The organism is Pseudomonas sp. G1002, assembly GCF_013385455.1.
Taxonomy (GTDB): Bacteria; Pseudomonadota; Gammaproteobacteria; order Pseudomonadales; family Pseudomonadaceae; genus Aquipseudomonas.
In genome coordinates this window covers 75,661-120,022 of the sequence record NZ_JACAPY010000048.1, presented here as the reverse complement: position 1 = coordinate 120,022, position 44,362 = coordinate 75,661, and the positions used below count along the sequence as shown (strand labels likewise).

Here is a 44,362-nt window from a genome sequence, read left to right as displayed (position 1 = left end):
CGCAGTCGACCGAGGACGGGATTAACAACAAATCCCAGTCCTGGCCCGTCACCTTCACCGGAATGAAGTCCCGCATCAAGGACATCATGGACTTCATCGACCGGCACAAGGGTGCAAAGGGCTTCCTCTGGGAGCCACCCCTGGGTGACCTGGGCCTCTACAAGTGCAACGGCTACAAGCCAGTGCACCGCGGCGGCCAGGTTTACGCCATTACCGCGACCTTCGAACAAACCTTTCACCCCTGAGATAACCACCCATGGCACTGATCACGGACATCCAGAAACTGGAGCCCGGCGCCGAAATTCGCCTGTTCGAAATTGACGGTACCGAGTACGGCGCCGATTACCTGCGCTTTCACGGTCACGCCATCCCGCACACGTCCGAGGAGCTGTTGGCCTACGAGCATTCGGAGGAGGACCTGCCGGCCAAGTCGATTTGGTGGCAGGGCGCCGAGTACGCGGCCTGGCCCGTACAGATCGAAGGAATCGGCTCCAACAGCGACGGCACGGCCACCAGGCCGACGTTCGCCGCCGGCAACATCAATGGGCGCGTCACTGCGCTGTGCCTGGCCTTCGAGGACATGCTGAAGTTCAAGCTGACTGTTCGCGAGACCCTGGCCCAGTACCTGGACGCGGCCAACTTTCCCGAAGGCAACCCAACGGCCGATCCGACACAGGAAGGGCTGGAGATCTGGTACATCGACCAGAAAACCAGCGAGGACGGCGAGGCAGTGGTCTGGGAGCTGTCGTCCCCGGGCGAGATCGATAACCACGGACTGCCCGGGCGCCAGATGACCACCTTCTGCCACTGGGCCATGACTAACGGCTATCGCGGGCCAGACTGCGGCTACACCGGTGCAGCCATGTTCGACGATGAGGACAATCCCACGGATGACCCAGCCAAGGACCAGTGCAAGGGGGGCTTGTCGTCCTGCAAGTTGCGCTTCGGCGAGAACAACGAACTTTCCTTCGGCGGGTTCCCCGCCGTCTCCCTGATTGCCCGGAGCTGACCATGCGCAAGCACATCATCGCAGCCATCCAGGCGCACGCGGCGGCCGAGTACCCGAAAGAGTGCTGCGGCCTGCTGCTCGCTGTAGGGCGGGCGCAGAAGTACTACCCGTGCCGGAACATCGCCACGGAGCCGAACGAAGAGTTTCGACTTGATCCTGAGGACTACGCTGCGGCGGAAGACATTGGTGAGGTGATCGGTATCGTCCATTCGCACCCTGACGCCACCAGCTGGCCGTCACCGCACGACCTGGCCATGTGCGAAGCCACAGCCTTGCCCTGGCACATTTTTTCGTGGCCCGAGGGCGACCTGCGCACGATCACGCCAACCGGCAGCACGCCGCTGCTCAAACGTCCGTTCGTGCATGGCGCCTGGGACTGCTGGCAGGTCTGCGCTGACTGGTACCAGCGTGAATGGGGGCTTGAGTTCGAAGCCTTCCAGCGCGTCGATGGCTGGTGGGAGCGCGCGGAGAACGCCAGCCTGTACGAGCAGCATTACGAGGCTGCGGGCTTTGTTCGCGTCGACCGGCCGCAGCGCGGTGATCTGATCGTCATGCACGTAGGGCGGACGGCTCACCCGAACCATGCCGGGATTTACCTAGGCACCGACCCGACGTTACCAGGGGAAGAGTCGGGCACCTTCGGGCCTGGCCCCTTTCTGCTGCACCACCTGTACGGCAGGCCGTCCGAAATTATCGTCTACGGTGGACCCTGGCATGATAGGACGCGACTGATCCTCAGGCACAAAGACGCAAGACAACCAACATGACGCGGCATGCCCGCAAGGGGGGGGATTTATGAATGCGAAAAACTCGAACCAACCGAAACCTGCAGCTCCGTTTCTGGTTGGGAGTGACGGCCGGGTCTATATCAACACGGCGTTGGTTTCGAAAGCGGCCGCCACTACTTTGAATCTTACTTGCCGAGCTCGCGCTGCTTTCTAGTAAACTCTTCCGAGCTAAGCATCACGGTGGGCTTAGCGCTGGGGAAGGTTGTATTGTAAATTTCTTCGATCAACAGATGCCCGTGACCATGTCGCTTAGCACCCTCGACTGCCAGCGCGAGATGGCCTTGTGTTTGCTCAGGCGATAGCTCGGCAGCAACCTTTGCTAGAGCCATTACGGCATCGGTAAGCTGTTTAATCGCTTCTTCAGATGTAACCGTGTAGTTTCCGCTCATTTGACCTCCAGGCCATAAACGCGCCGATATTGGCGCAACCCCAGTCCTTGGGCTTGCAGGCGAAGGACTGGGGAATCCTTTACGCTTTTGTTTGGGTTTTGACGATTAGCCGCCATTTTAAGTCAGGACCGAACACTGTCGGGTGCTGGTGGTGGTTTTGTGGGGGGAATTTGTCACCTTTGTTTGAGGTGATTTCATCGCCACAGCCCTCGCAGCGATAGATGCCAGAGGCCGGAACTATGCTCCCGATCTGGTGTAGGTCGTTCCAGTCGCCGCCGCCGAGAATAGTTGGCGTCTCATGGAAGACGTACTTTGCCGTTTCTTTCGTTACGATCGCCATTTTCCGTCCTGCCCTGGTTAGAAATGAGGCACAAAGCTACTACGTCAAACCCTGGCCCAGTTACTGGCATTCCATCCACGCTGGATGCCTGGCCAGGTCCGAGGTACAGTCCCTCCTTTCCCGGGGAGGACAACTATGAAAATCTGGCTGATGGCTCTGTCTGCTGCGATGCTCGCGGGCTGCGCGGATAGCGGACCTATCAAGGTCGGGCCTGATACATACACGATTTCAACTCGTGTTCCCTTTGGCGGGCCTGCCTCCGCGAAAGGGCAGGCTCTCAAAGAAGCGAACGTATTCTGCGAGTCCCAAGGCCGAGAGATCCTGCTGGATCACATGCAAGCCAGTGAGTGCGCATTACACGGCGGCTGCGGTGAAGCAGAGATTTATTTCTTCTGTATGGCTAAGGGAGATCCGCAGTTGAAGCGCCAAAAATACAGCCCGGACCCCACACAGAAGATTGAAATAGATCAGCGCTGATCAGTTAGGCCTGCTTGGTCCAGCAGCTTAGGTTGGGCTACAGTCCCGCGAAACCAAAGAGGGAACGACATGCGAATTTTGATAGCGGCGGTAGCGGTGGCGGTGCTGGCGGGGTGTGGGACTACCCCCATTCCATCGAGCCAGGCTGATCGAGTTCCAGCAGCGAGACTTAAAGCCTTTCAGGACCCGAAGGCTGGATCTGCCGTCATGGTAGTAACCCGTGATAAGGGTGTGTTTGCAGGCGGCGGATGCTACACGGCAATTTTGATCGATGGGAAGGTTGCCGCGAGGCTTGGTACGGGAGAGACAGCAACTTTCTACCTGACCGAGGGACGCCATATCTACGGTCTGTCTGGTGACGCCGAGGGTGGTGGGTTGTGCGCTGCTCAAATTGGCCAAGCGGTTAGAGAATCAGCCGGAGAGTTTAAGGGCGGTGAGACGCAGAAGTTCAGGGTGTCGGGAGATAGCAGCGCTTGGTTGGAGTTACGCCCCACATCGTTATAAATATTGAAAATTTGACCGCCTATGGGCGGTTTTTTTTCGTCTGGAGATTTTGATGACTTCATTGACAACAATTCGGCTTGGCGGACCTCTTCGCCAGTTTGGAAAGGAATACAGACTTTCGGTTCGCACTCCGGCGGAGGCGGTAAAAGCATTGTGTGTGCAAATCCCAGGCCTTGAACGATTCATCAGTTCGGCCAGCCAGCGAGGCTTGGAGTTTGCGGTATTTCGAGGATCAAAAAATATTCAGGAGGATGAGCTTGGATTTGGTGGTAACGGGGATATTCGAATTGTTCCAGTAATCACTGGGAGCAAGCGGGCTGGCTTACTGCAAACAATCGTAGGTGCAGTGCTCATTGCAGCAGGCTATCTGCTTTCGCCATTTACTGGTGGTGCAAGCATGGCAGTCGTCCCAGCGGGTATCGCCCTTGTCGCTGGCGGCGTCATCCAGATGCTCAGCCCACAGGCTGGGGGGCTCAAGACCAGCGCTGCGCCCGAGAACACACCCGGCTACGCCTTCGGTAGCGCCAAGAACACCACCGCATCAGGCAACCCTGTTCCGCTTTGCTACGGCAAGCGACGGGTAGGAGGCGCGATCATCAGCGCCGCTATCTACGCCGAAGACCAGATGTAGCCAACACCTGAAGCACCGCAGCCGCCCATGAGGCGGTTTTTTATTGCCTGGAGAAAAGCATGGGCGCAGCACGCAAGATTGATATCCACGGCGCCAAGGGCGGCGAAGAGAAGCCAAAAACGCCAACGGAAGCCCCGGACAGTCTGCGCTCGGTGGCCATAGCCAAAATGCTGATCGCAGTGGGAGAGGGAGAGTTCGAAGGAACGCCTACCGCGCGCGATATCTACCTCGATAACACCCCGCTGCAAGACCCTCAGGGCAACATGAACTTCCCGAATGTGAAGTGGGAATGGCGCACCGGTGCGGTAGACCAGACCTATATCCAGGGGATCCCGTCGGTCGAGAACGAAACCACCATCAGCACTGAACTGCGTAGTGGTACTGCGTGGGTTCGCGCAATCAACAACGTCCAGCTTTCGGCAGTGCGGGTTCGCTTCGCCTGGCCAGCGCTCCAGTCTGTGGACGCCGGCGGCAACATCAACGGTTACCGGATTGAGTACAAGGTTGAACTGGCAACTGACGGCGGCGCGTACCAGCAGGCGCTGAGCGAGGCTGTCGACGGTAAGACCACCAGCGTGTACGAGCGCACCCGACGAATCGATTTGCCGAAGGCTACTTCTGGCTGGCTGATGCGCATCACACGACTTACGATCAACCAAAACAACAACAAAATCTCCGACACAATGCAGATCGCCGGCTTCACTGAGGTGATCGACGCCAAGTTGCGGTACCCGAACACCGCGCTGCTCTACATCGAGTTTTCTGCTGAGCAGTTCCGGAGCATTCCGGCGGTGACCGTCGAGACCAAGCTCAAGAAGATGCAGGTGCCGAGCAATTACGACCCGGTATCGCGTTCATACACCGGCATCTGGGACGGCACCTTCAAGCAGGCTTGGACCGATAACGCAGTCTGGATGACCTACGACATCACCACTGCCGACCGCTTTGGTTTGGGCCGGCGCATCAAGCCGTGGATGGTCGATAAGTGGGAGCTCTACCGCATCTCTCAGTACTGCGACCAGTTGGTGCCGGACGGGAAGGGGGGGCAGGAGCCGCGCTTCATCTGCAACCTGAATCTGCAGAGCAAGGCCGATGCCTGGTCTCTGCTGCGTGACATCTCGGCGGTTTACCGGGGCATGACCTATTGGGCCCAGGGCCAGGTGTTCACCCTGTCGGACATGCCGCGCGCCACGGACTTCGACTTCGCCTATACCCGGGCGAACGTCATTGATGGCAAGTTCACCTATTCCAGCGCGTCGGAGCGCACCCGCTATTCCCGGGCTTTGGTCAGCTACGACAACCCGCTGAACAACTACGACACCGACGTCACCGCAGTGACAGACCAGAAGCTGCAGCGGCGCTACGGCGACAACCCGCTGGAGATCAGCGCGATCGGCTGCACTCGTGAGTCGGAGGCGCAGCGCCGCGGCAAGTGGGCCTTGCTCACCAACTCCAAGGACCGGGCTGTCACCTTCAAAGTGGGCTTGGACGGGCGTATCCCGCTTCCTGGCTACGTAGTTCCGATCGCCGACGAGTTGATCGCTGGCCGGCCGGTGGGCGGACGTATCTCTGCGGTGAACGGCAAAGTCATCACCCTGGACCGCGACACCCAGGCCAAACCCGGTGATCGGCTGATCCTCAACCTGCCCGACGGCAAATGCGAGGGGCGCACCGTGCAACTGGTCAGTGGCCGGCAGGTCACAGTAACCACAGCGTACTCCGTGGCGCCTGAGCGTGAACTGGTGTGGGCGCTCGACGCTGACGACCTGGCCATCCCGCTGTACCGGGTGACCAGCGTTTCCCGGCCAGAGCCTGGCGTGTTCGAAATCTCGGCCGTGCAGTACGACCCGAGCAAGTTTGCGCACATCGACACCGGCGCCCGGCTGGAAGAGCGGCCGATTAGCGTTGTCCCGATCACCGTGGTTCCGGCACCGGCCAGCGTCATGCTGACATCCAGCTACGCCGTGAACCAGGGCATCGCCATCAGCACCATGAACATCTCGTGGCCAGCCGTGAATGGCGCGACCGCCTATGACGTGGAGTGGCGCAAGGACAGCGGCAACTGGATCAAGCTGCAGCGCACCGGTTCGACCAGCGTCGACGTCACCGGCATCTACTCGGGCGCCTACGTGGCCCGGGCGCGCTCGGTGAGTGCCTTCGAAATCTCTTCGATTTGGAAAAGCTCGAACCTGACCAATCTGGAAGGGAAGGTCGGCCTTCCGCCGGCAGTGTCGTTCCTGACCACCACCAGCGAACTGTTCGGCATCGGCCTGAAGTGGGGCTTTCCTGCTGGAGCCGAGGATACCCAGCGGACAGAGGTCTGGTATGGCCCGGCCAATGATTTGTCGGTGGCCACCAAGCTGGCGGACCTGGCTTATCCGCAAGCTGACTACCGCATGCAGCAGTTGTTGGCGGGTGCAACCCTGTTCTTCTGGGCGCGCCTGGTGGACCGTACCGGCAACATCGGTCCGTTCTATCCGGTGGTGAATGGTGTGATTGGGCAGGCCAGTTCGCAGGCCGCACCCATCCTGGACCTGATTACCGGCCAGATTGGTAAAACCGAACTGGCTCAGGAACTGGTCAAGGAGATCGAACTGATCTCCGGCGACGGCCCGGGGTCGGTGAACGATCGCTTGGAGCAGGCCAAGCAGGAACTGGAAGACCTGATCGATCAGATCACGGACGCCCTGGTCTACGATCCGACCAAAACCTATGCCGCCGGCGACGTAGTGCGGCAGGGCCAGCACCTGTACCAAGCCATCGCGCCGGTACCGAAAAACACTATGCCTCCCAATGCCCAGTACTGGTTCGATATCGGCACCATTGCCGAGACAACCCAGGCCATGGCGTTGCAGATCCAGCAGAACAAGGCGTCCATCGACACCGTGGACGGCAAGGTCACGGCACAGGCATCGGCGCTGCAATCGCTTCAGGCAAGTTGGAGGGAGGACAGCGGGGAGGGCGACCTGGCGGACGCCCTGAAAGGCTGGGATGCCACCGCCAAGTTCGCTGAGCAGGTCAAGGTTCAGGCCTCGGACAACCGAGCGCTGGTTGAGCGCACTACATCGCTGGATGCGGCGGTAGGGCAGAACAAGGCCGGGATCACCTCGCTTGAGCAGGTGGTAGCCACTGAAACCCTTGCTACGGCGACACGATTGGATCAGCTGAAAAGCAGTGTCGACGGCAACACAGCTGCCATTGGCAGTGAGGCCGCGACCCGGGCCGACGGCGATTCCGCCCAGGCCGCGCGATCCGACCTTATCCAGGCGAAGGTTGACGAGAATTCGGCAGCCGTTCAGACGGTCACCGATTCCCTTTCCGACACCAACAAGGCCGTCGCCTCACAGTCCACCACGCTTCAGGCTGTTGTGGGTGGCGGTCGCGACGGTACCGACGAGGGAGACCTGGTCAGCGCTATCAGCGAGGTGAAGAACAAGGCCGCGATCCAGGTCACGGCCAGGGCCCAGGCTGACACCGCCGGCAAGCTGTCTACGATGTGGGCAGTCAAAATGCAGATCAATGCCAATGGTCAGTATGTTGCCGCCGGGATTGGGCTGGGTATCGAGCAGGGCGCTGATGGTTTGCTGCAAAGCCAGTTCCTGGTGAGTGCTGATCGATTTGCCGTAGTGAACACAATCGATGGTGGTGCTTTCACCACGCCGTTTGTAGTTCAGGGCGGCCAGGTGTTCATGAGCTCCGCCATGATTCAGGACGGGACGATCACCAACGCCAAGATCGGCAACTACATCCAGTCGAACAATTACCAGGCAGGTATTGCCGGCTGGAAGTTGTTCTTCGACGGGACGTTTGAAATCAATAGCTCGCTCGGCGGCCAGGCACGCCAGGTAATCAACAACGCCGGTGGCAAGGTGTTCGATGAGAACGGAGTGAAGCGATACCAGTGGGGGGATCTTTCAGCATGAGCCATGGGGCGAGAGTTTGGGGGGCTACGGGCCTCCTTGAATTGGATGAGACCTCTTTCACCGTGCGCGTTATCTATTCAGCCCTAGTAACCCGGCCTGCTGGCACGCTGTATAGCGACATAGCGGTGCCTGGTTGTGATCCGGCCACCTGCAGCGCGGTGTGCGTTCCAACCGCGCCATACCCTGAAGACCCTAGCGCACAGAACTTGAACGCAATCCAATATGAGCCTCAAGTCATGTCAGGGGTGGTAAGGGTCTGGTGGGTTAATCGAAGTATAAGCCCGTCATCTCCGCCGGCCCCCGGGCTGGCTACACAGAGGCTTCTAGTGATGAAGTACCGATAATGCCGTCTTATGGAATGTCGTTTACCAACGACTCAGGTGTCGTAGTCATCGATTCGGAGTTTGCCAGGTTGGTCGTCCTGTACAAAGGCGACTACAGCGGCCCTATCGTCTTCCCTGCGCCGATAACTACCCAAGAACCACCCTTGGTATTTGTTCGACCCAATGCCTCGGTAACCATAAGTTACGCCAAGATAACCGGCACCGCAGGCAACTGGACAGGCTTCTCATTTTTGGGAATGGGCTCTGGAAAGTTTTTCGTAGCCTCGTTCGGCGGGGCAACTCCCACTGCAAGGTACGGGTTTAGATTGTGGGATGGTCAAGGCAAGTTGCTAGTTGATAGCGGGACACCGTGCGCTCAGTTCACCCGCACAATCTCGGCTTGGACCTACATTGGCTCTAGCACAACCCCGCAGGGTCAGACGCAGGTCAACTTTACAGCGCCATCCCCACTGGACTCCGGCGATTACATCATGATCAACAACATAGGGATGGACGTCAGTGCCGGCTCTAGCAAGGGCGCTAAGTTGTACTGCGTGTGGGACTACGCAAACAACCGGATTGTGATGTTTACGATTGGAGTCTCTAACGCTGCGACATTTTATGTGCCCGTGGTGTTCGCTAAGCCAGTGATTTAGCCGTTAACCAGACAATTCAATATCCAATAGCCGCCCTGAGCGGTTTTTTATTTCCTGGAGAAAAATATGCCTTGGTACAGAGCCGGCACCGTTGCAGTTGCATTGAATTCGAACACCGTCACCGGCACCGGCACGTCGTTCAGTGCCAACGGTCGCGTGGGTGACGCATGGACTGGGCCCGATGGGCGCTGGTATGAGGTGACCAACATCGCCAGCAACACTGTGCTGACCATCTCGCCGAACTACCTGGGGGCAACAGTCTCCGCGGGTACGTACGCCCTGGCTCCGATGCAGGGTTACGTGAAGGACTCAGCCGATCAGCTCCGGCAGATCGTCAACCAATGGGGCGCGACCCTGGCGGGCCTCGGTACGGTCTCTACGCAAAACGTGGTTCCTGTGACCATGGGCGGTACTGGAGGCACCAGCCAGGCCACAGCCCGCGCTGGCTTGGGGCTTGGTAGCGCGGCGGTGGCCGCCATTGGCTACGAGAACGGAAACGTCGCAGACGCTTACGCAACTGGCAGAACACGCACAAGCGTGGTTCAAAGCTGGTTGACGAACGCTGTACATGGGCTCGATCCAAACCTCTACCCGCCAGGCTCTCCGGGCATGCCGTCCGGCGGTACGGGCTACTTTTACAAGCAGATTTTTCGGCACTCTGATGGCTCTAACAGGCTGACGGTTGCCTGGCCTTATGGGCTTGCTGGCAATTCGGGCACCATCAAGTTTCAGTCGATTTACGACGGTGCCGTAACACCTTGGATTGAGATCTACCACACCGGGAACACCACTCGCGCCGCTGACGGCACACTCAAGGCTATCTAAATGACCACTCGCGCAGCAGTAAACATTCTCGGTGCCGACGGCGCCGTCATCAATGTCACGTCTTTGGGCGTTAACACCATCACCACCGAGCACCCGGGCCCTGGCCAGTATCTGGTGCACGGAACCCTCGGGATGGTTCCACCACCAGAGGGTTGGGGCTACGTCTTAAACCAGGTCGACGCGGCTTGCTCAGTAGCCATCAGTTACAACGAAGGCGCGCTGGCCGTAAGCGTTGCCAAGGATGGTGAGCCCGCTGACTTGGCGCACAGCATCACTTTGCATGTGGCCGTGGACTCTTTGCCCGTCCAGGTGGTGCCGGAGCTGACAGCACCTGCAGCTGACCCGCTGGAGTTGGCTCAGGCCGAGATCACCCGGCTGCGGGCGGTCGCTGACTATGCGATCGCGCCACTTCAGGACGCGGTGGATGTCGACGAAGCCACGGACGCAGACCTCGCGGCGCTCAAGTCCTGGAAGAAATACCGAGTAGCGCTGAGCCGGGTTATCGAGCAACCGCAATACCCGGATGCCATTGAGTGGCCCGTGGTGCCCGTGTAACTGCCAAACGTTTACCGCCACCCGCCTTGAGCGGGTTTTTTATTGCCTGGAGAAAAATATGCGCACATCGAAAAAGGGCGTGAGCCTGATCAAATCCTTCGAGGGCCTGCGCCTCAAGTCTTACCAAGACTCGGTTGGCGTCTGGACGATCGGCTACGGCGCCACGCGAGGTATCAGCGCCGGCATGACCATCACAAACGACCAGGCTGAGCGGATGCTAGTGAACGACATTGAGCGCTTTGAGCCGGAGATTGAGCGCCTGGTAAAGGTTAGCCTCAATCAAGCGCAGTGGGATGCGTTGATGAGTTTCACCTACAACCTCGGCGCTGCCAACCTGGCCTCGTCGACGCTGCTGAGGCTGCTCAACACCGGCGACTATGCCGGAGCTGCCGAGCAGTTCCCGCGCTGGAACAAGGCAGGCGGCCAAGTACTGACAGGCCTCATTAAGCGCCGAGCTGCCGAGCGGGCAATGTTCTTGGGGGCAGCATGAAGCCGGCGCAGAAGCTGGCAGGCTTGGTGGTTCTGATCCTGGTGCTTGTGGTAAGCGCCGTCGGCGTGACCTGGCAGGTGCAGGACTGGCGGTATGACGGGAAGCTGGCAAAGCAGGCCGGGCAGTTCCAGGCAGACCTCAACGCGATCGGCAATGCCGCTAACGCCCAGGCGCGCGCCGAGCAGGACAAGCGCCTGGCCACCGAGCAGCAACTGGCCGCCTCCGACCAACAACACACCAAGGAATTATTCGATGCCCAGCGCAACCAGGCTCTGCTGCGTGACCGCCTTGCTACTGCTGATGTGCGGCTGTCAGTCCTTCTCGACGCCGCGGATTCAGTCAGTGGCTGCGACGTGCCTGCCGCCCCCGGCGCCGTCGGCGTGGTTCATGCAGCCCGTCGAGCCCAACTTGACACAGCGCATGCTCAAAGAATTATCGCCATCACCGATGCCGGAGACCAAGGATTGATCGCCCTGCGAGCCTGTCAGGCCTACCTAAAAGAGGTTTCTACACCGAAGTAAAAGGAGCGGCCGGGCAGGATGCGTCAACATCCACCCGGCCACCTTCCCCGCAGAACGTCCCTGCAAGTCCAGCCAAGACTCCTGTTTCGTGCACAAAGCGGAGCGAGCCTTGCACTGTTTATCCATTCAGTTTTATTGAGGTAAGTGTTTTTTTACCAAGAGACTGATATTCGTTGACATTGCTCTCAGTCATATTAAATGTTGCAATTATCAAATTATTATCTGATAGCATATATAGCTGCATATTCAATATGTCAGCATCGAGCCCCTTCGATGTAAATGTTATAAGCCATGCCTTATTGCCCCCAGCCTCGATCTGTGAAGCTTGAGGTGCTAAGTTTTTCATGGCGATTAAAATATTATCTTTGATTTCATCAATTCCAACTAGTTCCGGTTTTTTTAACTTTGATATGCCAAAAGATACAGAGCCGCTTTCATTGCTGTAAATAACCTGAGGTCTTCTTTTTGATGGATATTTAATTTCAGCTAGCTTTTCAGATAATGGTGTGAATTGCGTTGGTATTTCAACACTTAAGCCTAAAGATTTGATGTTCTCTAATCTCATGTTTGCGTCTAGCGCTGAAGCACTTGCCGAAAACATTAATAATAAGATAAATGCGGCTATATTTTTCCGTAGTTCAATCACGTAGTTAATCCTCAATCTTACCATTACATCTCTGCTTCGGTTTCAATCGTGACTGCTACCGGGGTGGAGGAGTCGCGAGTGCTTTTCCTACGGTATTCGGTAATGAATTTTACTCGGTCGTCCTGGAAAAAGAGCAGGATTGAACCAGAGCGTGGATGGGGAACGTGGTGCTAGAAACTGCTTAACCAGTAGCTCTTTTAAGCCCCGTTGAAACGTTTTTTCGCTCATATCCATGGATATCCCAGACAGTCCGTCGTTAAACCAAGCTAGCTCGATGCTTTCTGCAAAAACCTGACGCATATACGCTACCTATAGCAAGTCCTATTGACTGAGCGGTTGTCGTTGGTGTGTTAAATCCGGCAACCGCTCCTGTCATTATTGCGGATGCAGCACCTCTAAGGGTCGCCGGCTGTCCTGCGCCAGCGTAGGCTCCTACGCAAGCTAACCCAGCTTAACCCAACGCATGTTCAAAGAGTTATCGGCATCACCGACGCCGGGGATAATGCCGTGATCGCGCTGCGGGCGTGCCAGGCGTACGTCAGGGCGATTGCGCACTGAGGATGATGAGCTACGCTTTTGGCTTGGATGCTCAGGACGGCAATTCTCCATTAAAACTGACAGGCACTTATGGACAAGCAGCTGGCAGGGCTCTCTTTTCTTTTGACGCTGGGGTGGGTCGTTGCTGTGGTGGGCGTCATGTGGTTTTTCGGTAGATGAAGAAAACTGTAGGCGGGAACTGGCTCTGTATTCAATGGCTCCCATGAGTACACCCATTTGGATATACAGGCATGAGCATCGGTGCAAGATTGAAATCTGAACGCCTTAGACTTGGATTGTCCCAATCTGCCATCGGTGCGATTGGTGGCGTGGAAGTGAATGCTCAGGGAAGGTATGAGAACGGTATTCGTCTTCCGCGGGCGGATTACCTGGCATCGGTCGCGGAATCCGGCGTCGATATTCTGTACGTGATCACTGGAAAGCGCACCGAAAACGGTAACGCGGATTCGGCCAAAGCTGCTGAGGCACTGGACAGCGCCACGGAATGTCTTGAAAAGGCGAAAGAACTCATTCACTGAATTTTCTGTATCAGCTCCGGTCCTTTGTTCCGTACATTACCTACGGCCGTGTCGACCTTGAACCACTCGAAGGCCTCGGCCGGCTCGCCCTGGTGCAGAACCATCTGCTCGGCGCGCTCCTTGGGCGTGGCCGGGTCCAGCCATTCCCTAGCCAGGTCCGGCGTCAGCACCACGGGCCGCCGGTCGTGGATGTCCACCATTCCGCCGGCGCTGTCGGCGGTGATGATCACGAAGCCGTCATGCTCGCCTGGGCCTTCGTCGCTGTCGGGCAGTTGGCCAATGGCGGCGCACAGCACCGGCGCGCCATTCCGCCGGCGGATCAGGTAGGGCTGTTTCTTCGGCCCGCCTTCATCCACCCACTCAAACCAGTTATCGACGGGTGTGATTGCCCGGTGTGGCCAGATCGCGCGGAAGAACGGGCCGTGGGCCACCTTCTCTACGCGGGCATTGATCGGTGCAGCACGGTCCTTGGCCCAGTGCGGTCGCCATCCCCAGCGCACCAGGTCGGCATGCAGCAGATCGCCCTGCAGGTGGAGCAGGGCGACTTGGGTTGTCGGCGCGACGTTGTACCGCTCCAGGGGCAACTCACCCACGGAGTTCGCCAGTGCATTTGGCATGCTCAGCGCTGCAACGAAGTCATGAATGCCGCTGTACTGGGAAAGTCTTCCGCACATAGTCGTCTCCGCTCGTCGGCCCCAATGAACAGCCTGGGCCAGCCAATCTCTACACTGTAGACACTGGCCCCGGGTATTCGTCATGGCAATAAACATCGATCAGATCAACGCAATGGAGGCGTGGTTTTCCCTGCGAAACAACCCGGACTTCAACTCAGCCACACCGGAGGAGCATTACGAGAGGCGCTTGGCGTTGGCTGACGCCATGAAAGAGCGCGGCGCAATCGACAGCGGCGAGTGGCGGGAACTGACCGAAGCGGCCGTCGTCGCGTACGCAGATGAGTTGGGCTGACGCGCCCGCTTGTCAGATATCTCTTACAGCAAATTGACCGCAAGCCATCTGCGATATTAACTGTACATTCGTACAGTGTCTGTAAAAGGCTGCGTCATGAGCTTCTCAATTTTAGGTCCTATCGCCGAGGGTGGCACGAAGCTGCCCTTTTGCTCTTTTCGGGTACCCGCCGGCTTTCCATCGCCGGCGGCCGATCACATCGAGCAGCACATCTCATTGGATGAGGTTTTAAATATCAGGGCTCCGCACGTCTATCTGATCGCCATCACTGGCGAGAGCATGCAGGGCGCGGGTATTTTTGAGGGTGACTTGGCGGTCGTGGACCGATCTATTGAGCCGGCCCACGGGCACGTGGTCGTGGCGCTGCTGAACAATGACCCCATCTGCAAACGCCTGTGTAAGCGCGGGAAAGAGGTGATCCTTCTGTCGGAGAACCCGAAATACCCGGCGCGGTACATTTTGGAGGGCGACGAGCTGTCGATCTGGGGCGTAATCACCAGCACCGTGCGCAGCCATGTCTGAGTCGCCACCTGTCTTTGCACTAATCGACTGCAACAGCTTTTATGCAAGCTGCGAGCGTGTGTTCCGCCCCGACTTGGCGAAGGTGCCCATTGTGGTGCTCAGCAACAACGACGGCTGTGTCATCGCCCGAAGTTACGACGCAAAGCCTTTCATTAAGATGGGCGAGCCGTATTTCCAGATCAAGCACAAGCTCAAGCAGCACGGCATTGTCCCATTTTCCTCAAATTACGCCCTGTACGGGGACATGAGTGAGCGGGTCATGACGCTGATCGAGAGCATAGTGCCCGCCGTCGAGATCTACAGCATTGATGAGGCCTTCGCCGACCTGACCGGTATTGGTGGCCTGGATGTCCTCGGGCGCCAGATCCGCGCACGGGTATTTCAGTGCACTGGAATCCCGGTGGGCGTCGGAATCGCCCATACAAAGACCTTGGCCAAGCTGGCCAACCACACAGCGAAGCGCCTGCAGGCCCAGACCGGCGGCGTGGTGAATATCACCGACCCGGTAAAGCGTGACTGGGTATTGCGCAACACCGACGTTTCGGAGGTGTGGGGTGTCGGCAGAAAGATGAAACTTCACCTGGACACCATGGGCATCAAGACAGCGATGGACTTGGCCAAGGCCGACCCCTGGACGCTCCGCAAAAAATTCAGCGTGGTAATCGAGAAGACCGCCCGCGAACTGGCCGGCACCTCATGCCTGGAGCTGGACGAGCCCGACCCACCCAAGCAGGAAATCTGCTGTAGCCGGATGTTCGGAAAGCGCCTGACCGAGCTGCCGCCGATCAAGGAGGCGGTGGCCACCTACATGATGCGCGCCTCTGAAAAGCTGCGAGCTCAAAACTCGCTGTGCAAAAAGGTCCGTGTATGCATCCGAACAGGCATGTTTAACCCCGAAGAAGCCAAGTATGCCAATGGGGTAGTGGTGGACATGCCGTACCCGACCGACGACGTGCGCCTGCTGACCAAGGCCGCCGTCGATGCGCTCGACCACATCTACCGCCCAGGCTTCAAATACAGCAAGGCCGAGGTGATGTTGCTCAACCTGTGCCAGCCAGGCGAATACACGGACGATCTATTCGCGGTGTCTCAGCCGGCCGAGGCCACCCGAGTGATGACCGTGCTGGACCAGATCAACGACAGGTGGGGAAGCGGGACGCTGCGGTCGGCCAGTGTGCCGACGAACCCCGACTGGGGAATGCGCCGGGAAATGATGAGCCAGAGCTACACCACGAAGCTCGATCAGCTGTGGTCGGTTGCTTGCAAGTAGTGATGCGCTCAGGGCCAGATCAACATCACTCGGGCGACATGAGGACCGCCAGAGTCAGCTTGATGAACTCCTCGTTCTCATCAATGGTGTGCAGAGCGCCGCGCACGTTCTCGGCTACATCGGCGGCGCCACGCTGCTCGACCCAGTTCGATAGCTCCATGATGGAAGCCTCAAGGGCAAGCTGGTTTTCGTAGAGTTTGGAGAGCAGGGAAGGGAGCAGGTCTGAATTGGGCATTGGCGTTCCTCTGGTGGAGTGAACAGCGTAGCAGCAGGCGAACTATGCTTTTGCCTTCTAAGCTCCATGGCCATGCGACGGGCGGCTGCCAAGGTGGCAACGATGCGTGAACCACGTCTCAAAAATCAAACTAACATGTACTAACTTGAACGTTTTTACATTTAGGTTCCCTAAGCCACATCGCTGCGCCGAAAGGCCTCTATCCATTGGTTTTAAAGGGTCACGTGATGATCTCTACCTTAGAGTTACGCCATATAATTGAGACGGCGTTCCTTCCCACCCGGTGCGTGTGCTCGATCAGGTATGACTCACTCAACATTCAGCTGATCGACCCTATGACTCAGCAGGAATTGTTGACGGTCGCCGGGGTTGATCCAAAAACGTTGGGATCAAGCCGCGCAATCGCCAGGCTCGTTGCGGAGATAAAAGAAGAGGTCAGACTTCGAGGGGATGCTGCGCTGGAGGAAGTTGGCCAAGCCTGAAAAGGCAGCCCGCTCTTGTTCAGAGTTTTTGGGTATGTGTTCGATCGGCAGGACGCCGGGGAGGGGTTAATTCCTTTCCGCAAAAAAATGCCGGCCCTTGAATTTGCTGGGCTGTAGAGGGTCATTTTTATCTCTGATGCGGAAAGGAATTGCTTCTATGTCTATGTATTTAAAGGATTAGTTTTCGGACTTAAAATCCCCCGCTCGTAAGGGCGTGCCGGTTCGATTCCGGCTTCGGGCACCATCTAAAACCAAGGGTTTGCGGGCGAAAGCTGATGCAAGCCCTTGTTTGTTTCCGGTCGGCAATTTTTCAACAGGTCCGCAATCCACTTCGTTTGCGAGGCTTCCTTGCCTTCTGCGTTGCAGATGCACCGCCCGGTCATCGCAACAGTACTGCGCTACCTCAACCTCAGTTCTTCGCCCGGCTCAATGGAAATTCGTACCGGCGCTTATCGATAAAGATCGAATAACGTAATCCTCCGTCGCCGCTCGGCTGAAGAATGCTGTGGGTCTTGGATTTATGGAAAGGGTGGCTGTAAAGAGAGGGAAGGTCTGAATAGGCATAGCTTTCAAAATGCAGTTCGTCGCCTACCCAATGCACCTCGTTGTACAGGAAGTGCCAGTTTTTGCTGGAAGCCATGTAGAGGTAGGCACTGCCGTTGGGACCCATGATGACTTCTACCTCCAGCTCGCCTTTGTCATTTGCCCACTTGCCAATATATCGCTCCATACCGGAGTGGGCAGGTATCCCGGGATCCGCTACAAAGTCACTGGCCTTGAAAGGGGTTTTGCGCGCAGCTTCAGCGGCGGCGTTTGGATAAAGGGCACACAGCGGTGCGACGTTACTGACTTTTACGTAGTTGAAGGTCAGGCTCGTATCCGAAACATCCATGCTCAGCGTCATGGTCTGCGGGTCGAATGCCAGGACCTTCAGGTCGAAGTTGTCTGAAGGTGATTTGAGATGGATGACCTTTCCATCGTCGGACACCTTGAAGTCGCTCACTTCTTTTTCCTGGTGCTTCCCGGGTTCAGCGCAGTTGAATGGATGCAAGGTGGCCTTGGCATCTGCGCTGTATTCGACCACGTTGGCAATTCCGTTGCGCAGAGGAACCATGGCCCAGATGCCAACTACGTTATCTTGAGTCGCCAGCGCGTGCGTCGAAGGCTTGGCGCCATGGTTGGCACACCCGGTCATCATCAAGGTGGCCAGGGAAATTGTCAGAACGTTGATCCGCATCGGGCTTATCCATAAGAGTGTTCGCATTGATCCATCTGTCGCGGTTGGCGACCTTCTGGCAGGCAAGCATCATAAGGGATCGTTACGCTACGGTGCAGACCCAGAGGTGATTCTGCCGATAGGGCGCGCGGGTGAAGTGAACATCTGAGACCAGATGCATGCCTCGCTCTTGCAAGGCTTCGGTCAGTTGTACGAGTGTCTCTGCCTGGATAGTCATTGCTGTTACCTCGTCAGATTTACTGCGTTCATAATTCTTGACCGGCCGGGCAACTGGCTAATTCAAATTTTCTACAACGTTGATTGACGTGTGGTTGCTTCAGTTCTTTTGCTCCCGCTCCCAGGATAAGCGCGACCTGAAAATATGCGGGCAGTGGTGCTCATTCACCCGAGGTGACCTACAGTGAGACATCGCGCCGGTATGACATGAGGAGATCCTATGTCCACTTTCAAGCTGACTTCGCGCATCTTCAGTACGCCCCGTCACACAACGCATTATCTGGAGTCGGGACCTGCCGATGGGGCATTGATGATGTTCCTGCATGGTTGGCCCGAACTCGGTTTGATCTGGCGTGCACAGATGGAAGCGTTCGCTGCCCAAGGCTGGCACTGTGTCGCACCCGACATGCGCGGCTATGGCGGCTCTTCGGCGCCGGCCGCGATCAATGCGTACACGATTGAAAACATCGTGGCAGACATGGCAGAGCTGCATGACCATCTCGGTGGAACGCCAGCCATCTGGGTGGGCCATGATTGGGGCAGCGTCGTGGCCGGTGAACTGGTCGCCCATGAACCTCAGCGCAGCCGCGGCGTGGTGCTGGTTTCGGTCCCGTACTTTCCTTCCACGAACGCGCTGGCGACGCTCATACCGCTGGTTGACCGACGGATTTACCCGGTCGACCAGTATCCAGACGGCCAATGGGACTATTACCGCTACTACAACACGCACTTTGCGTCCGCCGTGGCTGATCTTGACGCGGACAAAGCAGCATCGCTGTCGTCGATTTATCGAAGAGGCGACCCTGCAAGCATCGCCAGGGTCGCCTCCAATGCAGAAGTGACCCGCAAAGGCGGGCGGTTTGGCGAAGCGCACCGGGCTCCCCCGACTCCACCAGACCCGGCGCTCTGGCCCGAGACGGACTTCGCGGTACTGGTGCGCACGTTCGAGGAGCATGGTTTCCGCACGCCCTGCGCGTGGTATCTGAACGACGACGCCAATATCGAATACGCCCATCGCGCACCCGATGGCGGCCGCCTGTCCATGCCCGTCCTGTTTGTGAACGGTGATTACGACCCGATGAACACCATCAACGGCAATCAGTTGGGCGATCCAATGCGCGCGGCCTGCGCAGACCTCACAGTGACGAGCCTGCCTGGCGGGCATTGGCTGCCGGTGGAGTGCAAGACCGAACTCGTCGCGGCCATAAGTCGCTGGCTGATGCTCACGAAATTCGTGCCCCATCAGTAAGCCCGGATCACACCTTGGGATGGGTGAGTCGGGTACCGGCACGCGTGCCGGTAGTCAGCGTCGTGGCTTGTGATCAACTGTGTTTTGGCTTCTTTCTTGACCGGGTTTGCCGTGATGAGATCTCGATCCACGTCGGCGCATGATCACTGGCATGCTCTTCACCCCGTACCCATGCATCTACGCCGACGTTTTTCAGGTACGGGGCGAGTACCGGGTTGAGCAGCAGATGGTCGATGCGCAGCCCGGAATTCTTCTGCCAATGCTGACGGAAATAATCCCAAAACGTGTACACCCGCTCTTCCGGGTACAGCTGCCTCAGCGAGTCGATCCAGCCCTGGGAAAGCAACCTTTGAAAGCACTCACGGCTTTCTGGCTGGAGGAGGGCATCCTTGAGCCATGAGCGGGTGTTGTAGATGTCCAGGTCGGTGGGCACCACGTTGTAGTCACCCGCGAGGACCACCGGATGTTCGCTGGCCTGCAGTGTTGCGGCGTGGGAGATCAGGTGTTCGAACCACGCGAGCTTGTAATCAAATTTTGGCCCGGGTTGCGGGTTTCCGTTGGGCAGGTACAGGCATCCGACAATCACGCCATGGACAGCCGCTTCCAGGTATCGAGACTGCGAGTCGTCCTTGGCTCCCGGCAAGCCCTCATGGATCAAAAGGGGTTCGGAATCCCGCGCGAGAATTGCCACTCCGTTCCAGGAAGCCTGGCCATGGTGCAATGAGCCATAGCCCGCCGCCTCAAGTTCTCCAGCGGGGAACGCGTTGTCCTGAGCCTTCAGTTCCTGCAGGCAGACGATGTCCGGGCGCTCCTTTTCCAGCCACTGCAGAAGGTTGGGCAGTCGCGTCTTTATGCCGTTGACATTGAATGTCGCGATCTTGAGGTTCTGCATGGCGTCGGTCCTTCAATGTGCCGGGTGCGCCGGGTGTTCGGCCACCGTGGGGGTAGGGGGACTACCCTTGCTCATTTGGCGATGTCCCCTATACCGGTTTAGTCGCAAAGCCTCTTTTCGACTACAGCAAGCCGGCTTTTGCTCACTGACATTACGACCGGAACCTGTTTTTGAAACGACCATTGGTGTCATTTTCCGGTTGTGCCCCCGACTGGTTCAACGCTCACTGATCCTGCAGAAGCACTTCGCGGCAGACCGAGAGGGGGCAGGTTGTTCAGGCGGGCTGTCGGAACGTATGATCGCAGCGAGCGCCCTTTTCCGGGCGCTGAGACTCACCCTTTGAAGGACATGAGCATGGAAAAGCACTTCGGTAATTCAGGCCTGTTCAAGGCTGCTTCGTATCACTGCATCACGCTCCTGGGCAGCGGCATTGCTCGCTGGGAGCTGAAAAATATTGCGTTGAATACGAAGGAGTTTTTGATATGTCCAAAGAACTACTCGGAGTTTCTGCTCTAGGGTTGATGGTGGTGGGGGAGTTTTGTGCAATCTACAGCGAGGTGGTAACCGCCAGGCTTGCCCAGACAGGGCATGGTTCATGGGAGGCGTTCGTCCTTCCCGTTGTGCTGATGTGTTTTGCCGGGCTTTGCCTGTTGGGTGCGTATTGGCTGGGGTACGTGGCGGTCGGTGATATCTGGGTCGTCACCGTGGTCTCAGTCACCTCCCTGTTGCTGCTTGAGCCCGTGGTGGTCTGGGCGCTGTTCCATGAAGCACCAGGGCGTGGCGCACTGATCGGGTTTGTCCTCGGCGCCTTGGGCATGCTTGCTACTGTATTGCTTTGACTCCGCCCTCTGGCCCGGCAATCAAACGCCGGGCCAGCTCGCCTCAAATGGTCACAGCTTCATCTTGAAGCCTGTGTGGGTTGGCAAGAACCCCAGGGACTCATAAAACCTATGAGCATCTGGCCGCGTACGATCACAGGTAAGCTGGATCAGTTGGCAGTGGCGCTGACGTGCTTGCTCAAACGACCATTCGAAGAATTGCCGGCCCAATCCGCTCCCACGCATTCGCTCGTGCACGCGGACGGCTTCGATTTGAGCTCGCCATGCGCCCCGATGAGAAATATTCGGAATGAAAGAAAGTTGGAGAGTACCGACCACCTCTTCATCAGCCACAGCGACGGCAAGAAACTGGTTCGGGTCTGCGTTGATGGCCTCAAACGCTCGTGTGTAGGAACTCTGAAGCGGAAGACTGCTATCTTCTCGAACAGCCCCCAGGGAGTCATTTGCCAGCAGCAAAACAATGAAAGGCAAGTCGTCGATACTGGCGCGTCGTATGGTCAGATTCGTCACAACGGTTTCCTGAGGTGCGGTGGTATAGAGGAACCCAGCCGATGGGGGCATTCGCATCCAAACATAACATTCATCCACGGAGCAACGAGCCCATGTCAAATACCGCTGGCATGTTCATCCGTCAGTTCTTTCACGGTACCCGGGCCGACCTGGAGCCGGGCGATCTGATCCGCGTCGGCTACCCGTCCAACTTTACAGAAGGTAAAGCACTGTCCTGGGTTTACTTTGCGGGCACGCTGGATGCCGCCATCTGGGGGGCTGAGCTGGCGCTCGGCAGTGGGCGGGAACGGATTTATGTTGTGGAGCCAACGGGGGCAATCATGGATGACCCCAACGTGACGGATAAGAAGTTTCCCGGCAATCCCACGCTTTCCTATCGCTCCACTGACCCTTTGCGCGTCGTGGCGGAGGTCACGAAATGGCACGGGCATCCGCCTGAACGGTTGCAGCAGATGAAGGACAATCTCGCGCGCTTGAAGGCCGAGGGTCGCGACGTGATCATTGACTGATATCATCGGGCACAAGCCGGCGTCACCCGATCGCCAAGTGGCTTTCCTTAACTGTTCCAGCAGGTGCTCCCATGCAGAATTCCCCTCCTGAAGGCCTACCTACCTATCGGATCCTGACAGGCAAGGACGATGCCTCCTTCTGTCACCGGGTCTCTGAAGCGCTTGCGCTGGGTTACCAGCTTTACGGCTCGCCAGCGGCAACCTTCAATGGCGAGTACGTGGTGGTGGCACAGGCTGTCGTTTGGAACGCCGATAACAACACTACTGTCAGGAACTGACGCGGGCTTGAATTAAGGTGAGTTCTCTCACTCCTGTCAGGTCAAATGATGAAATTCTCGTCTGTTCGTCTCGTTACCAACCACTTTGAACGGCTCGTTCAGTTCTATCACAACCTCTCGACTGTCGAGCCAAGGCACCTGGCTGACGGGTTCGCTGAAATTCACCTCGACGGCGTCGTCCTGGCCATAGCCGATGAGCGCCTGGTCCGCCTTCACAACGATGGACTGGCAGTCGCCGCCAGCAACCGTTCGGCGATCCTAGAGTTTCAAGTGGACGATGTGGAGGCCGTCCTGCTGCGTATCGGTCGGGCTGACGTGGTGATGCCAGTGACGGTCATGCCATGGGGCAACACTTCGGTATTACTGCGTGATCCGGATGGAAGCCTGGTCAACGTCTTTTCGAGACCTTGCCGCTGAATTGGTCCGCTGTTGTCGCCAGGTTCGGTAGGGTCGATAACGGGTTAAAGTAATCAGCTTAAGCGCCGATCAATTAACATCGATACCGGAATTGGATATTTGACATGATCACGAACGTCAGCAGTCTCGCTTCAGTACCCGCCAACCCAAGTCCGGCCAGCGTCAGCGATAGCTCCAAGACCGAAGACTCTGGAACCCTGAGTCTCAACCCGGACACGGGTGCCAAAAGTGCGCCCGCTGCAGGTGGCGGCCAGGCGGCATCCACGTCGCAGGAGTCCGACACCGTCAAGGCGCTGAAAAAGCAGATTGCGGAGTTGCAAAAGCAGCTTCAAGAGCAGCAGCAAAACATGCAAAAGGCCCAGGCCAGCAATCAAAGCGCAGACGCCAAAGCGGCCGCCGTGGCTGCCGCCCAGGCGCAGATTGCCGCAACGGCAGCTGCATTGCAGTCTGCGTCTTCGGCGTTGTTGCAGGCACTGACTTCCGACGGTGGAAGCGGTACCGGCTCCATCGTCAGTACCACCGCCTGAGAGGCAGATTTGGTTTTCCACAAGAAGCATTCGTGTACCCACGGGCCATTCTGTTCGACCTGGATAACACGCTGACGCACCGAGCCTTGATTAGCCTCACCTTGCACACCAAACGTCAACGGAACTGCGTTTATGAAATACAGCTGGATCGCACTTGTCTTACTGCTTTGTGCCTGCACGAGCGGCCCCACCCGGGAACAACTGGCAGAACAACGCTTATGGGAATACCAGTTGCTCACTCACCTCAATCACTTCAAGTCGTACCCCGAAGAAGCTCGCCTGCAAGGATTGACCGGCCTGGTCAGGGTTGAATTCGTGGTCGACGCCAAAGGCAACCTGATACGCCACAAAGTCATCAGCCATACAGGTTCGGATCTGTTCGTCAGCGCCGTGGAGAAATTCGTTCCGGCGGCGTCGCCAGTGCCTGCGCCTCCACCCTCAATGCTGCTCAAAGGCGAGATTCAAGTGGTGGCCCCGTTTGTATTCTGCCTGGAGGGCGTGGCCTGCGGCGGCTCACCGCCACGCCGGCTGTAGCTGACCTGCGGATAAATTCCGGGCAAAGAAAAGCCCGCGATGGGGAGCGCGGGCTTAAAGGTTTTCACCAGGAGCTGAGGTGACCATAGGCGCCCGACTGTGAAAGGGTTGTGAAAGGGCGCCAGCGCTGCACTCAACTCAGTAGGCGCCCGCGGCCGCCTTTGCGCCGCTGACGATGGCGATCCCGGAGCTGCTGCCCAGGCGCGTAGCACCGGCTTCGATCATCGCCTGGGCCGTCGCCAGGTCGCGCACGCCGCCCGACGCCTTCACGCCTATCTGCGCCCCCACCACGCCGCGCATCAGGCGCACATCCGCCAATGTCGCGCCGCCATGGCCGAAACCGGTGGAGGTCTTGACGAACGCCACGTTCAGCTCGCGGCACAGGCTGCAGGCATGGGTTTTCTGCTGGTCATCCAGCAGGCCGGTCTCGAGGATGACTTTCAGCGGTACCGCGCCGCAGGCCGCCAGCACCTGGGCAATATCGTCGCGTACCTGGTCCAGCAGGCCATCCTTCAGCCAGCCGATGTTCAGCACCATGTCGATCTCGCCTGCACCGGCCTCGATCGCAAGCTTTGCCTCATAAGCCTTGGCCGCACTCAAGCCCGCACCCAGGGGGAAGCCGACGACGGCACAGACCAATGGCGCGGCGTCGCGCAGGCATTCGGCGGCCAGCGGCACGTTGGCGCTGTTGACGCACACGGACTTGAAGCCATGCTCGCGGGCCTCGGCGCACAGTTGGCGAATGCTCGCCTGGGAAGCATCGGCGGCTAGCAGGGTGTGGTCGATATAGGCTGCGAGCGGCAACGGATCAGTCGGCATGGCAAGTGTCCTGTAAGGATGAGGTGCTGGGAAAAGGCGGTTTGTGTTAAGTTGGATGCATTAAATGTGAAATAAATAACATTGTAAATGGAATTTGTGACTGCCCTGATCAAGGGCTCGCATTCAACGAGGGTTGGAACGCAGTGGATTCAAAGAAAAGCGAAAGATTTCGGGCCATGCACAAGGCCTTGCAGGGCGAGTCGGCGATTCACTTGCGTGACATGGCCGCATTGCTGGGCGTATCGGAAATGACCCTGCGCCGCGACCTGGCAGACAGCCCCCAGGGCCTGCGCCTGTTGGGCGGGCACGTAACCCGCAGCGGGCCGCCGGAGCCCGATTACCAGGTCGCCGAACAGGACCAGCGCCACGTCGCCGAGAAGCGTCAGATCGGCGTGCTGGCCGCCAGCCTGGTGCGCCCCGGCGACACGGTGTTTATCGATTGCGGCACCACCACGCCGTTCATTATCGAGGCGTTGCCGGATGACCTGGAGTTCACCGCGCTGTGCAATTCCCTCAACGTATTGCTCAAGCTCCAGCAAAAGCCCCACTGCACCATCATCCTCTGCGGTGGCACCTTTCATCGGCGCAACATGGTCTTCGAGAGCCATGCCGAGGCGGGCATCCTGGATGGCATCCGTGTGGCGTGGGCGTTCATTTCCGCGGCCGGCGTCAGCGCCGCCCACGGTGTGACCTGCTACAACCTCAACGAAGTGGAGGTCAAGCGCCGGGTCATGGCGCGGGCGCAGACCTGCGTGCTGGTGGCCGACCACAGCAAGTTCGACGAAGTACGTGCGGCACACTTTGCCGAGCTGTCGGACTTCCAGCGGGTGATCAGCGACCCCGGGCTCGAGGCGGCACAGCAGCAGGTGATCAGGGACAGCGGGGCGATCCTGCTGATCTGACTCAAACAGCATTGTGATTTTTATTTCATTTGTTCGGAATTTAACAAATTGGCCTTGACACTCTCGGGAGCAAGGCATAGTTTTTCAAATGTGATCGCGGTTCACATTTGTGAGCACGACCTCCCTGAAGGCCGTGCCCGAATCCTGACAACAATAAAAATAGGAATCACCATGCTCCAGATAGCCCGTAAACCTGTTCATGTGCTGGCCCTTGCACTGGCTGTCGCGGCCTCGGCGCTGGCGCTGAACGCCCAGGCCAAGGATCTGAAGATCGGTTTCAGCCAGGTCACCCTGCAATCTCCCTTCTACGTGCAACTGCGCGACGGCGCCAAGGCTGCAGCGGCCAAGGGCGGCGACGAGCTGATCTTCCTCGACGCCAACGGCGATATCAGCAAGCAGAACAACGATATCCAGGACCTGCTGACCCGTAAGGTCGACATCCTCATCATCAATGCCGTGAACCCCGACGCCGTGGGCGCGGCCCTCGACGCCGCCAAACGCGCCAAGGTGCCGGTGATTGCCGTCGACCGCGCAATCAATGCCCCGGTCGCCACCACCATTGGCCGTAACAATGCCGAGATGGGCGAGCTGTCCGGCAAGGCGCTGCTCGCCGCGCTCAAGCAGCGCGGCGTGACCAAGGGCAAGATCATCGAGATCCAGGGCGACGCCGGCGGTACGGTAATGAAAGAACGCCGCAAGGGCTTCCACACCGCTTTGGCCGGCACCGACTTCAAGATCATCGACGGGCCCTACAGCGAGTACATGCGCGCCAACGCAGTCACGGCAATGCAGGATTTGCTGCAAGCGCACCCGGACCTCAAGGCGGTGATCGCGCATAACGACGACATGGCCATGGGCGCGCTGCAAGTGCTCACCGAAAGCGGCAAGAAAGACGTCCTCGTGGCCGGGATCGACGGCTTGTCCGAGGCCTTGAATGCCATCCAGAGCGGCGATCAATACGTGGCCACCGCCCTCAACGACCCACGCTACCTGGGCGAGGTCGCCATCGAGGCGGCGCGGGCCCTGGCGGCCGGCAAGTCGGTGCCGAACTTTGTCGACGCCGGCACTCAGGTGGTGACCAAGGCCAACGTGGCCGAGGTCAAGCATGACTCAACCTTCGGCGAATACCGCCCCGGCGCGCTCTGACGGATCTGCGCCGCCACGCTATGGATTTTTGCGGGCACCTCTTGCGGGAGGTGCCTGTTCGAACGCACTCGTCACTCAACAGAGGAATTCACTGTGAAAGCTGCCGTCATGTACCAACCGGGCGATATCCGGGTCGAAGATGTTCCAAAACCTGCGGTCAAGGCCGGCCACGCGCTGGTTCGGGTCGCCGCCTGCGGCGTGTGCGGCTCGGATATCCCGCGCATGCTGAGCAAGGGCGCCCATGTGATGCCGCTGATTTGCGGCCATGAATTCGCAGGCTTTATCGAAGAGATCGGCAGCGGTGTCGAAGGCTATGCCATCGGCGAACTGGTGACTGTGCCGCCGATGATCCCGGACGTCAGCAGCGACCAATATGCCCGTGGCTTTCCGTCCCGCTCGGAGCGCTACGATTACTTCGGCAGCCGCCGCGACGGCGCGTATGCCGAGTACGTCAATGTGCCCCTGAGCAACCTGATCAAGGTGCCCCAAGGCATGGACCCGATTGCCGCGTCCCTGGTGGACCCGGCGGCGATTGCCCTGCATGCGATCTGGAAAGCCGACTTCAAGGCCGGGCAGAGCGGGGCAGTGGTAGGTTGCGGGCCGATCGGCCTGTTTGCGATCCAGTGGCTGCGGATCATGGGGGCCAAGGACATCGTCGCCATCGACATCGCCGAAGAGAAACTCGCCATGGCCCGCGAAGCCGGCGCCACCCACACCCTGCTCAGCGGCGCGGCGGATGCCGAGTTGCCCCGTTGCCAACTGGTGATTGAAGCGGCAGGCCATCCCAGCTCGATCAACCAGGCCGTGCAACTGACCAAGGCTGGCGGGCATGTGGTGTTTATCGGCATTCCCACCAGTGACGTGGCCCTCAGCACTGCGACGTTCTCGCACTTCCTGCGCCAGGAAATCTCCCTGCACGGCGCCTGGAACTCGTTCTCGGCACCGTTCCCGGGCGATGAGTGGACGGCCTCCATCGACAAGCTGGCTTCCGGTGAATTGCAGTGGCAGTTCATGATTACCCACGACTTGCCGCTGGATGACTTGCCGGCGATGTTCAAGCGCTATGCCGATCGCAGCGAAGTCGCGGCCAAGGTAATTTTCCGTCCCTGAGCCGCGTCAGCTGTGTGTCGCCAAGCCCGACGACGCTGTGCGTTGCCGGGCTTAAAACAAAAAGCGTTGTTACAAGACGCAGGAGAACTACCGATGACCTTGTTGTTGGGACTGGATTTCGGAACAGGTGGGGTGCGGGCTGGTTTGTATGACCTGCACAGCCACAAACTGGTACACGTCGCCGAGGCGCCGTATGCCACGCAATACCCGCAGTTGGGTTGGGCCGAGCAGGCGCCGGCGGACTGGTGGTCGGCGCTGGGCAAGGCCTGCCGGCAGTTGATGGCCCAGGCCGGGCACCCGCAGGTGGCGGCGGTGTGCGTCGCCACCACAGCCTCCACCGTGGTGGTTGCCCAGGCGGACGGCCAACCCCTGGCCCCGGCGTTGTTATGGATGGATTGCCGCGCCGCTGCCGAGTCGGCGCGCACGGCCCACATCAGCCACCCGATGATGAACCAGGGCGGTGACGCGGTGGAATGGCTGGTGCCCAAGGCCATGTGGCTGGCCGAGCACGAGCCTCAGGTTTACCAGCGCGCCGAGCGTATTTGCGAGGCCGTGGACTGGATCAACTTTCAGTTGACCGGGCGCTGGGTCGCCTCCCAATTGAATGCCAGTTGCAAGTGGAATTACGACACCCTGCAGCAGCGTTTTCCGGTGGAATTGTACGCCGAACTGGGCGTGCCTGAACTGGCGCAAAAACTCCCTCAGGAAGTGATCAAGGTCGGTGGGCGGATCGGCCCTTTGAGCGCCGATGCCGCCAATCATCTGGGCCTGAGCCGCGACACCCTGGTGGCCCAGGGCGGAATCGACGCCCACATGGCAATGCTCAGTGCCGGCACCACTGGCGCCGGCGAGCTGTTGTTTATCGGCGGTACCTCGGTGGTGCAACTGATGCACACCCCGCAACGCATCGACGTACCGGGCATCTGGGGCCCGTACCCCGGCGCCTTGCTCGACGGCCAATGGTTGATGGAAGGCGGGCAAGTCTCCGCCGGTTCGATCCTCAACTGGCTGGCGCAAAAGATGTTCGGCCTCGACGATGCCGGGCACCAGCGCCTGATCCGCCAGGCCGCAGAACTGCAGCCCGGCTCCACCGGCTTGCTGGTGCTCGATTACTGGATGGGCAACCGTACACCGTACCGCTCACCGGACATGCGCGGCGCGATCATGGGCCTGTCGCTGAACCATGACCGGCATGACCTGTACCGCGCCTCGGTGGAAGCGATTGCCCTGGGCTCGGCGAACATCTTTCACACCTGGCGCTCCGAGGGCATCGAGATCACCCGGGTGGTCGCCGCCGGTGGTTTCCAGAAGAACCCGTTGTGGTTGCAGGCCACGGTGGATGCCACCGGTGTGCCGTTCGAAATGGTGCCCCACGACAACCTCACCCTGATCGGCACCGCCGCCGCTGCCGCCTGCGCCCTCGGCGAGTTCGGCACCTTGCAGGAAGCCGCTACCGACTTCACCACCATCGGCCGGCTGATCGAGCCCGACCCTTACGCCCACGAGCAATACATCGAGCTGTTGGGCCGCTATCGCGCCGCCACCGACAGCGTCGCGCCCATCAGTTGCAAGCCACCGGCGAACCGCACGCTCGGCGTAAGGCCGGCAGCATGAGCGCCCATCCTGAAGAAACGTTTGCCACGCGGTTGTCGGCCGATTCCCAGCGTGATGACTTGATGGTCCAGGTGGCCAAGCTGTATTACGACCTGGAAAAGACCCAAAGCGATATCTCCCGGGAGACCGGCCTGACCCGCTGGCAAGTCAGCCGCTTGCTGCGCGAGGCGCGGGATTGCGGGGTGGTGCGCATCGATATCGTCGCCCGCTCGGCGCGCTTGCCGCAGCTGGAAGTAGCCTTGCAACGGCGTTTCGGCCTGCGTGAAGCATTGGTGCTGGATGTGGAAGATGCCGACACCGCGCTGAACGTGGTGACCCAGGCCGCCGCCCGTTACCTGTGCAACTTGCAGCCGATGCCGGCGCTGATCGGCGTGTCGTGGGGCCGCACCCTGACCAAAATGGCCCAGTGGCTGGTGCCGCGCTGGAACGAGGGGGTCAACGTGGTGCTGCTGAACGGCGCGATCAATACCCGTTCGATGGGCGAGTCCAGCCATAACGTCGCCGAGCGCTTCGCCCAGGCTGCCCGTGGCCAGGCCACGTTGCTGCCGGTGCCGGCGATTCTCGGGCATGTGCATACCCGCGAGGCGCTGGAGCAGGACCCGGTGATCGCCCAGGTATTGCGCCTCGGGCAACAGGCGCCGGTGGCGTGTTTCAGCCTGGGGGAGTTGTCTGATCATTCGGTGTTGATGGAGTCGGGTTACATCGACCGGCCATTGCTCGAAGAGCTGGAACGCCTGGGCGCGGTCGGCGACATCATGGGCCGCTTTATCGGCATGGACGGTGAACCGGTGATGCCCGAACTCGACGCCCGCACCCTGGGCCTGCCGTTGGCCGCCTTGCGCGACAAGGCCTGGTCCATTGCCGTGTGCGTCGGCGCGCAGAAGCACCGCATCGTCCACGCCAGCGTCAAGGCCGGCTACGTCAATGTGCTGGCCACCGACGCGGCCACCGCCCGCTATTTGCTGGAGCAGGATCATGAGTGAGTTGGCCCTGGATATCCGTCATGTCAGCAAGCGTTTTCCGCCCAATGTGGTGGCGCTGACCGATGCCTCCCTCGACGTTCGGCCCGGTGAGGTGCATTGCCTGCTGGGTGCCAATGGCGCGGGCAAAAGTACCCTGTTGAAAATCGTCGCCGGCGCCCATCGCCCGGATGGCGGCGAGATGTCGGTGGCGGGCCGGCGGGTGGAACTGAAGAATCCGCAACAGGCGCGCCAGGCCGGGATCGCGATGATCTATCAGGAGCTCGACCTGATCCCGCAGATGACCGTCGAAGAGAACCTGATGCTCGGCTATGCGCCCCAGCGCTTCGGGATTATTTCCCGGGGCAAGCGCAGTGCGTTGGCCAAGGCCGCACTGTTGCGGGTCGGGGCCAACTTTTCGAGTTCCGACCGGGTGGGCAGCCTGTCGATTGCCAACCAGCAATTGGCGGCCATCGCCCGTGCACTGACCTGTGAGGCCCGGCTGGTGGTGATGGATGAGCCTTCGGCGGCGCTGAACGAGACCGAACTCAAGCGGGTGTTCCAGGTGATTCGCGAGATCACTGCGGCGGGTGTGGCGGTGCTGTATGTCAGCCACCGCTTGAATGAAATTCGCGAGATCGGCGACCGGGTCACGGTGCTGCGTGCCGGGCGAACCCTGCAAACCCACGAGCTGGCGCAGATCGACGACCAGGCGCTGATCGCCGCCGTGGTCGGCGAGCACCGCGACCTGCTGGAACGCAGCCCGCGTCAGGCGCCGCGGGACAACCTGGCGCTGAATATTCGCCGGCTGCAAGGCGAGCAGGGCCTGGACGTGCAGGGGCTGGAAGTGCGTCAGGGCGAAATTGTCGGGCTTGCCGGGCTTAACGGGGCAGGGCGCAGCACGTTGCTCAAAGCCTTGTTTGGCGTGGGGCGCAACGACAGCGATGTTGAACTGTTTGGCCAGCCTTATCAGCCGCAAACCTCGCGCCAGGCGATCCGCCAGGGCGTCGGGTTGGTGCCGGAAAACCGCAAGACCGAAGGCCTGCTGCTGGATGCGCCGATCTACCGCAATGCCTGCCTGGTGCACACCCGGCACTTGAACTGGTTTTCCCATCGCCAGGCCAAGGACCGCGCCGGCCCGGTGCTGCAGCGCTTGCAGACCAAGCTCGACAACCTTGAGCAACCGGTACGCCAGCTCTCCGGCGGCAATCAACAGAAGGTGGTCATGGCCAAGTGGGTGATCGACGGCGCGCGCCTGTTGCTGCTGGACGAGCCCAGTCGTGGCCTGGATGTCGGCGCCAAGGCCGACCTCTATGCCCTGGCCCGCAGCCTGGCGCAGGAAGGGGCGGCGGTGCTGGTCGCCAGCAGCGAGCTGGACGAGTTGTACGTCAATTGCGACCGCATCTGGGTGATGCATGAGGGGCGCAACGCGCTGTGTTTCGACCCCTTGACTGCCAGTCGCGACCAGATCGACCAGGCCATCCTTATCGGTAGAACGAGTGTAGAACCATGACTATTGCAAGCAACCCAAGCCCGGTTTTCGATAAGCCCGTCACCCTCACCAGCCGCCGTCGCAGTTCGGTGCTGGAGTGGGTGATGCGCTACAACTTTGTGTTCATTTTCCTGTTTGCGGTGGTGGTGGCGACGTTCCTGTCGGACGACTTCCTGACCTTCGGCAACATCGCCAACCTGTTCCAGCAGGGGGCGATTGTCGGGATCATCGCCATCGGCATGACCTTCGTTATCCTTACGGCCAATATCGACCTGTCGGTGGGCAGCCTGTGTGCCTTCGGCGGGATCCTGGTGGCGGTGCTCCTGCAGCAGCAGGTCAGCGGCTGGCTGGCGGTGCCGGCCACGTTGCTGGTGGGACTGGCCATCGGCACCTTGATGGGCAGCCTCACGGTCTTTGGCAAGGTGCCGAGTTTTATCATCACCCTGGCCGGGCTGGTGTCGCTGCGCGGGGCCACCTTCCTGGCATCCGACGGTGCGCCGATTGGCGGATTGCCGGCCAGCTTCACCTCGTTCGGCTCGGCCATGATCGACATCTGGCCCAGCGCTGGCATTGCGTTTCCGGTGCTGGGGCTGATCTTTATCCTGATCACCGTCATCGCCTGGCTGGTGCTGCGCTACACGGTGTTTGGAGAATACGTGCTGGCCACCGGCGGCAACCTGGAGGCTGCGCGGCTGTCCGGCGTGCCGGTGCGGGCGGTGACGATTGCGGTGTTCGCCATCTGCGGCGGCCTGGCAGCATTCGCCGGCTTGTTGATGACCTCACGCCTGCACGTCGGCCAACCGACCGCTGCCCAGGGCCTGGAACTGGATGCAATTGCCGCCGTGGTGCTGGGTGGCACCAGCCTGTTCGGCGGGCGCGGCAGCGTGGTAGGCACGGCGGTGGCGGTGATGCTGCTGCAGGTGTTGCGCAATATCTTCAACCTGCTGGGGCTGGGCTCGTTCTACCAGATGGCGATCACCGGGGTGATCATCGTGCTGGCGATTTTGCTCAACCGCTTGATCGACCATTACGCCGGGCGCACTTGAGGACACCGTGATGAATGCACCGCTACCCGCGCCGATCAAGGCCGTGATCTTCGACATGGACGGCCTGCTGCTCGACACCGAAGGCATCTACACCGAAGTCACCCAACTGATTGCCGACCGCTACGGCCGCACGTTTGACTGGAGCATGAAGCAGAACACCATCGGCCTGGGGGCTTATGAACTGGCCAGCTATATCGTGCAGGCCGTGGGCTTGCCGATGAGCCCCGAGACGTTCTTGCAGGAACGCACACCATTGATGAATGCGCGGTTCCCCCAGGCGGCGGCCATGGCCGGGGCCCAGGCGCTGGTGCGGCATTTGTCGGCCCACGGTGTGCCGATTGCGGTGGGTACCAGTTCGTCGCGGCACTATTTCGAACTGAAAACCACCTTGCACCGCGACTGGTTCTGCTTGTTCGATGCCATCGTCACCGCCGATGACCCTCAGGTAGGCGCTGCCAAGCCGGCGCCGGACATCTTCCTGGTGGCTGCCGAGCGGCTGGGAGTGACGCCCGCTGAATGCCTGGTGTTCGAGGATTCGCCATTTGGCATCACTGCGGCCAAGGCGGCCGGCATGTACGCCGTGGCCATCCCGGACCCGGCGATGCCGCAGGAGAAGTTCCTGCATGCGGATGGAAGACTGCTGAGCCTGGAGGCGTTTGACCTCGCGCGATGGGGGTTGCCAGCCTACCGCTGACTCGACGTTCGGTAGGCTGCCTCGTCGTCAGCGGGTGTATGGTAGACCGGGCAAACACCTGGATTATCTCTGGAGAGAGAGGTGACTATGAGCACTCCCATGCTGAACAAGCTGCATCTCAACGGTTATGACATCGTGCAGGTCAACAGCGGCCCGTGGCGGGTCTGTACCAAGGCTGATCGCCTGGCATCCTTCGGTTCCCGTGAGCAGGCGCTGGCGTATGCCGCGGTGCTACCGGGTTACAAGGCACGGTCGAGGCCGGTCGCCAATGATGCATGAGCCCTCAACAGCCTCGGTCAATCCGGGGCTTTTTATTGGCATCCAATTGAGCAACACATGACCGGTGGCGAGGGAGCTTGCTCCCGCTGGAGTGCGAAGCGCTCCCAGGATTTTGGGGCCGCTACGCAGCCCAACGGGAGCAAGCTCCCTCGCCACACAGAGGATATTTTGGGATGATTCGCAGCTGATCAGCCCGTAGGAACCTGTCATGTCCCTGGCAACCTTATTTCTGTTCGTCATGATGAGCGCCGCGATTATCGCGATACCTGGCCCGACGGTTCTGTTGGCCCTGCAAAATGGTTCGCGTCATGGTTTGCAGGCGGCGTTCTGGGGCATGGCCGGGGCGGTGTTGGCCGACGCTTTGCTGGTGACGGCGGTGGCGTGTGGCCTGGGATTGCTGCTCGCGGCCAGCGAAGGGCTGTTTCAGGCGCTGAAATGGATCGGTTCGGCGTACCTCATCTGGATCGGCTGGCAGATGTTGCGATCACCCCAGGCGGCGTTGCCATCGGTGGGCGAAGGTGAGGACGGCGGCACCCGCTCGGCGAGTATTTTCACCCGCAGTTTCCTGGTGGCGATTTCAAATCCCAAGGCGTTGTTGTTCATGTCGGCATTCCTGCCGCAATTCGTCGACAGCACCCAGGCGCAACTGCCGCAGTACGCATGCCTGTTGCTGGCGCTGTGCGTGCTCAATGTCAGCATCATGATGTTCTACGCGTTATGCGGGGCACGCTTGCTCAGTCGCCTGCGGCCCGCACATTTGCAGCATTTCAACCGTGGGGCGGGTGGGTTGTTGATGACGATGGGCGTGCTGTTGGCCGCTTACCGTCGTGCCCCGGCTGCGTAACTTAAACGAATGGCTGGCCGTGGAACCCGCGTGGCAGGCGCTGACGGCCTGGCAGGTCGCTCAGGCGCTGGGTCCAGGCGCTGCGCCAGTCACCGGCGGCATGGGCGGTTTTGGACTTGCGCGCGGCACGCCGAGCGGCGTTGCGTTGGGTGCGGCGGGCTTCCTTGAAGACTTCGGTGTTACGGCAGGTACGGCACTTGACCCGATTCAGCTCGGTGCTGGAAGGGAGGTTGTTGCCGTGATGACCGCAGGCAAGATGCCCGGCGACCTTGAAGTGAATGACCATGTAAGCGTCTCCTTCTTGGGGGATGCGTCGCATCGGTAATCTGCTGATGCGCGCGGGCAGGGCGGGGCAGCCATTGGCTGATGTTCACCGCTCTGTCTTTTATGACAGTTCGCTGCTCCATGCGTTCGTTTGAGGGTATTGCGCCTCCGTCGACACCCGTAGCGCCTGCTGGTAATGCAACGGCGAGCGCCCGATCTCACGTTTGAAGGCATGGCTGAATGCGCTCTGGGAGTTGTAGCCCAGCGAGAGCGCGAGCTCGATCAACGAGCGTTTGCCCTCAGCCAGCGCCCGCGCTGCCAGACGCATGCGCCACTGGGTGAGGTAGGCCATCGGCGAGACCCCGGCGACGTCCTTGAAGTAGGCCGCAAAGCTGGCTCGCGACATTGCACACGCCTTGGCCAGTACCTCCAACGGCCTGGTTTCGCCCGGCTCGCCATGGATAAGGCGCAGCGCCGGCGCCAGGCGTTTGTCGGTCATGGCGCGCAGCCAACTGCCGGACAGCGGCGGTGCGGTTTCGAAATGCAAACGCAGAATTTCGATGAACATCAGGTGCGCCAGTTGCGATGAGGCCACTGCTGCACCCGGACGATCATGCTCCCGTTCACGCACCAGTTGATTGAGCAACCAATGCAGTGTTTCGAGCGCATGGGTCCTGGCATTCAAATGGATGAAGGGCGCCAGTGCTGCACGTAGCAGGTGTTCGGAGTCAGGGCTGAGTTCCACCTTGCCGCCAATCATGAAGAACTCATCCCCATCGCCGTGATACGCCAGGGCACCCACTCGCTTGTCGAGGATCTGTTGCAAATCCACCGGTGTTGCACTCAGGTCGCTGGCCATGATATGGGGCCTTTCGGCCGACAGTAGAAACACATCGCCTTCGTTTACCGCAATGGGCGTGCTTTCGCCTTTGATCTTCAGCCAGCACGTCCCTCGCAACACGCCCCAGAACTTCAATTGGGTAGCCGGTGGAAAGGCGATCGCCCAGCGTCCGCCCGCCACCAGGCCGCCGGACATCACGGAGCGGGCTTGCATGAAGGTGAGCAACTCGGAAAATGGATCAGTCATGATTTAGACGATTGCTTATAAAAATTGGAGTCTAGCGCATTCATCGTCTAGGTCGGATGGATATGCTGGGGTCTCCAACGTCACTACAGAGGGTTTGATCATGACATCACGCACTTGGTTGATCACCGGAGCCAACAGTGGCTTTGGACGCGAGATGACCGAGCAATTATTGGCACGGGGGGAGCGCGTTGCGGGCACGGTCCGGGATTTGGCGAGCATGGCGGACCTGCGAGCGCTTCATGGCGAAAGGCTGTGGCTGGCCGAGTTGGATCTGACTGATACCCCGGCGATTCGCCGGGTGGTCGATCAGGCATTCAAGGCGCTGGGGTCCATTGAGGTGGTGGTCAGTAACGCAGGCTACGGCCTTTTCGGCGCCGCAGAAGAGATGACCGATCAGCAGATCGAGCATCAATTGGGTACCAACCTGCTGGGTTCCATTCAATTGTTGCGCGCCGCGCTGCCCCACCTCAGGGCCCAGGGTGGCGGGCGGATCCTGCAACTGTCCACCATGGGCGGGCAGGCCGTTTTCCCGGGTGGTTCGCTGTACCATGCGAGCAAGTGGGGAATTGAAGGCTTTGTCGACGCCTTGGGCGAGGAAGTGGCTTGTTTCAACATCGGCTGCACCCTCATCGAACCCGGTAGCGCCCGCACCGGTTTTCGCTACCGCAGCGCGCAACTGGCGCCACGCCTGGAAGACTACGACCGTTCTCCTTCCAGCCACGCACGGCGGATGATCGAAGGCGGCACGACGGTGTCGTCGGGTGACCCGGCCAAGATGGTTGCGATCATGCTTGCCAGCGTCGACCAGCACCCTGCGCCCAAGCGCATTGCCTTGGGGCCAGACGCCTACACCGTGATGCACAAGCAGCTCAGCGACCGTCTGGCAGCACTGGAAGCGCAAAAGGACCTGGCATTTTCGACGGACTTCTTTGTGCCGTAACGAAACCGGCATCGCTGTTCGCGACGCACCCGCTCGTTTATCCTCCGGTCACACACACAATGTGACTGGAGTGGAAGATGAGCAATCAAGAGTCCCAGGAAGGCGGCTGCCGTTGTGACCGGGTGCGTTTTACCGTGACCGAAAAACCATTGATCACCATGGCGTGCCACTGCACCGGGTGCCAGAAGATGTCATCCAGCGCGTTCTCGCTGAGCGCGCTGATCCCCAGCCACGGATTCACCATCACCCAGGGCAACCCGGTGATCGGCGGGTTGCATGGCGTAGACCGCCACTACTGCTGCCCCCACTGCATGAGTTGGATGTTTTCCCGCCCCAATGGCGTGGAAGATCTGATCAACCTGCGTCCCACCATGCTGGATGACGCCAGCGGCTATGTGCCATTCATTGAAACCTGGACCAGTGAAAAGCTGCCGTGGGCGACTACCCCGGCGCAGCACAGCTTTGCGCAGCTCCCGGAGAGGGAGAATTTCCCCGCGCTGATACAGGCGTACGCCGAGTACAGCGGCGGTTGAACTAGTCCATCAGCGCCAGCAGGTCGGTGTCGCCCACGTCGCGCCCGGCCTGGGTCAACAGCGTTGTCACCTGGCCCCGGTGGTGGGTCTGGTGATTGAAGAAGTGCACGAGCAGTGCATGAAAATTCTTGTTCATGGGCATGCCCGCCATGTTGTGGTACTGCAGGGGCTGATCCAGGTCCGACTCACTGATCGACTGCACCCAGTCGATGATGAGCTGGTCGAGCCAGGCGCGGTGGGCCGACAGTTCACGGATATCGGCGAAGGCCAGTTGATTCAGACGTGGCGGCAACCCCAACGCGTCTAACGGTACCAGCGCGGCAAAGCCTGCTGGATGCTCGGCGAAACGCTTGAGCCAGACGCGATCACCCAGGGCGAGGTGGTTCAGCGTGCCAAGGATCGATCCGAAGAACGCGCCACGGTCGGCAATCAAGTCTTCGTCGCTCAGGCCGCCGGCCGCTTCATACACCTTGCGGTTCATCCACTGGTTATAGGTCGCCATCAAGGCAATCTGCTCGGTACGGGTCACGTGAGGTTCCTCGATGGGGGGCGCGTCGCCATGATAATGCGAGCCTGCCGGGCGGTCATGGTGTTCTCGCGCAGCGCAGCTATTGTTGTTGATCTGGAACTCTGCGCCCTGGGAGGGTGACACCATGAATACCGGCGATCTACTGGAACAATTGCTGCGGGCGGGCCAGGCCTCGTCCAGCCAGCAGGGCGGCGCCGCACCCGGGTCTCAGGGCGGGCTCGGTGGTTTGGGCGGCTTGCTTGGCGGTTTGCTGGGCGGCAGCGCTGCTTCGGCTTCCGGCGGTGGCGGCCTTGGTGGCTTGCTCGGTGGCCTGGGCGGCATGCTTGGCGGAACCCGTGCGGCGCCTCAGGGGCGCACCGGCGGCACCAACTACGCGGCGCTGGCGTCGTTGGGGATGATGGCGTTCCAGGCGTATCAAGCCTGGCAGCGGCAAAAGGCGTCGGCGCCGCAGCAGGCGTTGCAGACGGTTGACCAGTTGTCTGGCGCGCAGGTCGAAGAACACAGCCACGCCGTGCTGCGTGCATTGATCGCGGCAGCCAAGGCGGATGGCGAGATTGATGAGCGGGAGCAGCAGATGATCTCGGCCGAGATCGGCAAGCACACCGATGATCCGCAATTGCAGGCGTGGCTGGATGCCGAGGTGGCCAAACCGCTGAATGCGGCGGATTTTGCCGAGTTTGCCGGCGACCCGGCGGTGGCGTCGGAGGTGTACCTGGTCAGTGTGCTGCTGGTGGATGACCAGCGGGACGCGGAGCGCAATTATCTGGATGAGCTGGCGGCGCAGTTGAAGATTGATCCTGCGTTGCAGGTGCATCTGGAGCAGCAGGCCAAGGGGCAGGTTTAAATCGCTCTTTACGGTCATACCAAACCTGTGGCGAGGGAGCTTGCTGTGGCGAGGGAGCTTGCTCCCGCTGGGCTGCGTAGCGGCCCCGGAATCTTTGGGAGCGCTTCGCACTCCAGCGGGAGCAAGCTCCCTCGCCACAGGGGTCATCGTCTGCGGGTTAGAACCGCAGTGTGGCCCCCGTCGTGAGCCATTGATGCTGATCCCCGATCAAACTGCGTCCTACCACCAGGTCTACATCCACATTTTTGCCGATATGCACCCTCGGCCCGGCTTGCCACGCCTGGTCGCCGCCTTGCTGGCCGTAGCGTTCGGCGATCAGTGTCAGTGAGTCCATCAGGCTGTATTCAAACCCGGTGCCCCAGGTCGGCCGATGGGTCTGGTCGCCGTCGTTATAAGCGTGGCTCCAGCCGGCGTTGAAGTTAAGCCGCAGGGCCTCCATGGGCTGCCAGGTAAACGGCACATTCAAGTCCGCGCCATCAAATGAGTGCCGGCGGTTCAGCGCGTAATGTACGCCGGCAGACGCGGCCAGTTCCAGGCCCAGGTCTTCCCGGGCCCACAACTGCGCCTTGAGCTGCGGATTCACTTGGGTTTCGCCGTCGCCATCATGGTTGGCCCGGGACACGGCGGCAGTCCACTGCAACCAAGGAATGGCAGCGGAGGTGCAGGCCGGCGCCAGGGTTTCACTGTGGGTTGAGCCCGCGTGCCGGTTGGCGGTGAACCAGGCGTCGACATTGCATTCGCCCGGGGCGTTGATTGCGCCGTCGTCGACCACGTAGGAGCCGCCGGCCGCATGGGCATTCGACATCAGGCTGAGCACCAGCATGATGCCCGCGGTCACGCCGACGAAAATCAGGTTGCGCCGCACTGCCCGAAGCTTGGAGGCGGGCAGGGGATGGAAGGTAACGTGGGTGGTGCGGTTGCGGTATTTGGCGAAACCGTCAGGGGTGTGTTTCTTGTACATGGTGAACCTCGATCAACAGCCGGTGGCGCGCCCCGACCGGCCTTGGCAGGGACGCGCCGTGTTTCAAATAGAAAAAAGTGTGCAACGGGGTACCGCTACAACGGGGTTCTTCGTTCATGCCTGGATACTCCAATAAGGGTTGATTCAGCTGTCTACAGTCAGCACATGGATGCCACTGGCCCTGGCCTGGCTCACCAGTTCCGAGGTGTCGTCGCCACCGGGCAGCGCGATGATCACGTCGGGCCGGCTGTCGGTGAGCATGAACTGGTTGCGATGGCGTTCGGCCTGCTTGCCATGGCGTTGCCAGTTGGGTGGGTAACGCACCACATCCACTCCGGTTTCCCGGGCCCAGTCTTCCACGTCGCTGCCCAGGAACTGGCTGCCACCGTGGATCAACACCTGCACCGGGCGCAGGCGGTGGTAGGCGTCCAGCACCTGGCGGGACATTTTTGTATCGGCGTAATGACGACCTGCACAGATCAAGACGCGCATGGTGATCTTTCCTTGTAGTGCGTATTGCCATTTATCGACGCGGGCGCAGCAAGCGGATGCAGGTGCTGTTCAAGCTGCTGGAAAAAACCAGCATGAAGCGCATTTCCACGGCGCTGAGCACGTTGCGCACGTACAGCCGTACGCCCAGCACCATCACCGCCTTGGCCGCCTGGGCGAGGCCGAACACCAGCAGCGCGCGAGCAGCGTTGTCGAGGTAGCTCATAAGTGTGTTCATTGTCTGTCTCCGCGTGCACTGGCTATCTACCGATAGCCAGCGCTTTCAGGGGCGGTTGATCAGTACCACTGCTTGAAGCGGCGGATGTAGAGGGTTTTCATCAGTTGTGCCACGCAGCAGTAGGCGACCAGGGTGCCCACCAGCCATGGGAAGTACGCAAGTGGCAGCGGCTCCAGGCCAACCATCGCGCCCAGCGGCGAGAACGGTACGTAGATGCCCAGCCCGATCACGATGCAGGTCATCATCATCACCGGCCATGCGGCGTTGCTCTGGAAGAACGGGATCTTGCGGGTGCGCAGCATGTGCACCACCAGGGTTTGCGAGAGCAGCCCCTCGATGAACCAGCCGGACTGGAACAGGGTCTGCATTTCCACGCTGTTGGCCGAGAACACGTACCACATCAGGGCAAAAGTGGTCATGTCGAAGATCGACGAGGTCGGCCCGATCCAGATCATGAAGCGGCCAATGTTTTTCGCGTCCCACTTGCGTGGCTTGGCCAGGTATTCCTTGTCCATCTTGTCCCACGGCAAGGCCAGCTGGGAGATGTCGTACATCAGGTTCTGCAGCAGCAGGTGGATCGACAGCATCGGCAGGAACGGGATGAACGCACTGGCCACCAGCACCGAGAACACGTTGCCGAAGTTGGAACTGGCGGTCATGTTCAGGTACTTCATAATATTGCCGAAGGTCTCGCGGCCTTTCAGCACGCCTTCTTCCAGCACCATCAGGCTCTTTTCCAGCAGGATGATGTCGGCGGATTCCTTGGCAATGTCCGTCGCGCTGTCCACCGAGATGCCCACGTCGGCATCCCGCAAGGCCGGAGCGTCGTTGATGCCGTCGCCGAGGAAGCCCACGGTATGACCGTTGGACTGCAAGGTCTTGAGCACCCGCGACTTCTGCAGCGGCGTCAGCTTGGCGAACACCGTGCGCTCCTCGACCCGCAGCTTGAGGGTGGCGTCGTCCATCGCTTCGATTTCCGTCCCCAGCAACGGTACGCCTGGCTCCAGGCCGACCTGGCGGCAGATCTTGCTGGTGACGATGGCGTTGTCGCCGGTGAGCACTTTGACCGCCACGCCAATTTCGCGCAGGGCAGCGATCGCCGGGCCAGCGGTTTCCTTTGGTGGATCAAGGAAGGTCAGGAAACCACGGATCACCAGGTTGCGCTCATCGGCCGTGGTGTACTGCTTGCGGGCGAGTGCCTGGGGAATGTTGCGGGTGGCCAGCACCAGCACCCGGAAGCCGTCTTCGTTGTAGTCCTGGGCAATCGCCAGCAACTCGTTGCGACGCCGATCATCCAGCTCGACGGCCACGTCGCCTTCCATCACGTGGGTGGAAATGCTCAGCATCTCCTCGACCGCACCCTTGCACACCAGCAGGTGATCGTTTTGCGCGTCCTTGACCACGATCGACAGGCGACGGCGAATAAAGTCGAACGGCAACTCATCCACCTTGCTATAGGCAAACGGCACCTGGAACTTCGGATTCTGCTCGGAGAACTGTACGACCGCCTGGTCCATCAGGTTCTTCATGCCGCTCTGGTGATGGCTGTTGAGCCAGGCGAGGGTCAGCACCGAATCATCACGGTTGCCAAAGGCGTTGACGTGGTGCTCGAGGATGATCTTGTCCTGGGTCAGGGTGCCGGTCTTGTCGGTGCACAGCACGTCCATCGAACCGAAGTTCTGGATCGCGTTGAGGCGCTTGACCACCACCTTGCGCTTGGCCATGGCGGTTGCACCCTTGGCCAGGTTGGCGCTGACGATCATCGGCAGCATTTCCGGGGTGAGGCCTACCGCCACTGCCAGGGCGAACAGCAACGCGTCGCTCCAGTCACCCTTGGAGAAGCCGTTGAGGAAGAACACGATCGGCGTCATTACCAGCATGAAGCGGATCAACAGCCAGCTGACGCTGTTCACCCCGCGGTCAAATGCGGTTTGCACCCGGGAGCCGACAATCGCCTTCGCCAGGGAGCCAAAGTAGGTGCGCGGGCCGGTGGCAACCACCACGGCTTTCGCCCGGCCGCTGACCACGTTGGTGCCCATGAAACAGATGTTTGGCAGGTCCAGCAGGTTGCCCTGGTCGGCCGCCGTGGACGTGGCGGATTTTTGCGTCACATCCCCGAGGGTGTCGTACTTCTCTACCGGCAAGGCTTCGCCGGTCAGCACGGCCTGGCTGATGAACAGGTCACGGGACTCGATCAGGCGGATGTCGGCCGGGATCATGTCGCCGGCAGACAGTTGCACGATATCGCCGGCCACCAGGTCGCGCATCGGCACTTCCCGCAGGGTCGGCTTGGAGCCCACTTGCTCGCGACGCAACACCGTGGCGGTGGTGCGCACCATGGCCTTCAAGGCCTCGGCGGACTTGGCCGAACGATGCTCCTGCCAGAAGCGCAGCAGGCTGCTGAGCATGACCATGGTCATGATAATGATGACCTTGGTCAGGTCGGCTTCTTCACCGGCCTGCAGTGGCAGCCAGTAGTCAGTGAAGAAACTGATGGCGCCGAGGGTCAGCAGCACATAGATGAACGGGTTGTTCAGGGCCTGGAGGAATTGCACGATGGCGTGAGGCGGCTTGTCGTGGGCCACCTCGTTGTAGCCTTCACGTTGCAGGCGAGCAGAGGCATCCAGTTCGGTCAGGCCATCCTTGGTTGCCCGGACATTGGCGAGGGTTGCCGAGAGGCCGTTCTGGGCTTCGCGGGCGGCACGCATCGACAGCTTGGTGTCGGTATCCGTGCCGTTTTTCTTGTGCAGTTTCGGGTTTTTTACTGCGCTCATTGTGTGTACTCCTGTCGCCAATTTTTCGACAAAACATACCCGGTACTTACCTGATGACAGGCGAGCGAAAGCATGCCGAGTCGCTGACTTCGCGATCGGTTTAAATAAAGTGTTGGGTAACTTTCTACAGGCCCGCTAACAGCGCGTTAGTTAACTAACGCGCAGCGGGCTACTACTGGCTTCGTCCATAGAGAACTCCAGCTAATCAAGTAACGGATAATCAGGAAGTTGCTGTTTCCAGCTGGCTTATGCCGCGCGAGCGTCCACGTAGAGGCTCAGCATCAGGCTCGCTTGCGCGACCAGGCTGGAAACGTCCCGTCTCTGTGGGTCTTGAGGGTCGGCGTGATCCCATTGCTGGACCAGGTGGCCGGTGGTGGGGCAGATACGCCAGTGTGCCCGGGGAGTCGGGCACACGCGGGGGGATGAGGTCACAAAGGTGCTGCGGGTAGGGGAGAAGCCTACGGGCTCGCGGCACAATTTGGCACGCAGGGCGTTAGCCAGCGTACGCAGATCAGGTAAAACAATCAGTTGAAAGGTCATAACACACCTCGGGACCGGACTGGCATCCGGTGAGGCAGTTACGTTGGAGCGTCAGGCTCTAGCGCAGCTTACTCGGCCGGAAAGGCGAGTCCCGTCATTTTTTCTGGGTTTGGCGCCCGATTCGCCGCATTCACGGTGATCGGACAACGACTAGATACTGTGTCCATTGGCTTCTTTTGTGAGGTTGAAAAATGGCCCTGAGTTGCAGGCACGGGGAATTTACTCAGGCAGTTGCCGGATGTCAACGTTTAATGACTTAAATTGTTACTGGTTCAGAGTTTGTTCAGATAGAAGGTTGGGGAAGTTGCAACATCAAGTGTGCTTATTGATAAGTGGCCGGTGTGTGGAAGGTAGGTGAAGTAACAATAGCCGGATAACTTATGCGGGGTTCCGAAGCCTGCGTTCGGCCAGCGTGGTTTAAC

Annotated in this window: 53 protein-coding genes and 1 pseudogene; 37 read left to right on the top strand and 17 right to left on the bottom strand. The window is 59.8% G+C overall.

The genetic code is table 11. The features are described from left to right. The 3 genes from HX801_RS27950 to HX801_RS27940 all read left to right on the top strand — a co-directional run. A partial coding sequence (locus HX801_RS27950; RefSeq protein WP_177023119.1) for a phage tail protein occupies window positions 1-245 on the top strand: 245 nt, incomplete at its 5' end. Between the two features lie 11 nt (window positions 246-256). Further along, the gene (locus HX801_RS27945; protein ID WP_177023118.1) at window positions 257-1,009 is read left to right on the top strand and encodes a phage minor tail protein L; all 753 of its coding nucleotides are present in this window, start codon (window positions 257-259) and stop codon (window positions 1,007-1,009) included. A gap of 2 nt (window positions 1,010-1,011) precedes the next feature. Beyond that, complete coding sequence (locus HX801_RS27940) at window positions 1,012-1,776, top strand: C40 family peptidase (protein WP_177023117.1); 765 nt, start codon at window positions 1,012-1,014, stop codon at window positions 1,774-1,776. Between the two features lie 146 nt (window positions 1,777-1,922). Here HX801_RS27940 and HX801_RS27935 read toward each other — a convergent pair whose 3' ends face one another. Beyond that, a complete protein-coding gene (locus HX801_RS27935; RefSeq protein ID WP_177023116.1) occupies window positions 1,923-2,186 on the bottom strand; it encodes a hypothetical protein in 264 nt (87 codons plus the stop codon). Window positions 2,187-2,265: 79 nt separating this feature from the next. Next, window positions 2,266-2,526: a protein L gene (locus tag HX801_RS27930; protein WP_069557367.1), complete on the bottom strand. Its 261-nt coding sequence runs from the start codon at window positions 2,524-2,526 to the stop codon at window positions 2,266-2,268. Between the two features lie 135 nt (window positions 2,527-2,661). Here HX801_RS27930 and HX801_RS27925 point away from each other — a divergent pair, with 135 nt between their 5' ends. The 7 genes from HX801_RS27925 (at window position 2,662) to HX801_RS27895 (ending at window position 11,431) form a co-directional block, all read left to right on the top strand. Next, window positions 2,662-3,003, top strand: a complete 342-nt coding sequence (locus tag HX801_RS27925) for a hypothetical protein (protein ID WP_242167177.1) — start codon at window positions 2,662-2,664, stop codon at window positions 3,001-3,003. 556 nt (window positions 3,004-3,559) lie between these two features. Next, the gene (locus HX801_RS27920) at window positions 3,560-4,138 is read left to right on the top strand and encodes a tail assembly protein (protein ID WP_087694023.1); all 579 of its coding nucleotides are present in this window, start codon (window positions 3,560-3,562) and stop codon (window positions 4,136-4,138) included. A 59-nt stretch (window positions 4,139-4,197) separates the two neighbouring features. After that, complete coding sequence (locus tag HX801_RS27915) at window positions 4,198-8,061, top strand: phage tail protein (RefSeq protein WP_177023115.1); 3,864 nt, start codon at window positions 4,198-4,200, stop codon at window positions 8,059-8,061. Between the two features lie 1,045 nt (window positions 8,062-9,106). Continuing rightward, window positions 9,107-9,865, top strand: coding sequence for a hypothetical protein (locus HX801_RS32340; protein ID WP_371316597.1), 759 nt, complete (start codon window positions 9,107-9,109; stop codon window positions 9,863-9,865). Next, complete coding sequence (locus tag HX801_RS27905) at window positions 9,866-10,420, top strand: tail fiber assembly protein (protein WP_177023114.1); 555 nt, start codon at window positions 9,866-9,868, stop codon at window positions 10,418-10,420. 58 nt (window positions 10,421-10,478) lie between these two features. Next, window positions 10,479-10,910: a lysozyme gene (locus HX801_RS27900; RefSeq protein ID WP_177023113.1), complete on the top strand. Its 432-nt coding sequence runs from the start codon at window positions 10,479-10,481 to the stop codon at window positions 10,908-10,910. Next, a complete protein-coding gene (locus tag HX801_RS27895; RefSeq protein WP_177023112.1) occupies window positions 10,907-11,431 on the top strand; it encodes a lysis system i-spanin subunit Rz in 525 nt (174 codons plus the stop codon). The genes HX801_RS27900 and HX801_RS27895 overlap by 4 nt, the downstream gene beginning before the upstream one ends. Window positions 11,432-11,549: 118 nt before the next feature. Here the strand turns inward: HX801_RS27895 and HX801_RS27890 are convergent, their stop codons facing one another. Further along, on the bottom strand, window positions 11,550-12,077 hold the full coding sequence (locus tag HX801_RS27890) for a hypothetical protein (RefSeq protein WP_177023111.1): 528 nt from the start codon (window positions 12,075-12,077) through the stop codon (window positions 11,550-11,552). A 447-nt stretch (window positions 12,078-12,524) separates the two neighbouring features. Here HX801_RS27890 and HX801_RS32125 point away from each other — a divergent pair. Together HX801_RS32125 and HX801_RS27885 are read left to right on the top strand one after the other, a co-directional pair. Next, a pseudogene (locus HX801_RS32125) lies at window positions 12,525-12,635 on the top strand (lysis protein); the annotation flags it as partial. Between the two features lie 230 nt (window positions 12,636-12,865). After that, window positions 12,866-13,153 (top strand): helix-turn-helix domain-containing protein, encoded by a 288-nt coding sequence (locus tag HX801_RS27885; RefSeq protein WP_177023110.1) that lies wholly within the window; start codon window positions 12,866-12,868, stop codon window positions 13,151-13,153. On the opposite strand, the gene HX801_RS27880 is transcribed toward HX801_RS27885, so the two are convergent. Further along, window positions 13,147-13,827, bottom strand: a complete 681-nt coding sequence (locus HX801_RS27880) for an SOS response-associated peptidase (RefSeq protein ID WP_177023109.1) — start codon at window positions 13,825-13,827, stop codon at window positions 13,147-13,149. The two genes, HX801_RS27885 and HX801_RS27880, sit on opposite strands and share 7 nt — an antisense overlap. Window positions 13,828-13,909: 82 nt before the next feature. On the opposite strand from HX801_RS27880, the gene HX801_RS27875 reads away from it, so the two are divergent. The 3 genes from HX801_RS27875 to umuC all read left to right on the top strand — a co-directional run bounded on the left by HX801_RS27875 (window position 13,910) and on the right by umuC (window position 15,911). Next, window positions 13,910-14,119 (top strand): hypothetical protein, encoded by a 210-nt coding sequence (locus tag HX801_RS27875; RefSeq protein WP_177023108.1) that lies wholly within the window; start codon window positions 13,910-13,912, stop codon window positions 14,117-14,119. 96 nt (window positions 14,120-14,215) lie between these two features. Beyond that, window positions 14,216-14,641: a LexA family transcriptional regulator gene (locus HX801_RS27870; protein ID WP_102368983.1), complete on the top strand. Its 426-nt coding sequence runs from the start codon at window positions 14,216-14,218 to the stop codon at window positions 14,639-14,641. After that, complete coding sequence (umuC, locus tag HX801_RS27865) at window positions 14,634-15,911, top strand: translesion error-prone DNA polymerase V subunit UmuC (protein WP_177023107.1); 1,278 nt, start codon at window positions 14,634-14,636, stop codon at window positions 15,909-15,911. The genes HX801_RS27870 and umuC overlap by 8 nt, the downstream gene beginning before the upstream one ends. A 25-nt stretch (window positions 15,912-15,936) precedes the next feature. On the opposite strand, the gene HX801_RS27860 is transcribed toward umuC, so the two are convergent. Then, window positions 15,937-16,146 (bottom strand): hypothetical protein, encoded by a 210-nt coding sequence (locus HX801_RS27860; RefSeq protein ID WP_177023106.1) that lies wholly within the window; start codon window positions 16,144-16,146, stop codon window positions 15,937-15,939. Between the two features lie 227 nt (window positions 16,147-16,373). On the opposite strand from HX801_RS27860, the gene HX801_RS27855 reads away from it, so the two are divergent. Beyond that, a complete protein-coding gene (locus HX801_RS27855) occupies window positions 16,374-16,628 on the top strand; it encodes a DUF1652 domain-containing protein (protein ID WP_102368986.1) in 255 nt (84 codons plus the stop codon). A gap of 409 nt (window positions 16,629-17,037) precedes the next feature. Here HX801_RS27855 and HX801_RS27850 read toward each other — a convergent pair whose 3' ends face one another. Next, entirely contained in the window at window positions 17,038-17,865 is an 828-nt protein-coding gene (locus HX801_RS27850; protein ID WP_177023105.1) for a hypothetical protein, read from the bottom strand. A 436-nt stretch (window positions 17,866-18,301) separates the two neighbouring features. Here HX801_RS27850 and HX801_RS27845 point away from each other — a divergent pair, with 436 nt between their 5' ends. Beyond that, window positions 18,302-19,330, top strand: coding sequence for an alpha/beta fold hydrolase (locus HX801_RS27845; protein WP_177023104.1), 1,029 nt, complete (start codon window positions 18,302-18,304; stop codon window positions 19,328-19,330). Between the two features lie 73 nt (window positions 19,331-19,403). Here the strand turns inward: HX801_RS27845 and xth are convergent, their stop codons facing one another. After that, window positions 19,404-20,222, bottom strand: coding sequence for an exodeoxyribonuclease III (gene xth, locus HX801_RS27840; RefSeq protein WP_177023103.1), 819 nt, complete (start codon window positions 20,220-20,222; stop codon window positions 19,404-19,406). 354 nt (window positions 20,223-20,576) lie between these two features. Between xth and HX801_RS27835 the strand changes: the two genes are divergently transcribed. Next, on the top strand, window positions 20,577-20,738 hold the full coding sequence (locus tag HX801_RS27835; RefSeq protein ID WP_023658806.1) for a hypothetical protein: 162 nt from the start codon (window positions 20,577-20,579) through the stop codon (window positions 20,736-20,738). Window positions 20,739-20,743: 5 nt separating this feature from the next. Further along, window positions 20,744-21,061 (top strand): hypothetical protein, encoded by a 318-nt coding sequence (locus tag HX801_RS27830; protein WP_032899360.1) that lies wholly within the window; start codon window positions 20,744-20,746, stop codon window positions 21,059-21,061. Between the two features lie 51 nt (window positions 21,062-21,112). Here HX801_RS27830 and HX801_RS27825 read toward each other — a convergent pair whose 3' ends face one another. Beyond that, window positions 21,113-21,571: a GNAT family N-acetyltransferase gene (locus HX801_RS27825; RefSeq protein ID WP_177008540.1), complete on the bottom strand. Its 459-nt coding sequence runs from the start codon at window positions 21,569-21,571 to the stop codon at window positions 21,113-21,115. A gap of 92 nt (window positions 21,572-21,663) precedes the next feature. On the opposite strand from HX801_RS27825, the gene arr reads away from it, so the two are divergent. From arr to HX801_RS27800, 5 genes are all read left to right on the top strand, one after another. After that, complete coding sequence (gene arr / locus HX801_RS27820; RefSeq protein WP_023658807.1) at window positions 21,664-22,080, top strand: NAD(+)--rifampin ADP-ribosyltransferase; 417 nt, start codon at window positions 21,664-21,666, stop codon at window positions 22,078-22,080. A 71-nt stretch (window positions 22,081-22,151) separates the two neighbouring features. Further along, window positions 22,152-22,358 (top strand): DUF1737 domain-containing protein, encoded by a 207-nt coding sequence (locus HX801_RS27815; protein ID WP_008435062.1) that lies wholly within the window; start codon window positions 22,152-22,154, stop codon window positions 22,356-22,358. A 48-nt stretch (window positions 22,359-22,406) separates the two neighbouring features. Next, a complete protein-coding gene (locus HX801_RS27810) occupies window positions 22,407-22,775 on the top strand; it encodes a VOC family protein (RefSeq protein WP_008435061.1) in 369 nt (122 codons plus the stop codon). Between the two features lie 104 nt (window positions 22,776-22,879). Then, complete coding sequence (locus tag HX801_RS27805) at window positions 22,880-23,302, top strand: hypothetical protein (protein ID WP_003207738.1); 423 nt, start codon at window positions 22,880-22,882, stop codon at window positions 23,300-23,302. Between the two features lie 132 nt (window positions 23,303-23,434). Continuing rightward, window positions 23,435-23,836, top strand: coding sequence for a TonB family protein (locus HX801_RS27800; protein WP_177023102.1), 402 nt, complete (start codon window positions 23,435-23,437; stop codon window positions 23,834-23,836). A 138-nt stretch (window positions 23,837-23,974) separates the two neighbouring features. Here the strand turns inward: HX801_RS27800 and deoC are convergent, their stop codons facing one another. Beyond that, window positions 23,975-24,655, bottom strand: a complete 681-nt coding sequence (gene deoC, locus HX801_RS27795; protein WP_003207741.1) for a deoxyribose-phosphate aldolase — start codon at window positions 24,653-24,655, stop codon at window positions 23,975-23,977. 143 nt (window positions 24,656-24,798) lie between these two features. Here deoC and deoR point away from each other — a divergent pair, with 143 nt between their 5' ends. The 10 genes from deoR (at window position 24,799) to HX801_RS27745 (ending at window position 34,741) form a co-directional block, all read left to right on the top strand. After that, window positions 24,799-25,557 (top strand): DNA-binding transcriptional repressor DeoR, encoded by a 759-nt coding sequence (gene deoR / locus HX801_RS27790; protein WP_008435058.1) that lies wholly within the window; start codon window positions 24,799-24,801, stop codon window positions 25,555-25,557. A gap of 171 nt (window positions 25,558-25,728) precedes the next feature. Further along, window positions 25,729-26,703, top strand: a complete 975-nt coding sequence (locus HX801_RS27785; RefSeq protein WP_003207745.1) for a substrate-binding domain-containing protein — start codon at window positions 25,729-25,731, stop codon at window positions 26,701-26,703. 93 nt (window positions 26,704-26,796) lie between these two features. Beyond that, window positions 26,797-27,813 (top strand): galactitol-1-phosphate 5-dehydrogenase, encoded by a 1,017-nt coding sequence (locus HX801_RS27780; RefSeq protein WP_371316596.1) that lies wholly within the window; start codon window positions 26,797-26,799, stop codon window positions 27,811-27,813. Window positions 27,814-27,906: 93 nt separating this feature from the next. After that, a complete protein-coding gene (locus HX801_RS27775; protein WP_177023101.1) occupies window positions 27,907-29,427 on the top strand; it encodes a ribulokinase in 1,521 nt (506 codons plus the stop codon). Further along, on the top strand, window positions 29,424-30,410 hold the full coding sequence (locus HX801_RS27770; RefSeq protein ID WP_102606040.1) for a sugar-binding transcriptional regulator: 987 nt from the start codon (window positions 29,424-29,426) through the stop codon (window positions 30,408-30,410). The genes HX801_RS27775 and HX801_RS27770 overlap by 4 nt, the downstream gene beginning before the upstream one ends. Next, the gene (locus HX801_RS27765) at window positions 30,403-31,899 is read left to right on the top strand and encodes a sugar ABC transporter ATP-binding protein (RefSeq protein ID WP_003207752.1); all 1,497 of its coding nucleotides are present in this window, start codon (window positions 30,403-30,405) and stop codon (window positions 31,897-31,899) included. The genes HX801_RS27770 and HX801_RS27765 overlap by 8 nt, the downstream gene beginning before the upstream one ends. Further along, window positions 31,896-32,924 (top strand): ABC transporter permease, encoded by a 1,029-nt coding sequence (locus HX801_RS27760; RefSeq protein ID WP_177023100.1) that lies wholly within the window; start codon window positions 31,896-31,898, stop codon window positions 32,922-32,924. Before HX801_RS27765 ends, HX801_RS27760 begins: the two co-directional genes overlap by 4 nt. A 10-nt stretch (window positions 32,925-32,934) precedes the next feature. Further along, window positions 32,935-33,618 carry an HAD-IA family hydrolase gene (locus tag HX801_RS27755; protein ID WP_102368995.1) on the top strand — a complete coding sequence of 228 codons (684 nt, stop codon included), beginning with the start codon at window positions 32,935-32,937 and terminating at the stop codon, window positions 33,616-33,618. A gap of 87 nt (window positions 33,619-33,705) precedes the next feature. Next, window positions 33,706-33,897 (top strand): DUF2188 domain-containing protein, encoded by a 192-nt coding sequence (locus HX801_RS27750; protein WP_256344305.1) that lies wholly within the window; start codon window positions 33,706-33,708, stop codon window positions 33,895-33,897. 208 nt (window positions 33,898-34,105) lie between these two features. Next, entirely contained in the window at window positions 34,106-34,741 is a 636-nt protein-coding gene (locus tag HX801_RS27745; protein WP_003207760.1) for a LysE family translocator, read from the top strand. Window position 34,742: 1 nt separating this feature from the next. Here the strand turns inward: HX801_RS27745 and HX801_RS27740 are convergent, their stop codons facing one another. Together HX801_RS27740 and HX801_RS27735 are read right to left on the bottom strand one after the other, a co-directional pair. Continuing rightward, a complete protein-coding gene (locus HX801_RS27740) occupies window positions 34,743-35,027 on the bottom strand; it encodes a hypothetical protein (RefSeq protein WP_177023099.1) in 285 nt (94 codons plus the stop codon). A gap of 99 nt (window positions 35,028-35,126) precedes the next feature. Next, window positions 35,127-36,092: an AraC family transcriptional regulator gene (locus HX801_RS27735; protein WP_177023098.1), complete on the bottom strand. Its 966-nt coding sequence runs from the start codon at window positions 36,090-36,092 to the stop codon at window positions 35,127-35,129. Between the two features lie 100 nt (window positions 36,093-36,192). On the opposite strand from HX801_RS27735, the gene HX801_RS27730 reads away from it, so the two are divergent. Further along, window positions 36,193-37,032 carry an SDR family oxidoreductase gene (locus tag HX801_RS27730; protein WP_032899357.1) on the top strand — a complete coding sequence of 280 codons (840 nt, stop codon included), beginning with the start codon at window positions 36,193-36,195 and terminating at the stop codon, window positions 37,030-37,032. 77 nt (window positions 37,033-37,109) lie between these two features. Then, window positions 37,110-37,565, top strand: a complete 456-nt coding sequence (locus HX801_RS27725; RefSeq protein WP_003207766.1) for a GFA family protein — start codon at window positions 37,110-37,112, stop codon at window positions 37,563-37,565. A 1-nt stretch (window position 37,566) separates the two neighbouring features. On the opposite strand, the gene HX801_RS27720 is transcribed toward HX801_RS27725, so the two are convergent. After that, entirely contained in the window at window positions 37,567-38,094 is a 528-nt protein-coding gene (locus tag HX801_RS27720) for a DinB family protein (protein WP_177023097.1), read from the bottom strand. 124 nt (window positions 38,095-38,218) lie between these two features. Here HX801_RS27720 and HX801_RS27715 point away from each other — a divergent pair, with 124 nt between their 5' ends. After that, a complete protein-coding gene (locus tag HX801_RS27715; protein WP_177023096.1) occupies window positions 38,219-38,938 on the top strand; it encodes a tellurite resistance TerB family protein in 720 nt (239 codons plus the stop codon). A 157-nt stretch (window positions 38,939-39,095) separates the two neighbouring features. On the opposite strand, the gene HX801_RS27710 is transcribed toward HX801_RS27715, so the two are convergent. From HX801_RS27710 to HX801_RS27690, 5 genes are all read right to left on the bottom strand, one after another. Continuing rightward, window positions 39,096-39,899: a hypothetical protein gene (locus tag HX801_RS27710; protein ID WP_177023095.1), complete on the bottom strand. Its 804-nt coding sequence runs from the start codon at window positions 39,897-39,899 to the stop codon at window positions 39,096-39,098. 144 nt (window positions 39,900-40,043) lie between these two features. Then, entirely contained in the window at window positions 40,044-40,391 is a 348-nt protein-coding gene (locus tag HX801_RS27705) for a DUF2493 domain-containing protein (protein WP_003217865.1), read from the bottom strand. 31 nt (window positions 40,392-40,422) lie between these two features. Beyond that, the gene (locus HX801_RS27700) at window positions 40,423-40,626 is read right to left on the bottom strand and encodes a hypothetical protein (protein WP_256344304.1); all 204 of its coding nucleotides are present in this window, start codon (window positions 40,624-40,626) and stop codon (window positions 40,423-40,425) included. Window positions 40,627-40,685: 59 nt separating this feature from the next. Beyond that, window positions 40,686-43,400 carry a magnesium-translocating P-type ATPase gene (mgtA, locus tag HX801_RS27695; protein ID WP_023658814.1) on the bottom strand — a complete coding sequence of 905 codons (2,715 nt, stop codon included), beginning with the start codon at window positions 43,398-43,400 and terminating at the stop codon, window positions 40,686-40,688. 246 nt (window positions 43,401-43,646) lie between these two features. Beyond that, window positions 43,647-43,940 (bottom strand): hypothetical protein, encoded by a 294-nt coding sequence (locus tag HX801_RS27690; protein WP_003219143.1) that lies wholly within the window; start codon window positions 43,938-43,940, stop codon window positions 43,647-43,649. Window positions 43,941-44,362 lie beyond the last annotated feature (422 nt).

Coding starts and splice junctions, on each gene's coding strand:
- HX801_RS27835 (WP_023658806.1), top strand. CDS start 20,577: ATGGAAAAGCACTTCGGTAATTCAGGCCTGTTCAAGGCTGCTTCGTAT.
- HX801_RS27775 (WP_177023101.1), top strand. CDS start 27,907: ATGACCTTGTTGTTGGGACTGGATTTCGGAACAGGTGGGGTGCGGGCT.
- HX801_RS27895 (WP_177023112.1), top strand. CDS start 10,907: ATGAAGCCGGCGCAGAAGCTGGCAGGCTTGGTGGTTCTGATCCTGGTG.
- HX801_RS27915 (WP_177023115.1), top strand. CDS start 4,198: ATGGGCGCAGCACGCAAGATTGATATCCACGGCGCCAAGGGCGGCGAA.
- HX801_RS27700 (WP_256344304.1), bottom strand. CDS start 40,626: ATGAACACACTTATGAGCTACCTCGACAACGCTGCTCGCGCGCTGCTG.
- deoC (WP_003207741.1), bottom strand. CDS start 24,655: ATGCCGACTGATCCGTTGCCGCTCGCAGCCTATATCGACCACACCCTG.
- HX801_RS27740 (WP_177023099.1), bottom strand. CDS start 35,027: ATGGTCATTCACTTCAAGGTCGCCGGGCATCTTGCCTGCGGTCATCAC.
- HX801_RS27715 (WP_177023096.1), top strand. CDS start 38,219: ATGAATACCGGCGATCTACTGGAACAATTGCTGCGGGCGGGCCAGGCC.
- umuC (WP_177023107.1), top strand. CDS start 14,634: ATGTCTGAGTCGCCACCTGTCTTTGCACTAATCGACTGCAACAGCTTT.
- HX801_RS27930 (WP_069557367.1), bottom strand. CDS start 2,526: ATGGCGATCGTAACGAAAGAAACGGCAAAGTACGTCTTCCATGAGACG.
- HX801_RS27900 (WP_177023113.1), top strand. CDS start 10,479: ATGCGCACATCGAAAAAGGGCGTGAGCCTGATCAAATCCTTCGAGGGC.
- HX801_RS27905 (WP_177023114.1), top strand. CDS start 9,866: ATGACCACTCGCGCAGCAGTAAACATTCTCGGTGCCGACGGCGCCGTC.
- HX801_RS27855 (WP_102368986.1), top strand. CDS start 16,374: ATGATCTCTACCTTAGAGTTACGCCATATAATTGAGACGGCGTTCCTT.
- arr (WP_023658807.1), top strand. CDS start 21,664: ATGTCAAATACCGCTGGCATGTTCATCCGTCAGTTCTTTCACGGTACC.
- HX801_RS27860 (WP_177023106.1), bottom strand. CDS start 16,146: ATGCCCAATTCAGACCTGCTCCCTTCCCTGCTCTCCAAACTCTACGAA.
- HX801_RS27885 (WP_177023110.1), top strand. CDS start 12,866: ATGAGCATCGGTGCAAGATTGAAATCTGAACGCCTTAGACTTGGATTG.
- HX801_RS27755 (WP_102368995.1), top strand. CDS start 32,935: ATGAATGCACCGCTACCCGCGCCGATCAAGGCCGTGATCTTCGACATG.
- xth (WP_177023103.1), bottom strand. CDS start 20,222: ATGCAGAACCTCAAGATCGCGACATTCAATGTCAACGGCATAAAGACG.
- HX801_RS27750 (WP_256344305.1), top strand. CDS start 33,706: ATGAGCACTCCCATGCTGAACAAGCTGCATCTCAACGGTTATGACATC.
- HX801_RS27925 (WP_242167177.1), top strand. CDS start 2,662: ATGAAAATCTGGCTGATGGCTCTGTCTGCTGCGATGCTCGCGGGCTGC.
- HX801_RS27785 (WP_003207745.1), top strand. CDS start 25,729: ATGCTCCAGATAGCCCGTAAACCTGTTCATGTGCTGGCCCTTGCACTG.
- HX801_RS27850 (WP_177023105.1), bottom strand. CDS start 17,865: ATGCGGATCAACGTTCTGACAATTTCCCTGGCCACCTTGATGATGACC.
- HX801_RS27730 (WP_032899357.1), top strand. CDS start 36,193: ATGACATCACGCACTTGGTTGATCACCGGAGCCAACAGTGGCTTTGGA.
- HX801_RS27710 (WP_177023095.1), bottom strand. CDS start 39,899: ATGTACAAGAAACACACCCCTGACGGTTTCGCCAAATACCGCAACCGC.
- HX801_RS27845 (WP_177023104.1), top strand. CDS start 18,302: ATGTCCACTTTCAAGCTGACTTCGCGCATCTTCAGTACGCCCCGTCAC.
- HX801_RS32340 (WP_371316597.1), top strand. CDS start 9,107: ATGCCTTGGTACAGAGCCGGCACCGTTGCAGTTGCATTGAATTCGAAC.
- HX801_RS27810 (WP_008435061.1), top strand. CDS start 22,407: ATGAAATTCTCGTCTGTTCGTCTCGTTACCAACCACTTTGAACGGCTC.
- HX801_RS27705 (WP_003217865.1), bottom strand. CDS start 40,391: ATGCGCGTCTTGATCTGTGCAGGTCGTCATTACGCCGATACAAAAATG.
- HX801_RS27945 (WP_177023118.1), top strand. CDS start 257: ATGGCACTGATCACGGACATCCAGAAACTGGAGCCCGGCGCCGAAATT.
- HX801_RS27880 (WP_177023109.1), bottom strand. CDS start 13,827: ATGTGCGGAAGACTTTCCCAGTACAGCGGCATTCATGACTTCGTTGCA.
- HX801_RS27875 (WP_177023108.1), top strand. CDS start 13,910: ATGGCAATAAACATCGATCAGATCAACGCAATGGAGGCGTGGTTTTCC.
- HX801_RS27745 (WP_003207760.1), top strand. CDS start 34,106: ATGTCCCTGGCAACCTTATTTCTGTTCGTCATGATGAGCGCCGCGATT.
- HX801_RS27815 (WP_008435062.1), top strand. CDS start 22,152: ATGCAGAATTCCCCTCCTGAAGGCCTACCTACCTATCGGATCCTGACA.
- mgtA (WP_023658814.1), bottom strand. CDS start 43,400: ATGAGCGCAGTAAAAAACCCGAAACTGCACAAGAAAAACGGCACGGAT.
- HX801_RS27760 (WP_177023100.1), top strand. CDS start 31,896: ATGACTATTGCAAGCAACCCAAGCCCGGTTTTCGATAAGCCCGTCACC.
- HX801_RS27770 (WP_102606040.1), top strand. CDS start 29,424: ATGAGCGCCCATCCTGAAGAAACGTTTGCCACGCGGTTGTCGGCCGAT.
- HX801_RS27870 (WP_102368983.1), top strand. CDS start 14,216: ATGAGCTTCTCAATTTTAGGTCCTATCGCCGAGGGTGGCACGAAGCTG.
- HX801_RS27830 (WP_032899360.1), top strand. CDS start 20,744: ATGGTGGTGGGGGAGTTTTGTGCAATCTACAGCGAGGTGGTAACCGCC.
- HX801_RS27920 (WP_087694023.1), top strand. CDS start 3,560: ATGACTTCATTGACAACAATTCGGCTTGGCGGACCTCTTCGCCAGTTT.
- HX801_RS27935 (WP_177023116.1), bottom strand. CDS start 2,186: ATGAGCGGAAACTACACGGTTACATCTGAAGAAGCGATTAAACAGCTT.
- HX801_RS27805 (WP_003207738.1), top strand. CDS start 22,880: ATGATCACGAACGTCAGCAGTCTCGCTTCAGTACCCGCCAACCCAAGT.
- HX801_RS27725 (WP_003207766.1), top strand. CDS start 37,110: ATGAGCAATCAAGAGTCCCAGGAAGGCGGCTGCCGTTGTGACCGGGTG.
- HX801_RS27800 (WP_177023102.1), top strand. CDS start 23,435: ATGAAATACAGCTGGATCGCACTTGTCTTACTGCTTTGTGCCTGCACG.
- HX801_RS27940 (WP_177023117.1), top strand. CDS start 1,012: ATGCGCAAGCACATCATCGCAGCCATCCAGGCGCACGCGGCGGCCGAG.
- HX801_RS27735 (WP_177023098.1), bottom strand. CDS start 36,092: ATGACTGATCCATTTTCCGAGTTGCTCACCTTCATGCAAGCCCGCTCC.
- HX801_RS27765 (WP_003207752.1), top strand. CDS start 30,403: ATGAGTGAGTTGGCCCTGGATATCCGTCATGTCAGCAAGCGTTTTCCG.
- HX801_RS27690 (WP_003219143.1), bottom strand. CDS start 43,940: ATGACCTTTCAACTGATTGTTTTACCTGATCTGCGTACGCTGGCTAAC.